We start from the raw sequence: 53,630 nt of genomic DNA, 5'->3' as shown, positions 1-53,630 counted from the left end.
CTGGTTGTTTGCTGATTACAATAAGAAAAGAAAAGTAGTTAAGTTCTTTTTTAAGTATGACAGGTGCGAATACCAAGATACTGCTCAGAAGATTACTTTTCGCTCACAGGCGCGATTCTATTGTTACATTTTCTTTAAAAATGAAGCGGACTTAGAATCCATGGTCACGCAACTTTCAAATATCTACAAACTGGACTGTAAAGAAGTCAATGATCATAAAAAGCTGTTTGAAGCGAAGCCTGAACCTAGACTTTTTACGACTCCTGCTTGTTATCGAGAATATCCTACCAATGAAGTGTTTGATTTAAGGGTTGCGAAAGCGCCACTCCCAGAGTGTAAGTATCTTTACAACGGCAAGTGGCGAACCGAGTCTGAGATTGAAAAATCTAAATCTGAACTAACAACAACCAAGGAGTAACCCTTGGCATATTCACCATTTTACGTCACCCCAGAAGAATTGGCAGTTTATCAAGAGGCGCAAGAGCAAGAAATACTCGCAGGCGATAACGTCAGAACATGACATAAGTATGATGTAGAGGAACCATTTCGCTATTACTTTAAACTTTTTGCGCTTCCATTTGTGATCGCCCCATTCCTATTAACTTTGTTTATACACACGAATGACTCGGTTGGCGTAACTATTTTTTCTTTTATTTTGTCGGTGATGGTGTCAGGAGCCTTTTACCTTACGATTGGCCTTGACTATCGCTATGACTATATTTTTTCTAGCAAAGGCTTTGTGATGAAAAAGCGTCGCAATATGCCTAAATGGGTAAACACCGCTATGCAAGCAGTTGGCTGGGTAGGTGCAGTGGTGTGCGTGGTTATGGTAGCACTGGTTGGTCCGATGGCATTAGCGGGTGCAGGTGCCTTCATTTTGCTTTCATTTGGTATGCTTAAACGCAAGCCTGATGAGCCAACAGAAGTGAGAGTTGGAGAGCGAGAAGACTGGCTCTTTGCTGATTACAATAAGAAAAGAAAAGTGATTAAGTTCTTTTTTAAGCATGACACATGCGAATATATTAATATGGAACATACTAAGATTTCACGCTTACACAACCGATTCCACTATTACGTATTTTTCAAAACCGTGTCTGACTTAGAGTCTATGGTCAATCAGCTAGCGACGGAATATAAGCTTGACTGTACAGAAGTCGCAGACCACAAAAAGCTATTTGAAGCTAAGCCAGAGGCTAGACTGTTTGGTACGCCAGTTTGTTATAAAGAATATCAAACCGATGAGGTATTTGATTTAAGGGCGTCAAATGCCCCACTTCCTGAGCGTGAATACCTATACAACGGTAAGTGGCAAACGGAATCTGAAATCGAACGCTTAAAAGCGGAAGGTGAACAGCGAGCCACTCCCACTTCATAGTTCAGCATTAAAAAGGGCTCCAGAGATTACTCTGGAGCCCTTTTGTTTTGGCTAAATTCACTTGGATAGCTAACTTATTTCGCTACGTTGCCTGCAACGTTTAGTGCATCCCAAGTACGTGCGAATGGTGGTGCGTAGCAGAAGTCCATATAGCCTAGTTGCTGTGTGGTCATCTTCGCAGTGATAGCAACAGCGAGTGCGTTGATTCGGCCTACAGCGCCCTTCTTGCCCACGATTTCACCGCCAAGCAATACATTGGTTTCTGGGTGGTAAACCAGCTTCACTTTAATGTCTTCTTGACCTGGGTAGTAGTCGGTTTGGTTCTTATCCGAAATGGTTGAAACCTTCACTTCCAAACCATGTTCTTTAGCTAGAAGTTCCGATGCACCTGTGCATGCCAGTTCGTAATCCAGCACTTTCAAGCAAGACGAGCCCAAGAAACCACTCATGTAAGTGTCTTTGCCAGCTAGTTTGTCAGCCATCATGCGCGCTTGTTTGTTAGCAGTGGTTGCCAGTGGAACATACACTGATTTACCTAGCGCCATGTGGTGAACCACAGCGCAGTCGCCGACAGCGTAAATGTGTGCATCTTCTGTTGCGCCAAACTCATCTACGAGTAGTGCGCCGTTCGCTGCTTTCGGTAGCTCGAACGCTTCTGTGTTTGGTTTGAAGCCAAGTGACATGATCACAACGCCTGCTTCAACATTGCCGTTGTCGGTTTCTACGATGTAACCGCCCTGCTCTGCGTCGCGAATGGCTGATACGCTGCAACCAGTTTTAAGCTCAGCGCCAGATTCACGAATCGCGCCTTCTACCACTTCAATCATTTCTGGGCTGAACTGACGACTCATCACGTGTTGTTCACGCTCAATGATGGTGACGTGCTTACCTAGTAGGTGTGCAGCATCGAACACTTCAAGACCGATAAAACCACCGCCAATCACACAAATGCGTTGTTTGTTGCTGTCCTTAAGCGCTTCTTTTACTGCCAAACCATCTTCCATGCTGGTTAGCGTGTATACGTGCTCTGGGTTGAACTCGCCAAACGATGGCACGATTGGATGCGCGCCCGTGGCAATCACCAACATATCGTAATCGATGGTGCTTTCTTCACCTTGGTGACGAACTTTAATCTGCTTTTCTGTGCGGTCTAGTGCCACCATTTCAGTTTCAATGCGCACGTCTAAACCAGATTTAATCGCTTGTTCTGGCGTACGAGAAATCATGCGCTCAGTGTCATCAAACATGCCACCAGCAAAATAAGGTAAACCACACGCACCAAACGAGATGTAATCGCGCTTATCCAGCACAATCACTTCATCTGATGGCTGATTACGTTTGTATTTCGCTGCGAAACTCATACCTGCAGCGCTACCGCCTACGACAACAACTTTCATATTTATTACCTAAATAACCTGAACTCAGGAAAAACGGAGAGCACCCGCGTTGGGTGCTCTTTATTAAGTTTAGAAATTACACTGCTGCTTCTTTTGACACTGTTGCAGCCACATCTGCGTTGTATTGCTCAGTGTTTAGTGAACCATTCTTCTTCGCGGTTAGCACGCCTGACAACATTGAGCCAGAGATGTTAAGCGCGGTACGAGCCATATCGATAAGCGCTTCGATAGAAACCAGAATCGCCACAACCGTAATGTCTAGACCCATGATGGTTAGTACCGCTACTGCTGCGAATGTTGCACCGCCACCAACACCTGCGATACCGAATGAAGCAATCGCGATTACAGCAATCAGTTGTAGGATGAAGCCTAGGTCAACTGGCATGCCCATTACTTGAGCCGCCATGATAGCTAGCATTGCTGGGTAGATACCCGCACAACCGTTCTGACCGATACTGGTACCGAATGTTGCTGACATGTTTGCTGTTTCTTCGTCCACACCTAGACGTTGAGTTTGAGTTTCAACGTTTAGTGGGATTGCCGCCATGCTTGAGCGAGAACCGAAGCCAAATACGAGCACTGGCCAGATTTTCTTCATGAACTTAGCAGGAGACAGACCGAACAAAGACACCATCACGAAGTGGATAGCGAACATTACACCGATTGCCACGTAGCTTGCTAGTAGGAATCGACCCATTTCTGCTAGTGCGAACAAATCGTTTGTCATCATGAACGTAGTCATCAGAGCAAATACACCGTAAGGCGTCAGCTTCAGAATTTCACGTACCATTGAAAGCACTACTTCTTTTGCTGAGTTGATGAAATCAACAAAGTTTTGCACTTTCTCTGGCTTACGGTTTTTCACTTGCAGGATACAGTAGCCAAGGAACATACCGAACAGGACGGTCGATAGCGTCGAAGTACGTTGAGAGCCCGTTAGCATGTCAAAGATGTTCGTTGGGATGATAGACAGAGCCATACCTGACAGGCCGCTGCTCGCCATCGCATCTTGCGTTGCAATCAGAGAGTCGCCACGCGCTTCGATAGCGCTGTTAGTGCCGATGGTGCTCACTAGTGCGTTTGCATCGATACCGAACAGGTAAATACTTGCGATGCCCACTGCAGCAGAAATAGCACAAGTGAAAAGTAGAATACCGATGATTTTTGGTGCGATACGCGATAGTGCACCGCCGCCTTCTACGTTCATGATCGAAGAGATCATCGCCACAAATACTAGTGGGATTACGATCATTTGTAGAAGCTTGATGTAGCCTTTACCGAACACAGAAATCAGTTCAGCAAAACCTGCCGTTGCAACGTTGCCTACGCCGAATACGAGCTGAATTGCACCGCCGAATAACAGACCAGCAGCAAGCGCACTCAGTACGCGGAAGTTAAAGCTTTTCTTTTGTTTTTTGAAGTTCGCAAGTAATGCGTAGAACCCAAAGAACAAGATGCTCAATCCAATAAATGAAACGCTCATGAGAATCTCCTATTGATACCCATTTATGTCCGAAAATCGGTTACTTTTTGTATGCAATGGCTTCAACTTCAACCAATGCGTCTTTTGGTAGTCTTGCTGCTTCAACGCAAGAGCGAGCGGGTGCGTTTTCTGTACCAAATACTTCTGTGTACACTTCGTTAAAGGCGGCGAAGTTTTCCATGTCTGATAGGAAGCATGTCGTCTTCAATACTGTGTCTAGACCCGCACCGCTTGCTTCTAGAACTGCTTTTAAGTTTTCTAGTGACTGACGAGCTTGTTCTTTGATGCCGCCTTCAACAAATTGCATGGTTTCTGGAACCAGTGGCAACTGACCTGATGTGTAAACCATGTCGCCGTAAGCTGTGCCTTGAGAGTAAGGACCGATAGCTGCTGGTGCTTGTTCAGTGGCAATAATTTTTTTCACGATACAACTCCTAAGTGATTAATTTTATTCTGATTTAAATTCTCGGATAAACTTGTAAACCGCCTGACGGCTAATCCCAAGTTGCTCTGATACTTGTGTCGTCGTTTCTTTTAGCTCAAATACACCGTTATCAAACAAACAACGAATAATGGCTTTGTTACGACCTTTAGCTGAAACCGTCTCATCTTGGTCAACCTCTTGCGTGGCAGCACTTAACGCTTGCTTGATGACATCATTGGCGTTGTTACTGAAGGTCTCACTGACCAAGGTTTGTGATACGTGACATTGTGGCATCAGCGTCTTGACGATCTCAGGGAATGGGAAAGATAAATTCATGTTGATACATAGCATGCCAATCGGCTTTTGCTCTGGACCAGCCAAAATGCACGTGGTCGATTTCAGTAGCGAACCATCGGCGGCATTGGTGAAATAACTCTTCGGAGAGACCTCGCCCGTTTTCTCGAAGGTGCTCCACATACGTAAGCCCAAATCAGTGATTGGCGAGCCAATTTCACGCCCAGTATGATGACCATTCACAATCTTCACGACTGAATTTTCTAAGCTTTCAAATGAATGAATAACGACTTCGCAATACGGTCCGATCAAGTCGGCGATTGTATCTGCCAAGCGAAAATAGTTGCTTAAACATGCTCTGTCTTCGTCGGTGAATCTAACTTGCTTTACGCTCATCATTTCGGTTTACATTTTTGAACTCAATGACTAAAAATTACTCCTTTCGGGTAGGTTCAGCAATACAGAGTAAACTTCTGTAAACCGCAAACTCACGCTCAAAACACCAGCAAAAATCGAATAAACGATCAAAATCACGCACAATAGTTGAACAAGATCACCAAAAACATATGAATTCGGTTTAATTTCTTAAACCTTGTCAAAGTTTAAATATTTAAAATCAAAGATTGCATTTTTGAACACTTTAATGATCTAGAACAAGTTCTAAAATCCAGTAAAAACCACATACGGTAAATTCTCATTCGACATGCAAGTTGATTTATAAAATCAACTTCAATCAAAACGCTCAAACCACGACACAAGATGAATAAAATTTCATCTCACATACCCAATTTGTATATCTAAGTCACCTTGAGATATGTGGGCGTACAATCGACTTCTTTCCATTCCATACCTATAAGACGAATCTGAATTTAAAAAGACGCAGATACAGAAGAAAAAATTGGACAGGTTATTTAGGACATAAAAAAACCGAGCGCTCGATGCGCTCGGTTCGATAAAACTATAGGGTAGTAAAAACAAACTAGGAAAGCTTGAATTTACTGAGTTCTCCGTGAAGATCGCCAGCTTTGACCGTCAACTCGTTACTGATTTCAACCGATGATGTCATGGTGTCCATCACCTCTACCGCCGTATCGTTGATGATCACAACATTGCGGTTGATCTCTTCTGAAACGGAGCTTTGCTCTTCAGCTGCAGAAGCAATCTGATTGTTCATGTCATTGATGACTTCAATCGCTTGGTTGATTTCAGACAGAGCCAAATGCGCTGCTTGAGTCTCGCCCTTGGTATCAATGGCTTGTTTCTGACTTTGCTCCATCAACACGACAATAGATTGTGTCTCTTGTTCTAAGCGAGCCAACATAGCGCGGATTTCTTCTGTTGAACCTTGAGTACGATTTGCTAGATTTCGAACTTCATCCGCTACTACTGCAAAACCTCGACCCGCTTCACCTGCACGTGCCGCCTCAATCGCTGCATTCAGTGCCAACAGGTTGGTTTGTTCAGCAATACCACCAATCTCACTCAAAATACCCTGAATCGCGGTACTAGAATCGACCAAGTTTTGCGTTTGCTGCTGTGCATCGTTGACTTGCATCGCTAAGTTATCGACCGCACTCGCCGCATTGTCCATGCGTGTCATGCCATTTAGGCTGTTGCTTTGCACTTGGCTTGCTGCGGCCGCCGCTTGAACCGCAGAGTTTGCAACTTCTTGCGCGGTTGCACTCATCTCATTGATTGCAGTTGCCAGTGAATTCACTTCATTCACCTGCGCGTTGAGTTGATCACGAGATGCCGCTGCTCGCGTTTGACCTTCTGTGGCGTTCTTATCTACCTGATCTGCAGTGCTCATTACCGTCAACAACATTTCTTGCATACGGGATAAGAAAGTATTGAACCAGTGGGCAAGCTGCGCTGTTTCATCTTTGCCTTTCACTTCAATGCGGTAGGTCAGATCGCCTTCGCCTTGTGCCGCATCTTTAAAGCGCTCGACTAAGTTATTGAGCACTTTACCTAAAGAGCTGGCAATAAACGCCATAGCAGCAATACCTAAAAGAGCAGCGATGATCCCCGCCCACACACCTTTTTCAAGCGCTTTTGTATTCTGCTCATCACTCCATTGTTGGTAGGTGTCGACGCTTTTTGTAAGATAGTTGCTGGGAACTGACACCATGACTACCCACGGAGCATCACTCGTTTCAATTGACGTAATCGCATATTCGTCACCACCAAAAGTAACGAGACCAGCGCCTTTCTCTTTCGCGATCGACTGAATGTTTGCCCACTGTGCTGCAAGCTCAGAAGACACCTTCTTGCCTACCATTTCTGCATCACGACTGTTTGCCAATGTAATGCCTTTCCATGATGTGATAAGGATTTTTCCTTGTCCTTCAAACAGGTCTCGTGCAAACAACTCACTCTGACTTTGCAGCTCGTGTAGCGAGAGATCAAAACCGAGTGAGCCAATGATTTTACCATCCTGCTTAATTGGCTGACTGATGGTAGTGATCAACTCTTGTTTACCACGAACTGGATAAAAGTACGGCTCCATTACGAAAGTTTTGCCTGTTTCGTAAGGCATTAAGTGCCAATCGTCTTTACGCTCACCGTTGTTGTTTAACTCCGTATTACTAAAGCTCTCCATTGCGACAGCGTCAAAGCTATTCTTATCGTTTGGAGAGAAGAAAGGTGCGAGGTAGCCTTGGCTGTTAAAGCCGATTTCAGGACTAAAAGTCGTTTGCTGTGACCATGTTTTGTCTTGCCAAACCATATAACCAGCAAATACGGCTTTGTTTTGTGCTTCTAATGCGGCAGTAAACTGTTTAACAATAAGATCTGCGCTCGCATCTGTCTCTGCACTTAACTCAATAATCGAACGTACTTGTTTAAGGTTTGCCAACACAGGATCGAGTTGGTTGGCTACATTCAAACCTTGCTGAATTGCGGTATTTTGCAAGTCGGTGTTGGTCGCATCTGTTAACTGCGTTTTGACCTTCTCGTTCACTTGTTTGTTTACATCGGTAAATGCGTTTGTGGTCATTCCCATGGCAATAAGCAAAGTGAAAGCCATCGCTCCACCAGCGCTGACCGCAATTCGCGTTCGTATACTGTTAAACATAGAAACCTCTGTAACTAAAAATAAGTTGGCGTTAGTTTTTGAAATATCGTGGATTTTAAACAACAGAAGTGAACAGGAGGCGCCAAGATATGAACAGAAAAAGAACAGAAAGATCAATTTTATTAACAGAATTAACTGGCAAGGGGATTTTATATTTAAAGGTAATGAGCTGCACAATAAATAAAGTGATTAAGTTGATAGTATAACTCTTTGTATTTACGGAACTTAAACCTTACAAAAAAGATGGCTTTTATATGAAAGTAATCAAATATTAAAGTAGAGGTATGCTTACGAGTCGATTAATCATTTCGTGATATAGATCACATTTAATTTTCCTCATCTTTTTGTTTTCACTGCAATTATTATCTGGATAACCAAGCCATTATTCGCTCGATTGTTGGAACACCCAGTGCATACTCAGCAAGTAATTGCTCACCATACCCGCCAAAATTCCCATCACTAAAGCAATGTAAACTGTTGTCCCTTGTGTACCCAATAAGAGTGTGGTGACTTTGAAAACGGCAAAGTTTGGTAATGCGCTGATGCTTGCGCTAAGCATAAACTTTTGCCATTGGTTAAATGCTCTATCCTTTGTTGATTGCGAAAACGTCAAACATCGATTGCCCAACCATGTTGTGGTCGCAGCAACGCAAAATGCCAGCCCTCGAGCCATCATTAATTCGACCCCAGCCCATTGAAATAAAACCATAAAAATGAGGGTATCGACGATGAAGCCGACACCACCCACCATAGCAAATGTCAATAATCTACTCATCACGTTACCCTGTACCCAAGTGACTTCAAGATGCAGAATTCAGAGCGTTGTCATTGATTCGAGAGCAAGGAAAACAACGCTGTGTAATAGCCAGCTCTTCCCAAGTTGTTTGACGCGACCATTTGTTTGACTAAAAAAGCGAGTCAAAGACACGCTCCCAAAGGGCGCTCTTTGCAAATATAAGGACCTTGGCTTGTATACTTTGTTGCCGATTCTTGATTTCGACCCACAAGACCTTTAAATCGCCGCCGCGTCTACAAACCAAGTCGTTCTCGCTGAACCTAGCATCTCGAGGTTATTTGGGTATATAACGCAGGTATAGAGCGTGCGCTTTGACTTAGCAGTAAACTCATTAGTACAGCTCAAGGCGTTATCATGGATCAACTTGTCAACTTGTCGTTCTTTACCAATGAGGTAGAACTTATTTAGTTGATTGAGCTCTGTTACATCTTCCAGTTTTTTCGCTTGTCCTTGGCTATAAAATTGACCAGAGAACGGACGTTTCCCAATGTAAAAAACAGGTGCATTGTCGGTGATCTCTGCAAATAGAATACGATCACTTCGGCTGTCTGCTTTGCCCATGTTTAAGACCAACATAGCGATCATGAGCAGCACAGGTAACACTGCTGCCGTGCCAGTAAGCCACTTAAAGTCATATTTATCCACTAACATTGCAATCAGGATACCCAATGCAGGAACACCTGGTAGCACGTAGGCCGGCAAAATGTTCCCTGCCATAGTGAACAAAACCATTGGCGAGATCAGCCAACACATTAAGAAACTGAACAAGCCTTGATGATCCGTTTCTATTGATTTGATTGTGTGTCGGCGCTTCCACACCAGAACAGGCAACACGAGCGACCATGGCGCAGCCGATTGCAGCCAGAATAGCCAAATCATGCCACGTGGTTGGTCATGAGCAGAACCATATAGGTCCCCTTCCCATCCACTTACGACAAAGCGTTTAAAGTGCTCACCAACAATGAAATAATCAATGAACCCCGGCGTCGCCATCTCCGCCATGATGTACCAAGGCAGTGCAATCGCCAACATCAACGCTAAGCCTGAAATCAATGGAAAACGCTGCCACAAGGCTTTAAAAGCACCAAAAAAGCCATGCTGAATAACCAGCCAAGGAAAGACAGCAATCCCCATGATAACAATCGCAACCGGACCTTTTGCGAGTAACCCACACGCCAGACCGAAGAACCCCAGATAGCCCCAAAGTTGGCTGTGTTTGTCTTTTCCGAGCCAACAATAATAAAAGCCAAACATAGCCATTGTCATAGCTAACGTGAGTGCCATATCCGTCATCACCGCGCCCGCCGCAATCGAGAAAATGCCACATGTAGCCAATACTAACGATGCGACAAGCGCACTAAAACCAGCACGGTGCGCCATGACTGCAACAAAAATAATAGTCGCGACACCCGCTAACCAATGAGGTGCACGCACCGCAAACTCATTTAGCCCAAATAACTCAATGCCATACGCACTCATCCAAGTAAACAGAGGTGGCTTACCCCAAAATGGCACGCCGTAATCAAATTGTGGGGTGAGCCAATTACCTGTCTCCACCATCAAACGCGCCATTTCGCCATAGCGAGCTTCTGTCGTGTCCATAAGTGGATACGTAGCCAAAGAAATAAGGCGAAGTAACAACGCGAACGCCAACAACAGCCATAGGTGGGTTTTATTAATACTCATGACTACGCAGATTCTCCAAATTTAAACTTCATAGCTTGGATGGTTTGATGTTTTGCTGGTCGCTCGAAAACAGACTGGATAAGGTAAAGAGGTCGTTGCTTGGTTTCGATGAAAATGCGCCCGATGTATTCACCAAGCAATCCGATAGAGAGCAATTGGACACCACCAAGTGCGAGTTGAACCACCATCATGGGTGGATAGCCGGAAACTGGCTCTCCAAATACGACCGTTTTCATCACAATGAATGCGCCGTAGATAAATGCACTGAACGCAACTAACGCACCTGCAAGCGTTGCTAGGCGTAAAGGACGGATAGAAAAGGAAGTAATACCGTCCATCGCGAGTCCGATCAGCTTGAGGTAATTCCATTTGGTTTCACCGCAAAAGCGAGCATCACGTTCAAACGGCACCGTAACTTGCTTAAATCCAGGCCAAGAAAAAATGCCCTTCATATAGCGATTACGTTCTGGCAGAGCATTGATGTGTTTGACAACGTTGGCGCTTAATAAGCGAAAGTCTCCAACATTTTCCGGAACATCAAGCTTCGCCATACTGTTTAGGACTTTGTAAAAGCACGCCGCTGAAAAGCGCTTAAACCATGTCTCGCCATGGCGTTCGCTGCGCTGCATGTTGACCACGTCGTAACCTTCACGCCACTTAGATAGCATCTTTGGAATAAGCTCTGGTGGATCTTGTAGGTCGGCATCAATCACGATCACAGCTTCGCCATGACAATGCTCAAGACCGGCACTCATCGCCGATTCCTTACCAAAGTTACGGCTAAGTGCTAGACAGCGAACGTCGCTAGAAGATTGAGAAAAGTTTTGAGCAATCATTAAACTGTCGTCTTTGCTACCGTCATCGACATAAACGATTTCACATCGCTCAGGTATGTCATCCAATACTGCTGTGAGACGACGATGGAATTCTGGCAAGACTTCTTGCTCGTTAAAGAATGGCACCACAACAGACAAGACTGTTTTAGGCTCAGCGTGTTGGCTCACCTTTGAAAAGGTTGCGGCGTGAATGTTGAAGGTTGACATGCTACTCTTCCACTAAATCCAATGAATGGATGCAGTCTACAAGTCACCATGTGAAAGAGATGTTGTTGACATCTTTTTCACGCCCTTAGTGCATAATGTTCTGTTAAGAAAAGTCCCTAATTTCTAAAACCTGCCAAATTGGAGAGAAATACATGAAACGCGTACTCTTGGTCGAAGACAATCGAGAAATTGCAGGCATGCTGTTCGACTATTTTGAGTGTGCGGGTATGGAACTCGATTACGCTGACAATGGCGAGCTTGGTTTGAAATTAGCGATGGAAAATACCTTCGATATTATTCTGCTTGATCTAATGCTACCTCGCATGGATGGCTTGACTGTGTGCAATAAATTACGCGAAGCAGGCAACAATACGCCTGTATTGATGCTCACCGCACTCGACAGTCGAGACGACATGTTAAAAGGTTTCAACCACGGTGCGGATGACTATCTGACAAAACCTTTCGATCTAGACATATTGGAAGCACGCATGACCGCTTTGATTCGCCGTTATCGTGGTACGGTCGCGTCTTGCAAGTTAACCTATGGTGAAGTCTCAATCGATCAGAAAACCCGTAAAGCGTATCGCCAAGATAAGCTTCTCGCCCTCAATCCGACCACTTATACAATTTTGGAAATGTTGGTGAAGAACGCACCAGATGTCGTCACTCGCGAAGACATTGCATTTCGTCTATGGCAAGAGAACGAGCCGAACAACGACGTACTGCGCAGCCATATCTACCAACTGCGAAACCAAGTTGATAAGCCGTTCGAACAACATGTGCTCATTACGGTTCCAAAAGTTGGCTTCCGCTTGGAGACAGGTGCATGATCAACCGCTTACTTGCCAGTACGCAAAGCACACAAAGTATGACAGGGCGGCTCGCTCTGTTTTTTTCTTTCGTTTCTGTCGTTATCGGTATTTTCTGCTTTGCACTCATCACTGGTGCTCTTTTATGGTCAGAAGATCGCGTCGGCGAGCGCCGGATCATGATCGATAAAAAAGAGGCGATCGAACACTTTCAATCTCATCCAAATGCAGGCGTTATCCAATTAGACCTATTGACCACCGCCTACAACGACATTGCCTTAGTACCTGCCCCATTTCAGAAGTATTTAATAGGTAAAAAACATTTTTTGGATGAAGTCGGGGATGAGCCAAGTTCAAGAATGATTTATATGAGCACCTACACCAGTAAAGGTGTAGAGCATCCAGTAATCCTCGTATCCCTGATTGATGAAATCGAAATTACCACCGAAGAGTTCATCATGGTGGTTGCTATGGTGCTGTCTATCGTCGCAATCTTGGTGTTCTTGTTTGGTAGCTTGTTACTGCGGTTATCACAACGCTTGATCGAGCCTGTTAACGCCCTAAAAACTCAACTTGACCAACACCAAGGTGATCCAACCCAAACCTTTAGTGTGCCGGAAAGTTCGGCAAAAGAGTTTCAAACCTTAGCGGATGAGCTTAATGAGTATCGCCGTAAGATCAATCAAGTCATCAAGCGGGAGCAAGCTTTTGCACGTTATGCAAGCCATGAACTACGCACGCCATTGACGGTAATGAAAGGCTCAAGCAGTTTATTGGCGAGAAGCGCCAGTACGGATTTTCAAACGCGACAGGTTCATCGTATTCAAGATGCAACGCAACAAATGTCGACGATGGTGGACGCCCTACTCGGCTTAGTGCGATATGAACGTAATACAGACGACTCACCCGTACGAAGCATTAGCGAAGAAGAGCTCACACAAATTATTGCGCAAAGTCAGGCGCAAGCGGATGAGAAAGCACTCAGTTTTGATGTGCAGATAGACGGTAACCCCAAAACGCGCGCTACCAATGCGGTCTTGACCATCATTCTTGGTAACTTGATTCGAAATGGCATTGCGGCAACGCCATATGGGGCGATCCATATTGGCATGAACGAGGATACCATTTGGGTTCGTGATGAAGGGGAAGGTTTTTCCAGTATCCCTCATTCAGAAGGGCATGGGTTGGGTTTAATGATTGTGGATGACCTGTGTCACCGCTACGGCTGGCAATTTGACATCGGAACTCACCCAGACGGTGGGTGCGAAGCCGTTATAAATCTTGCATTGGAACATCAAACCTAGCCAAGTGCATTCCACCCTCAGACCAAGGCACCGACTTTGCACTATCGTCTGATGACGACTCCTGTGCGTCGATGCCTTTCGACTCCAAGCGTTGTAGAGTTAGGCGTTGTATAGCGATGCCGCTAGCGTACTCAATCGCTGATGCTTCTCAGAGCCCACCTCAGACGCGTCACCGACAGAAAGTAAATCTTCGATAAAGCACGCCAATGCCCTCGCCTCGATTGCTCTGATGGCTGCTTGCTGCTCGCCCGATAAATATCCGTAAATGCTCGCCGCGCCAAAGTCACCAAAAATCATCTGCCCTTGCGCGTTAACCAATGTGTTGTGAGCGTATAGATCACCATGACACACCTTGTTGTCATGCAGATGATTAAACACATCTACCATCTGCTCTACAATCAGTTCAATTTGAGTCATCGTCAACTTGAACCCTTCTGGGAAGGTGTCTCTAGTACAAGTTTCAAGAGTTGGTGGCAAACCCAAGTTGTAGTAGCTGTTTGGTATCAGCTCCATCACTAGAGCAAGCTCAGTACCGTCATCCACTTGCGCGATAGATTTGACCAAGTTGTCATGATGACCAGCTTGTAAGCATGCTTCAAGTTCATCATGAGGGAAACCATCACTGGTGACCTCGCCCTTGAACACTTTCACCGCCACTTCACTCGGGAAGTCATATTGAGCGTCAGTCCAGTTCGCGTGAGAAATCACACCACTCGCACCTTGACCAAGAACATGGTTAAGCGAGTAACTGCTTGTGGTCACTTTAGGCACACTGTCTAGCGAAGATGGATGCTTGCAGAATGGGTTACCTGCGAAAGCCAACCACGCCAATTTAGGCAGCTTCATCAATACATCCGGGAAGTACTCTAACTGGTTCGCAGATAAACGAATCAATTCCAAGTTGACCAAGTTTTCCATGCTGTTTGGCAGTTGTTTGATGCGATTGCCCGCCAGAGCAAGCTTTCTTAGGCGCGACCTTTCACCCAGACTGTTTGGAAGAACTTCAATCTCATTGTCTGTCAGGATCAGCCAGCGTAACTGAGTTGGTAGTGACGCTTCACTTACCTCTTTAATTTTGTTGGTTTTAAACCCAACCATCTCTAGGCTTGGAAGCTTTCCCAACACCTCTGGTAAGTGCGTGAACAGGTTGTTCGAAGCAAAAATGATTTTTAGCTTGGTAAGCTTTTCTAATTCTTGTGGTAATTCAGACAGCGCATTGCCAGATAAATCTAATACTTCAAGCGTGTCTGCAAGCTCTAAAATTTCCATAGGAAACTCTGTCAGCCCTTCCGCCAACTTTAGTTGTTTAATTCCTACTAATTGTCCTGTTTTTAATTGTTCTAGAGTCTGCAAAACCAAGCCTTCTGATTGAATAGAAATAAGCGGCGTAGTTTACGTGGCTTGAGGCAGAAAGGCGAGCCATGGAATATCGTCTTATTAAAGAAACCCATTGTGCTTATGATAGAGCATCAGGAATAACCGAATCTGATGCTCTGAAACCCAGCCTTTTTATCTGGGTTTAATGGCGTTACACTACGCGCCCTTTTTAACGGCAAGGTCGCGTGGTTGGACACGTCAGCAGTAGCATGAAACTCTCTGAAAGCCCGATAACTCAACATAACTTTAATGGTCACACGTTTTTTCTTAAGCGTGATGACATGCTGCATTCTCACTTTTCTGGGAACAAAGCACGTAAATTTATGGCGTTGATGGAAACACAGAACAGCGATACCAAAACGCTCATCAGCTACGGCTCAGCTCAATCCAATGCGATGTATTCTCTTGCCGCTCTGGCGCAAATCAAAGGCTGGAACTTCGAGTTCTATGTTCAACATATTCCGTCTTGGCTTAAAGACTCCCCTATCGGCAACTATCGAGGTGCGCTTGATTTAGGCATGAGCATCACCGCGATGCAAGACCTTGGTTCAACACTGCATCCAACCGAATACATCGAGCAAGTACGAGGCTTGGACGATACGACCTTGGTCGTCCCGGAAGGTGGTAAAGCGAAGATTGCCGAAGCTGGGGTAAAACAATTAGCGCGAGAGCTGCTTGATTGGACACGCCTTGAAGGCAGAAAACAGTTTGTAGTGGCGTTACCATCGGGAACCGGAACCACCGCACTGTACTTAAGTAAACACTTAAAACCTCATGGAATCGAGGTCGTGACCTGTGCTTGTGTGGGTGATGCGCACTACCTCACTGAGCAATTCAACACGCTAGAAACCGAAAATCACCCTACTATTCTCTCAGTACGCGATAAACATCATTTCGGTCGTTTATACCAAAGTGATTACGAGACGTGGAATGCGCTCTACGATCAAACCAACCTAGAATTCGATCTACTGTATGACCCTTACATGTGGCAATGCCTACAGCCGTGGTTGGCAGAGAATGAAGATAAAACGTTGATTTATATCCACCAAGGTGGGTTACTTGGCAACGAATCGATGTTGCCAAGGTATCAACGAGAATTTGAATAAACGAAGTAGCGTTACTTAATAAGCGCTAGGATAGATTTGAACTCTGGCGCTCTGCAATCTTCTACCATTTCATACAAGCACATCTCTACGCTCGTCAGGCCGACTCCGTTTGCGGTTAACTTTGCTAGTGCCAGTGCTTTGTTTGCCGCTGTTCGCGAAGAGACACAATCGGTCACTAGCTCCACTTTGAAGCCCATTTGACGCAGCGATACCGCCGTTTGATATACGCAAATATGCGCTTCGATACCACAAACTAACCACGTATCAATATTGGCGTTTTCTACTGCAAGTTTGAATGTTGGTTCTTTCACACCATCAAAAGTGTACTTTGCGATCGGCAAGTGCGCCTTATCCAACACCTCTCGGATCGGTTCTACTGTTGGTCCCAAACGTTCCGGATTTTGCTCAAGCCAAACAATCGGTAAATTCAGAGCTTTCGCGCCTTTGACTAATTTGGTGGTGCTTTCAATCAAGGCTTCACTTTCGTGCATCAAGGTTGCGAGTTTACCTTGTACATCGACAACAATAAGACCAGTTGTATTTTTCGATAGCATTCTTATCTCCTCTGCGGGCTTGAAGCGCCTTTCTTTGTTACTCCAAGCTTTCGAACATAATCAATGTATACCCAAGTAACCTCGAAATGCTAGGTTCAGCGAGAATGACTTGGTTTGTAGACGCGGCGGCGATTTAAAGATCTAGTCATTCTAAATCAAGAATCGGTATCTCCGCCGTCAAGCAAAGTGACAAAGTGACTGTCTGCTCACGCTATTTGAATTTTTCTCTAAACAAATCAATCAATGCCTTTACCTTATTGGGTAAGAACAAATTAGAAGGATAAATCAGTGTCAAATGCTGCTTAGGATGGGTAAATTCCGGCAAAACCTCGACCAGCTTGCCGTCCTCCAGCGCTGGCTTTGAATGCACCTGTGGAATAAAGGCGATGCCATTACCAGCAATCGCCATTAGACGTAGCAAATTTAAATCGTCCGATCTCACAGCGACATGAAGTTCAGGGTCTAACAAATCGGCGTTGTAGCGATTTGTTAGCAAACGGTGATGCTTTAAATCTTCCATACTTTGCAGCGGTGGATGCGCTTCAAGGTAAGCTTGAGATGCAACGAAGTGGCTACGATATGGCAACAAGCTGAATTGAACGTAACTGTCATCAGACACTTTGGCCACACTCGGTAGGAGTTGTAGATCGAACGCTTGGCGCTTGAGATCCACACTCTCTTGATGGTTTTCAATCTCAACCGACATCTCAGGATAACGCGTGGTGTACTCGTTTATAATCCAGTTAAATGCTGCCGAGCTCATCAAGGCGGATGGAATCGCGACACGCACTTTCCCCGTCAACTCTTGTTGATATTCATGCATGACATTCAAGCCTTGCTGAATATGTTCTATCGGTTGCCCAACCAATTCAAACAAACGCTTACCATGTTCGGTTAACTCTATCGTTCGTGTTGTACGGATCAATAATGGGCAGCCTAAGGCTTTCTCTAATTCCTGCAAGCGACGGCTTACTTTTGAGCGCTGCAATTGATTTGCCTGCGCTGCCGCGCTAATGCCACCGTGCACCACGGTTTGGCTAAACAAGTGAAGATCATCAAAGCTTACGTTCATTGTCCTACTTTTAGGTCGCTCATGCACTTATTGCCATTCTACTGAACTGTGACCAACTTCTCTATAATCCTTTGTCTTATTTGCTTGTTAGCCCCATAAATTCAGGTATCAGTTATGACAGCGGATCATAAATTCAAACACTGGATGCGAACACTTATTGTCCTGTTCATTGTACTATTTTTCTACATTATTATTGCCGACCGCCACGCACCTATCACCACCGAAGGTCGAGTGCAAGGTTATGTGGTGCAAGTTGCACCTGAAGTCTCAGGAAAAGTGACCGACGTACTGATTGAAAATAACCAGTCAGTTCACCAAGGTGATGTCCTATTCAAGATTGACGATAGAAAATACAAGATTGCTCTAGAGCAAGCCAAACTGTCTCTACAATCGGCATATGAAAAAGAAGCGACCCTTTACTCTCAACGTGAAGCTGCGCAAGCAAACATTGCGCGCGCCGAAGCGACTTATAACAACGCTCATCGTGAGTACACACGATTACAAAAGCTGTCTAAACAAAAGGTGATTTCACAATCCACGCTAGACAACGCTTACGCGCAAAACCAAGTCTCGCGCGCGGCACTTAAAGCCGAACAACAAAACCTGAAAGTGATTGAAGCGCAACTGGGGGATAAAAAAGGGCAAAGCACTGCGGTACGTATTGCCCAAAATGGCATTGAAAAAGCCCAGCTCGATCTTGCCAATACGGCAGTCATGGCACCAAGCGACGGCGTTGTAACGAACCTACAGTTAGAAGTGGGTACCATGGCAAACACCAATATGCCAATGCTGACATTTGTCCCAACTGGTTCTATGTGGGTTGCAGCAGATTTTCGAGAAAAATCCGTCGCAGGAGTTGATAAAAACTATCACGCAATGGTGGCGTTCGATGCCAACCCAGGCTCAGTATACGATTTCGATTTATCCAGTCGTGATTATGGTGTTGCTGCGGCACAACAAACGCCGAACGGTGCACTGACCAAAGTAGAAGTAAACAATCGTTGGGTACGTGATGCGCAGCGCACTCGCGTTAATTTGACCAGCCAAGAGGCGCTTCCTTCATCGTTATTCGTCGGTTCACGTGCCACCATTGTGCTTTACCCAGACAACAGTCCATTCTGGGAACTGATGGCACAAGCACAGATCCACCTCGCAAGCTGGTTCCACTTTATCTATTAGGTGGCAGTGATGAAGACACTACGTATTTGGTTTGGCTGCTCAATGGGATTGGCATTGAGCATGATCTTTGGTTGGTCTTACGGCTTTTTTGCCATCATGCTGCCATTGTTCGTTCTTGGACGCATGGACCACTTCAGCTTACCCTTAGTTTTGATGGTCTTCTTCTCCGCAATTTGGACCACAGTACAAGCGACCTTTATTCTTGAATACCTTCAGTTTCATCCCTTACTAATGTTTGCTGCGGTGGGCATTATGATGTTGTTTAAGTGCGTTGCAATGATGAACCCAAAGACGTATTTATTTGGCTACATGGGGTTATTGGTTGGCTCGATTGTTCTGAACTTTGCTAGCTACGATTTCATGGATATTGAAGAGTTCAACGTCAATCTTTGGGTGATCTCTTTCAGTAACATCTTCGTTTGTGCTCTCGCTTATTGGTTATTCCCAGAGCCAGAGTCGAAGATCTTGCAAACAGAAATGACCACGCCAGTAAAAAGCGATATCGACTACATCAGCCAAGTTGCTATGGGTTGGGTAGTAGCGATGGCAGCATTTTTGGTGTTCCAAATAGGTGATTTGTACGACTCGCTTTCGGCGCAGGCTTCAATCCTCATCATCCTAACGCCAATGACACTGGCAGGCTCAATGGCCATGGCAAAAATCCGTATCATCGGTACAGCGCTAGGTTGTATCGCGGGTATGGCGGTGCAGTTAATCTTGGGCAGTTGGTTTGGCTACGGTCTGTTGTTTTGGCTGGCGTTTACTATTGCAATGGGACCTTTCTGCTTGTGGCTGACTAAAGGTCAGGTCAAAGCAGCTATCGCCTTCTCGGCAATGTCGGCGTTATCTGTACCACTCACCACTTCCTTAGTGCCAGAACAGAAAGACGCATTCTTCTCCATCTTGTACCGTTTTAGCTCTATCTTTGTTGCGGTATTGCTGACTGCCATGGTGATGTGGGTAGTACACCATTGGATTCGAGTGATGTTATTGAAGCATCCGGAGGTGAAGAACGTGGAATTGAATTAAGCCTTGTCTGAGGCGGAAAACGAAGTATGCCGCTCACTTTACTGTGAGCGGCATTCGAGCTTTATATCCCGTAATGCTTAACTAAGGTTACGCGCTTATGCCTGAAGTGAGCTCATCAAGCTCAACAGCGATTGTCGCTGTTCATTGGGAAGTGCTGCAAATAACGTTGCCATTTCACCAAAAAACTCGGGTCCCATTGCGGCAACCAGCGCTAGCCCTTGTTTTGACAACGATATTTTAACTGAGCGCTTATCAACTAAATCATGTTTTCGGACGACAAGCTCTTTTGCTTCTAAGCGCTCCAATCGGTTTGATAGTGCGCCTGAAGATGGCAATAATGTCTGCTCTTTGAGTGCTTTTGCCGTCAGCTCATAAGGCTTGCCTGAACGGTATAATGTCGCTAAAACATCAAACTCCGACGGGTTTAATCCATGCTTCTTGCAAAAGTGGCTTCTGGCGTCAGAAAGTGAAGTACCAAACCGAACAAACAATGTCACAAGTTCAATAACATTTCCGTCCAACTCTTGGTTTATCGATAGCCACTGTTCTGCAACTTGCTTGCTCGTCATGCTCAAAATAATGAATCCGTGTAATAACGCTCTATACCATTCTACTCTTGCTGCTTATCACCACTGTGCCATACACGGCGATGCTGCTTTTTAAAAACAAGCTTTGCATCGAAGTAGAGAACTTCAAGAATAAGACCGAACGTAAATAGTACCATTACTGAAATTGCGAAAACATCTACGAAAAAGCCTATTAGGGTTTTAATCACTGCTTTTACCAAATCCAACACCTTCATCACCTCTTATTTCACTCATGCTTTTACTCCTTTCTCTTGCCTGACGTCCGCATGATCTGATTTTAGATTCAGCAGATCAGAGAAAAGATCAATTAAGGTGACTTTAACCTCATTTTATGTTTAAGTAAATTATGTTTACTTAAACATAATTTACTTAAAACTGGATCGAGGCAACGCATGAAAATCATCTTGGCAATCTTAGCGCCCTTACTTTGGGGAACGACTTACGCCGTCGTTTCATCAGAGTTTGTGGGTTGGTCACCTTTTGCACTAGCAGTATGGAGAGCCCTACCTGCTGGCTTCATCCTATTGATTTTAAAGCCAACTATGCCCAAGTTATCAGAGCTCCCTGCTCTACTTTTAATTGGCTTCCTTAATATTGCGTTGTTTTTTGGTTTGTTATTCGCTGCAGCACTGCGACTGCCTAGTACTTTGGTTGGAGTAGGCATGATCGCTTTGCCTGTTGTGAGCTTGGCAATCATGGGGATCGCGCATCAAATCAAACCCTCCATGATCCAATTGATGTCGGCAATGGTGCTATTGGCGTGTTCCGCTTATCTATTCTTAACCAGCCGCGCACCCATCAGCCTATCAGCGGTATTACTCTTGGTTGGTGCCATGAGTGCATTGATTGCAGGAAGTGTTGTTGCTAAACACGTGATGAAGAAAATCCATTGGTGGAAGTTACTGACATGGAAGCTCATCTTTGGCGGCATCATTTTATTGCCTCTCGCCTATTGGGATATTTTTTCGGGGGGAATCATCGCGGTTCCTTTATTGCCAGAGAACTTAGAACAATGGCTAGCGATGGGTTGGATTGTCATCGGGTTAACCTCAGTGGCCTACGGAGCTTATGTCTATACCATCCCTTTAATTACCACTAATGAGCTCAGCTTCTTTGGCACCTTTAACCCGATTCTGGCGATGATCTTAGGCGTCACGCTCATGGGAGATTCCCTGACTCACGTACAGATTGGTGTGATGACATTAATGGTCGTCTGCAACTTGATCGCCCAGTTCTTTGAATACAGGAAGAAGCTCCCTACTGAGCAGGAAGCAATCAATTATTAACCTCTGGTGTCGTTAACATTGTGCGTAAAGAAAAAACCAAGCACTCAGTCTTGGTTTTCTCTGTATCCTTAACTATCGATACAAAAATTAGTCAGCAATCTCGTTACGGATGATTTGCGCCCCTAAACTCAGTGCATTCAGCTTTGCAGTTGAAACTTCACGAGGTAAAGGTGCCATGCCACAGTTAGTACAAGGATAGAGTTTATCGGCATCGACATACTTAAGTGCTTCTCGTAGTGTATTTGCTACTTCTTCTGGCGTTTCAATCTCGTTGGTTGCCACATCAATTGCACCAACCATCACTTTCTTGCCACGGATCAGTTCAAGTAGTTCGATAGGCACGCGCGAGTTGTGACACTCAAGCGAGATAATATCGATGTTTGATTTTTGCAGTTTTGGGAACACTTCTTCGTACTGTCGCCATTCAGTGCCTAAAGTTTTCTTCCAATCCGTGTTAGCTTTGATGCCGTAGCCATAACAAATATGCACTGCCGTTTCGCATTTTAGTCCTTCGATAGCGCGCTCTAAGCAAGCAATACCCCAGTCATTCACGTCATCAAAAAAGACGTTAAATGCCGGCTCATCAAATTGGATAATGTCGACACCTGCCGCCTCAAGCTCTTTTGCTTCTTGATTAAGGATCTTGGCAAACTCCCATGCTAATTTTTCACGGCTTCCATAGTGAGCGTCGTAAAGCGTATCGATCATCGTCATTGGTCCCGGCAGCGCCCATTTGATCGGTTGTTTGGTTTGCTGGCGCAAGAACTTCGCATCTTCCACAAACACGGGTTTGGTTCGGCTTACTGGACCTACAACCGTCGGCACGCTTGCATCATAGCGGTTACGGATAGTCACAGTTTTTCGGTTCTCAAAGTCTACGCCACTAAGGTGTTCAATAAATGTCGTCACAAAGTGTTGGCGAGTTTGCTCTCCGTCACTAACAATATCGACGCCTGCTAATTCTTGCTCTTGTAAAGAGACACGCAGCGCATCGCGTTTACCATCAATGAGTTCCTCGCCTTGCAGTTTCCATGGTGACCAAAGCGTTTCAGGCTCTGCAAGCCAAGATGGCTTAGGTAAGCTGCCTGCTGTTGAAGTCGGTAATAGTGTTTTCATCGTCATTCCCTTTCAAATTCTAAATTGATTACGCGTAAGCGGCAGACCATTGCTCAAGGATTGATTGATAAGGTTTAATGAAATGCTCCTCAGCAAATTTCCCTTGTTCAATCGCAAGCTGGCTGCGCTCTTCGCGGTCATAAACGATTTGGGTTAACGAGTGATCGAGGTTCTTCAAGTTTGGCTGGTAACACTGCCCTGCTACCGCGTTCGCATTGTAAATCTCTGGTCGATAAATCTTTTGGAACGTCTCCATGGTACTGATGGTACTGATCAGCTCTAGGTTCGAATAGTCATTCAAAAGGTCACCGAAGAAGTAGAACGCCAACGGAGCGACACTGTTTGGCGGCATAAAGTAGCGCACTTGCAATCCCATCTTTTTGAAGTACTGCTCGGTTAGTGACGATTCATTTGGCTGGTATTCAAAGCCTAGAACCGGATGCTGGTTTTCCGTGCGGCGGTACACTTTATTGTCCGATACACTCAAGCAAATCACTGGCGGCTTCTGGAAATGTTGTTGGTACGATTCTGATTTCACAAAGGCTTTAAACAGCTTGCCATGCAGTTCACCAAAACCTGCTGGGATACTGAATTTCGGCTGGTCTTTATTGTGGTCCAACAGTAAAACACTAAAGTCATAGTCACGCACATAAGAAGAGAAGTTGTTGCCCACAATCCCCTCGATACGTTCGTTGGTTTTGCGGTCAACAATGTTGGTTTTAAGCACTTCGATGGAAGGGAATGCTTCACCACTGCCTTGGATATCCATATCAACCGAGATGATTTCTAATTCCACACAATAGCGCTCGCCAGTCGGGTTATCCCAATGTGCCAATGCATTAAAGCGGTTGTCGATCATTCGTAGTGCATTACGTAGGTTGTCTTGACGACTGCTTCCACGAGCCAAGTTTGCAAAGTTAGTGGTGATACGAGTGCTGTCTGACGGTTGGTAGTTCTCATCAAAACGAATGCTTTTGATAGCAAAGGTGAAATCGTTATTCATGGTGACTTGGTATCCTATTTCCTTAGATAAACGCTGACTGATTACTCGCTCTGTTCTTGGGGATGGTTTTGTTTTTTGATTATCCCAATCGTCAGTTTGTGCAGCGTTCTATCTTGAAGGATTCGGACCAAAAACAGCTGTACAGTGCCTGACACCAGAGCAGTCTGTTTTTTATACTTGCTTCATTGCGTGAAGAATATTGGTATTACTTCACGTTGAACATGAAAGAAATTCATGGCTTAGACAAAACCAGCCAACAAAGCGAATGAAAGTAATTATAAAAACTTACGTCCATACTTAATATCTTGCGATTCCCTCATCTTTATAATTCTTCTCATTCAAATAAGAACCATCAGAAAAATACAGAGAAGGAACACAATGGATATTTATCAAGAAAGTATCAGCTTTTTAGGTAACGGCGCGGATTTTGATGAAAACGGATTATTTCAGTGCGAGTTATCATCGGATACGAATAACCATGATGACGCACTTTTCTTAACCGTATTTAAGAACGAAGCCACCATTAACTTACACATGTCTCTCACCAGCCCTGTGGAGTTACCAACCCCTCTTCCAGAAAAGATTGCCATCGCGATTGGCGAACATGCACTTGAACCTTTCCGTGGTGGTTTTGGTATCGGTCTAATGCCTGATAGCCGAAGATTAACTATCTACAAGGTTATTTCTCTCTCAAACAAACCTCAAGATTATGTGCAGAACACTTTTCAGCAACTGTTAGAAAGAATGGAGCAATGGCACCATTTTATTGAGCAAGCGGATAACGCAGAGACAATCCCAGAAACACTTCCTGCTGGGATCTTTATTTAATCTCTACTGCTAATTCCCCTATTTAAAATACGAGTTTAATGTATGTCTACAATTCAAATTAATAGCCAGCATCGAGGTAATTTAGACCTCGCAGATATTCAAAATATCAAAACTAACGCCAAAGAAGGCGATACCGTTAAATTTGGTTCTGTATTTGGTAAAGAGTACAGCGTAACTAAAAATAGCGATGGTGACGTTACTCTAAAACAAAAAGAGAATCGCAGTTTTTTTAATCGTTTCTTTAGTAAAGCCGATTCTTCAAAAAACGGTGATTTAAAGCTGAATCAGATGAATCAGCAACTGCATAAAAAAGAAGGCAGCGGCAACGTTAAGGTCTTAACTTTGACCTATAACCAAGCAAACCAAAAGATGCCGGAAGACACAAAGAACTACTTCCAGAACCTGATTCAAAAAGGCGACTATGATGTGGTCTTGTTTGCGGAACAAGAGTCTAAATTGCTTGCTAACGATCTTGAGCTTGATGGTATGAACCTTCTGAGTCAAAACAAAATGAAAGTTATGACGAAAGGTCTTGGTGAAGGTGTTAGCTATACTTCAATGTCTGTTTTTGCAAAAGACGGAGTTGATATTAATGTCAAAAAAGAGTCTGAATACCGTCACGGTATCGGTGGTCGAAACATGGAATTCTTCATGGGTATCACTGGTAACAAGGGTGGCGTAAAAACGGCTTTGGAGATCAATGGTCAAGCCTTAAACGTCATTTCTGCACACTTGGACTCTAACAAAGAAGTCAAACGTGAATTCGAAGGTAACAAGTTGATGGAGGGGATCAAACCGAACGAAGAGGTTCTGATCACTGGTGACCTAAATGAGCGTGAAAAGCGTATCGCTGAAGGTTCTGACGTAATGTACGATCCTGTCGCACACGATGATACGCACCTTGCCAAGCACGGTTTTAAGTTCAAACCACTTAATAGCCACACCTACATGCAACTTGATAAGCACACTGGCAACATTAAACAGAAAGAAGGTCGCGACCGTCCTGACTTCGGTGAGCTCGATAATACCGGCTTAACCAACAAAACAGGCAACTTACAAAACCATAAAACCAGTGTTATCACTGAAGGTTTTGAGAATATCAGCGACCATAAGCCAGTACAGTCTACTTTTGAAGTAAGAGGCTTTTCTCAAAAGCTGATTGAAAACGCACAAACACATACAGCAGCAGACTTCAAAAATGAAGCAGCGTACTTAAAGCCTGGTACTGATCCGGCAAAAGCGACGTTTGAAGATGTGACCTCAGCGAACCAAGCTCGTCTTGGTTTAGAAAACTTGAGTAGTGATGAACAAGCGTTTGTAAAAGAGAACTTCGCTAGCTTTATCATCGGCAAAGATGCCATCTTTAGCCAGCTAACAAGTGGCTTTATGGAAGAGATGGGTCAGCTTCACACAGCTAACCTGACCACAGGTCAACTACAGACTCAACAAATTGCATTGAGCGAGAAATACGAACAGCTAAGTGACAAAGTAAACGCTCAGTTTAACCAGCAGTTCGTTGCTAACCTTTAAGACAGACGCAACCAGAGTACCTATTTGTGAATCTATCTAGCTGAATAGGAATGATGAATACAAAAGGTGATCGTAAGGTCACCTTTTTGCGTTTTAGGACATAGCCAATCCCGCCTCCCACTTCCCCGCAAGACCGATTAACTGCGGCTTTCTACGGTTGAACCGGATCGAGCAATAGTGATTCACGAATCTGCTTTTCTTTGAAACTCGATAAGATAAACATCATCAGATAACCAAGACACAAAGCGACAATGATGGCGACGACATTGTGGGTAAATGCGGATATCACGTAGAACATAACAACTAAGGTCACGATACCTGACAAGCGAATAAACAAGCTGGTTTTGAAATAACCATTCGCTTTGATATACGCAAGTTGATAAGCGTTGAGCATCATGAAAATAAAGAAGATAGAAAAATGAAACAGCACTGGTACTGCACCCATATATTCCGGTGGGAAAAGCCCAGCGACAATGTTTGAACCAAACAGCAGCATCGTCGTGAAGAAAACAGCGCTGACAATAAACGACAGTTTAAACACCCAACCTCGTATCAACTGAATCTCTTTGTATTCCCCGTTACGGATTTTGACCGACAGCTCTGGCAATACGAACCGGTAGATAGGGAAAACAAACAACATGGTCATATACGTAAATACTGGGCGAACTACCACCTGAAAGTCCCCCAGCTCATCGACACTAAAGTAACGAATCGTCAGTAACACCGCGATGTAGATCATCAGAATGCTGGCACCCGCCTCAAGCGTAGCTGTAAAACTCTTCTTCACATAACCAAACATGTCCGGATCTAAACGTACCGGTTTAATTGGGAGAGTAGAAATCACTTTGCGGCGGCTGATGTACATGTACAAAGCGGTAATGAGTGAAGAAATGGTCAACCCATAAAACAATGCCGTTAGTGCGCTGTATCCAGCAACATAATAGGCGAACAAAAACAGAAGAACATTGAGTGAAGGGTCAAGCCAAGTCGTACGGTTAGTAATATCGTACAGGCGGTACATCGCGACGAGGTTCGTAAAGTACAGTTTAAGTCCAAGACCAAAGATTATCCCGACTAACTGAAGATACTCCACTCCGATACTAAGGCTGTGTTTGATATAGGGAATCACACCTCCCCAAGTAATCAAAACAACCAAAATCAGAGTGAATCGAAAGATATTGATAATATCCGTGTCATTCTGAGTTTGAGAATAAGTAACGACCATAGAAGATCGAAACCCAGTCATTAGAATCATAGAAAGCGAGATGATATCAACCACACTGTGAAATAGGGCTAGGTCGGTTTTCGGCACCCAAGCAGCAAGCCAGATTTTGAATGTAAATCCGATGCCTATACTGACTAAGGTCGCCCATATTCCAGAAAGAAACGCATTCTTTACTTTGGTCACTGATTCTGACTGCATTCCAGATACTGATGTCCATTTAACTGAGATTTTTCATGTTATTGAAAGTAATTCTCATTTACAAGCAAGTTTTATATGACCAAACAAAGGTTGCAGAAATACAACCTACTTAACTTCTCAACCGTAGAAAGCCCTTCAAACAAAGGGCTGAACAGAAAACATTCGATCCATATTCCTAAACCAATCTCACCGAATCCTGCGCCTTGAGGTCACTTGGGTATATATCAATCACACATTACTGCGGATTCTTTCTTTGGCAAAGGTATAAGCGCATGCCAACTTGATTGATGTCCAGCCGTGAGATTGACCCCCACTGAATTTGACCCGTAATCTCACTTGATCCCCACCATGAGACCAAGACAAGGTGTTTTGAATTAAAGAAGGAGTGTCTCGATGCACCTGAACTTTGGTAATCGAAAAGTCATGTTCTAGCACTGCATACTTGTTGTCCGCATAATAGACCACAACCACCAGCGCACTACCCAACAACGCTTTAGTGCCTTTAATAAGCTTTTGTGGCTCACTTTCTACCGCGTTAGCGAGTTGTTTACCAATATTGCCCGAGAGGCATTCCAACGTCCTACTTCGTCCTGCATCATCATTAATGAACGTTTCTTTAAGCACCTCAAGCGTGCCATTGAGCTCTTCTTGTCTGAGGTCGAAATAAGTGTTCCCCAAAATTTGCCCAATACCCGGGTTTTTACAGTTAATGGTATTGGTCGCCTTAGCAATGGCCTTCAGAGAGATAGGTTCCGTTACGTACTTATCTCCTACTCGTAGCACTAACTCAATATCGGCAGTGTTTAGGCGGTTGTCCAAATACGCATCAGGCACTAGCTCGATAGAATCGATCTTAAAGTCACCATGCTTTTCTTTCAAAAACGCGCTTAAACCATCCACTGCACCAACAGAAGTCGCTCGTATCCCTTCGAACTCTGTAGCAGTAATATCCGGTGAATATTTCGCGAACATCTCAATAAACGCATGGTTATCAAGCTGGATGACATTTGGGTTTACCTTGAGAAGCTGAGCATAAAAAATAGCTTCGGAGCACTTGCCGATTGCGTTGGAATTCGCTTTCCCACCTTCAGGTTTATGTGTAACAGACAAAGCATCGTTAAACTGCTGCAAAGATCGCGCATTATCCTGAGCGATCTTATTCTCAGCTTTAGGTGTTGCGTAGCTGGTCGCTAGCTTGATCGCAGAGTCAGGACCACTTTCAAACTTAAATCGGATCAACAGCGTAATATTGTCGGCAGTAATGCCAACGGAATTCGAGCCAACCTTGGATATGCTGACGTTTTTTATCTCGTGAACATCAATTTTAAATTCTTCAACATCCTTTAGCCTTTCGCCATCATACTGAGTGATAACATTGAAGGAGTCAGTCATAAATAAGGAGTTAAATGCCTTTTCGATGGTTTCAGACGCTTGGTTATATTCATCCAGAAACAAGCCAAAGCATTTCTCTCTCAGCTCATAAAGAAGCTTACTGCGAAACTCTTCAAGTTCTTGTGTGAACTTAGGACAAGACTCTTTTAGTAAACGCTTCAATTCACGTTCTGTCGCCTCATTAGATACATCACCCACTATGCGATTGGCACTATCGAGTAAAAACTGACGGTAAACCTTAGCAAAGTAATCATTGAATTCACTCTGAAGGGAAGCTGATCCAAAGTATTTTGCAATAAAGCTTTTTGCTCCTAAATTCTTTGGCTGTATCACTCTTTTAGGTCTTATTTTGAACAGGTTGACACAAACAACGTCTCCATTAGCTAGATGCAAGGTCAGATCAGGCGCGACATTTGAGTTGCCAGCCTCAAATTTGTTCGTGACTTGAGAGATGTTACTTTGCTGCTCAATGATAAATCGCGCAGTCCCCGAAGCAATCCCATCTGCTTTCGGAAGCGTTTTCGCCTGTAAATAGTGCTGGATTTCAGAAGTAACCGCTTGAACGTGGAGATCTCCACTTTTTCTTGGCGTTGGATTTGGCATAAGTTTATCCGCTATGAAGGTCATATCACGCTAGCATGAAACGTAGATTCGACAATGGCACATTAGCGCAATCTCAGCAACTAGAAGAGTTTATCTAACAGATTGATAAGCTTATTTAAAAACCTAGCTCACGCTTTTTTTTCGCTCAATATTCAATAAAAAAGCGCATCTCAGACAAACATCCAAGTGCGCTTTCATCAACAACAGTTAAGTATCAACGCTTAAGCGAACGATAGACACCTAAGGACAATCTCTAATCCGGTTTGCGGTCTGAAATCACCTTACCATCTTTAATCGTAATGATGCGTTTAGTACGCTCTGCCAAAGCGTTGTCGTGTGTGACGATGATGAGGGTTCGACCTTCTGCATGAAGTTGGTTGAACAAGGCTTCAATCTCTGCACCTGATTTGGAATCCAAAGCACCAGTTGGTTCATCGGCAAGGATAATTTGCGGGTCATTAACCAAAGCTCGTGCAATCGCAACCCTTTGTTTTTGACCACCTGAAAGCTGGTTCGGCTTGTGATCGAGTCGATCCCCTAGTCCCACTTGTTCTAATAATTTTGCGGCACGTTGGCGACGCTCTTTAGCTTTGATACCCGAATACACAAGCGGTAATGCGACATTATCTAGAGCCGTTGCGTATTCAAGCAAATTAAAGCTCTGAAACACAAAACCAATCTTTTGATTGCGAATCCCTGCTAGAGCATTAGCAGTTAAGCTTGCAACATTTTGACCACCCAAAACGTATTCACCATCCGTCGGTTTGTCCAGGCAACCAAGCATATTCATCAGCGTCGATTTGCCAGAGCCAGATGGTCCAAGAATAGAAAGAAACTCTCCTTGGTTGATGGCTAAGTCAACGCCGTCTAGTGCACGTACTTCAACCTCACCACTCGCGTAGTACTTACAAATATTAGTCAGCTCGACAAGCGGCTTGTTCACCATGCTTTCTCCAGAATTATTATTATTCACTTTGTAGTGCCTCCAGCGGACTCACTTTGGCTGCCCGATTGGCAGGTAACCAAGCTGACGCGACGCCGATAAACACCAAGGTAGAGATCACTATCGCAACCACAGTCCACGAAAGTTCTGGAACCGGTTTACCGAGATCCTCATAGAAGACATTCCCTTCTAGATTGATGGCACTGATTGCGGAAATGAGACTGTAGGTAACACCGAGCCCCAACGCGCCTCCCATCATCATGGTCATTAACGATTGAACTAAGTAATGCAGACGGATCGCCGTTGGCGTTGCCCCTACCGCCATACGAACTCCAATATCTCGGGTAGAGCGTTTAACAGTCGCGTACATCACATTCGCGATCCCAACACCAGCCACAGCTAGCGTGACAAAACCAATAATGCCGAGAAAGCTTTGCAAACCTATCAGGAACTGCTGCATGCTCTTTTGTTGCATGAACATATCTTCCACTTGTACGACTTGTTCATCACTGACACTGGCTCCATGTTTACGCGCAATCACTTGGCGAATGGTTTCAGCCAACCTCTTGCGGTCGGTCTCCGATTTTGGCTCAACATTAATACCACCAATATCACCATTTGCATGAAAGCGTTGCCAAGTCGCAAGCGGAACAAAGCTCGAATAATTGATGTCATCGCCTTGCTCAACGCGTCCACTGTTTTTGGCAAGTACCCCGACCACGGTAAACTCTTCGCTACCAATTTTAACCTTTTTACCAACCGGATCGGCTTGCAAGGTAACAGCGGCAAACCAGTTAAAATCATCAACTGGGTTGAACAAATCCGCTGCTAATGAATAACCGAGCACAACCACTTTGCGCATCTGGTTTTGATCAAGAGGATTCAACCATCGCCCGCCGGGTAAAGGCTTCAGATTAGTCATTGATGCGTAATCCGTTGGAACCGCGAGCGGCTTTTGCCATGATCCTCGGTTTCCTGCTGTGATGTTTTCATTCCATTTCGCGCTGGGTGCTACACTGGCTACTTCAGGTAATGCCTTGATGACTTTAGCGTCATCTATCTTAAGCGTAAGAAATTTACCTTGATGAAAAGCGCCATGATCAACCGTCGCAATCCCCCCAGTCAGATAGATCAGATTACCATTGCCATTTTGCGCCGTTTTCAGCACGCCCTGTCGAATTCCCTCACCAACAGCCAGCATGGCAGCGATACAAAGCGTTGCCCATGCCACCGCCAAAATCGTTAAGCCTAAACGCAACTTTTCTGCTGACATCTCTTGGAAGATTTGTCTCATTGGTAACAGCATGATTATGCCCTCGCACTCAAAGCAATTACTGGTGTGAGACGAGAGGCTCGTCTTGCAGGAAAGTATGACGCCATCAGTGCCAAAATCAGCGTGACTAAGAGTGACCATACAATAGAGCCGAGTGTTATCACCGGTATACCAACCCATTCAGGAAGGGTGATTGAGCTAAGTAAGGTCACAATACTATAAGCAAACATCAGCCCAACTCCGGTTCCAACAGCAACAAGAATGAGCCCTTCTAAAATAAACTGATTCAGTATCGATTTTTGAGTAGCGCCTATCGCCAAGCGAACCCCAATCTCTCTTGTTCTCTCAGTCACCGACAGAAACATAATATTGGCAACACCAAGTGCACCAACAGCCATGGTCATAGCACCACTTGCGCCCAAGAACACCTGAATGCCACGGAAGATCCCCTTAATCAATGAGGCTCCTTCACTAAAATCTGGCATATCAATCGCATCTCTATCGTTAGGATCAAAATGAAGCAATTTCGCATAAAAGTCAGCAACGTTTTTCCTAAATGAATAGGCATCCATACCCGCGGCAGGCTTCATCAACAACATCCATGGCTTGGTGTTCCACAGATCTCGATAGGTCGTTTGAGGGATGAAGACGGTACGGTTATCACCAAAAGAAATACCAGAGTCCTCATTTTTGAGTACGCCAATCACCAGAAAAGGAATGCCATTAACTTTCACCGTATTACCAGTGGTAAGTGCACCCATCTTCGCGATTTGATCACCTAATACTGCGACGCGTGTGTGATTGTGGATATCACTCGGTGAGATATGGCGCGAGCCAGTTTCAAACTTGCTTTGCATTAGTGAAAAATACGTCGAATCTATGCCGCTCACATTACTCGATAAACGTTGTCCTTTTTCATTGGTAACGCTGCCATCCCACTTGGCATACACACTGGAAACATCCTCGACAAAACCCGCGCTCTTGATCATCTCAACTTGCTCTTGTGAAATACTGATTTGACGCCTAGCCGGTAAGCCTTGCCAAGCCTTACTTGTGCTTGAGGGAAATGCCACTTGGACGTTGTTCATCAAAAAAGAAAGCTGTTGAGTTTGATGACGATAGAAACCCTCTCCCAACGCAATCAACACCACCACTGAAATGACACCCCAAGCAATAGCAATGATCGCCAACGCACTTTTCATACGATGCGCCATCAAAGTTTGCCAGGTTTGCTGCAATAGATTGGTCATGAGTTAAAAGCTCGAGAAATCAACGCCATCGTGTCATCATCCAGCTTTCCTGCGGTTTGAAGCAAACCAATGCGCTGACGCCAATAGCTGTACAAGTTGGTTTTTAGGCTATTTTTGGCTTCAAACAAACTGTTGTGTGCACTGATCACCTCTGAGACTTCCAACAATCCTGCATCGTAAAGCTTCTCTTTACTGCGTAAGACTTTCTCGCGAGAAAGCACAAGCTCGTTTGCCATCAGCACTTGGTTCCAGTTGATCTCGACCTGAGTAAACTGCTGGATAACGCGCTTATGAATATCGATTTCAACTTTACGTAAATCTTGTTTCGCACTGAGGATATTAAGTGACGCTTCATCAACTTTCGCACGCGTTGCACCGTTGAGGTCAATTGGCACGCTCAAGGTGATGCCAGCGTTGAACTCACCGTCTTTGCGTCGATCATCATCGTTGTAACCAATGTCACCTTTCAACGTGGGGTAGTAACCACCTTTCGCTGAATCTTTGGCAAACTCACTGGCTTTGACATTTTGCGCAGCGACTAATAGCTCAGGACTGCTGTCTTTTGCCAGTTTCAACCATTGCTCTTGGGAGTTCACCAACATTGGTGGCTGGATGAGCGAATCAGTACGAATTTGATCGACATTTTGTGGCGTTTGGTTGATTAAAGCTGCCAGTGTCGCTCTTTTCACTTCTAAGTCAGCTTGAGCACTTAAAATACCCGCTTGTTCAGAAACCTGTGTCGCACGAATCTCTTCTACATCAACCGATTTCACTTTACCTGCACGATACCGCTTCTCGATTATTTTCAGTAACTTATTGCCTTCTTCTAGCTTAGATTGCGCCAGTTGCAAATCGCCTTGCGCACTCGCAACATCCAGGTAAGACGATAGGAGCCTTTGCGCCAATTCGTTATGTGATTGAGTCAACTCCAACTGCGCTTTAAGGTAGTTTGCATTTGCTCGGTCTAAGTCTGACCACAAACTGCTGTCCCAAATGGTTTGAGAGAGTGATGCCCCGTAGCGGTTGATATTGTCTGCTGACTCACTCCAGTTTGAAGACGCCGTGGCAGTCAAACCGGGCAAAAGTGAACTGCGACTCGCGTCAACACCGACCTCGCCAAGTTGCACGCCAATCTTAGCTTTTTCATAATTTGGGTCGTTTTGTTTTGCCTGTTGCCACGCTTGCTCGATAGAAATCGCATAGCTAGGCAAACTTAACGTGGCAGCTAATATCGCGCAGCCTAATTTGGACAAAGTTAACTTAGCCATGAGCGGCTCCCATCATCATGCTGTTGTCGATGATTTCTTCATTCAGTTCGACACCATCAAGCACTTCCACATTAATTCCATCCGATAGTCCGAGTTTGACTGGTTGTGAGTGGAAACCTTGTTCAGAAGTGTCTGGGATCAAAACGCTTGGTGTGTCGCCATTAAACTGAAGCGCACGCTCTGGCAGTGTTAAAACATTTTCTGATTTCTTTAGCGTGATTTTTGCCGTCGACGAAAAACCCGAGCGCAAACGCACTTCTTTCGGAATACTTAGTTCGCCCACTTCAACGCCAAAGCCATTATCGAAACTTTTCGCGGATGCGTTTCCAGCAGGTGAGTTTAAGTTCTCAGACTGAATGGCCACTTTAGTCAGCACCCCAGAGATCTCAACATCTGGATAAGGAGCGACAGTGATCACAACTGGCATGCCCGGGGAAAGCTGAGCAGCATCATGTTCACTCACGCTGCCTTTGAAAATCAGGCTATTCATATCAGCCAGTGACATCATTGCCGTTGCTTCTTGGCTTGATTGTGTAGAAATAATCGGCTCACCGACTTCCACTTTACGGTTAAGAACAGTGCCATCAATCGGCGCATAAATGGTCGATGTCAAACGTGCATTCCCGATAGAGGCTTCGCCGCTACGAATCAACTCAAGGTTCTGACGTTTTTGCAATACATTCGCTTGAGCAGACTTAACCGCTGATCGCGCACTCACATACTCGTCATAGTTTTTAGGAATGATGTCCTGCTTGACCAAGCTCTCTAGGTTAGCAAGCTTTTGTTTGGCTGATTCAAGATCCGCTTCACTGCGCATCAAATCGGTAGACGCATCCGTCAGTGCTTGAGGTGTCGGGTTAGGACGCACCTTAATCAAGGGTTGCCCTTGTTTTACTTTTTCGCCGACGTTGACATAGATTTCACCAACGATACCGTCAATTTGTGACTTAATAGAAACCGAGTGCGCTGGAACAATATTACCAACAGCGACCGCTTGTTTTTCAATGGTTCCTTTTTCCACCGCTAGAGTTGGAAACGCTTCCGGCTGAGCCGAAGATTGCAGATAGTAATACGCACCGCCACCGAGCAGCGCAACGCTCACAGCAGAGACAAGCCAAGTTTTTGCCATCATTGATACCAGTTATTGTTGTGTAGTCTTGTGACCATCTCGTGAACACAAAGTTCTAGGATAATATCGGCTTTAATGTAGGATATTTGTCATATTTGGTATGGCTATGTAATCACTAAAAGACAATAGCCGGAGTGAATCGCTGAACTTGGCGTAAAATGATCATTGGTTAAATTTCAACACGGCGACCAGTTGGTAAATGCTCTAGGCGATCAACAAGCACTTCTTTCAGTAAATGATACGCCTTCATCCCCGTACAGTGACCCGTGTAAAACTTCTCAACAGGATATTCTGACAAGACTTTACCTAATGCTTTGATGTCGTCTTTAGTACCACCAATACTATTAAATACGGGCAAGCCCACGAGATGAAAGCCACCCACTACCGCTTCGATTTTGCAGTTTGGAAATGACTCAATGCTTTTTACTTCACTTCGAAAGCGCCAACACTGCTGTTTTGATCCTATTAAGACTTGACGGAAGATCAAAAAACACACTATCATTCGCAAAACTGACCAATTGGTCAGTCGGTATTTAGAGCGAGTACTATGGACAAAAGACAACAGATCATTGAAGTTGCAACGCAGTTATTTGCGGAGCATGGTTTTGAGAAAACGCCCGTCTCCACCATTTGTGAGAAGGCTGAAATTTCAAAAGGCTTGGTGTTTCACCACTTCAAAAATAAAAACGAACTGTTAAGAGAAGTTTTTGTTCATATCACTCAGATTATCGAAGAAACAGATAAGAGTGATGAACACGTATCAGAGAATGACGATCGCTTAAAAGCAATGATCCACTCGATCTTCGATGGTATGACCGTTCCTGAACACCGCAAGATTTATCAGTTCAATTTTAGTGTGATGGTTCACCCGACCACCAGAGCGATTGTTGTCGATCTGATAGACGAACGCTACCAAGGTTTACAGGTATCCACTGAAGAAGTTTTTCGCTCACTGGGGCACCCGAACCCTGGTGTCGTGACAAAAATGTTCATCGCGGAGATCGATGGTATTGCCATGAACTATTTACTCAATGAGGACTTCCCTATCGAAGAAATCAGGCAAGAGTTCATCAAAAAGTACTGCTAAACCAACCAAAAAATCATGCACATCTCGTTGCGTGATTTTTTTGATTAAACTAACTGACTGCACGGTCAGTCGGTTTAGTAAATTAAATATAAAAACTAAGGAGAAACCAATGAATACACCTTATCAAATTCAATACGAAGCGTTCGCGAAAGCCGGTGGGCTATATGATGAGAGACACGCCAAACTCTATGCAGAATTTGCCGACAATCTTATTGCAGATGGCAGCTTTTCAATCGTCTACGAAGGCGTAGCACACGCCTGCTATACCCCTATCGTGATTGACGCAGCACCACACCTAAAATGCTATGTACTTGCACCACTTGCGGTACTACCTGAGTTCCAAGGCAAAGGTTATGCGACAAGATTGATGGAAGAAGCAGAAAAGCAGTTAAACGCTGACGCTATCTTTGTAATGGGCGATCCGATGCATTATGCGAATCGTTACAACACGACTCACAGCGTATTACTACCTGTAACGTCCAATGCGCCTTTAGATTGCTGGTTTGCACGAGAGTTAACAGCAGGCGCGTTAACTGGGGTTGGTGAGTCCACTTCATCCATCAAGGGACCTTTTTCTGATCCATTGATGTGGAGTCATCCAGACGAACAAGTCGTCTAATATCAACATCAATCGGTTATGCCCAGAGCACATTGCTTTGGGCATGCGGTGTAACCCAATCTATCTTAATAGGAGCATTGCAAGTGCACCGACCAATACACCGAATACAAACATTCCTACACTAATTAATATAAGGTTAGGAGAATAGCTAAAAGATGAAGGTTCGTTACTCCCATAGTTATCAGGTTTAGCATTGACCAAAAGTGCCGTGTATTCGGTATCAAATGCAGCCGCCAGAGAACGCCCCGTCTCCAAAGAAGCACTTCCGTGAAGCTCAACACGTTGTATGGTGCGTAAACTTAACCCACAGATATCGGCGAGTTGTTGTTGGGTCCATGCTTTGTGCTGCCTTAAGTGGCGAATTTTTGAGGTATCTAATTGCATCCATTCACCCTTTCCCACCAAAAAACACAGCGATAGTGACAAAACCAACAAGCAAACCACATGCAAAAGCAACACCAATGCCTTTGAGAATTTGGAAATGAGTTAGCCCAAATTCATACTCATCGATACTTCGATAACCCTTTTTTAGGAAGACCGTTATCATCCACTTACCGTTTAGGCAAATTTGGACTTCTAATTTCTCTCCTTCAATCTCAATCATATGACTGGATTTAAAGTACCAATTGGACTTTTGGGATACGAGTTCACCATCGACGTAAACCCACTCTTTGCCACTTAACATTGAGATTTGGACAGTAATGTCATGTCCTTTCCATTCAAAGTAGCTGGTTAAAATTGTTTTCCCTGTTTGCATCACATATCCCTATTCATTCAATGATGTTCACATCGTGCCGCAAGATCGACACTATAAAAACGACGCACAGACGACAGTCGCCTTTTTGTCATGTGACACCATGGCGACAATGGTATGACAGTTCTTAATTTTCAATAAGTTAAGCAATCAACTTGAGGACAAACCCCTGCCGTCTCCGTGGTTCAATATCCACTATTGCGGGCATAGAGAAAACAACTCTTGTTCTTCAGTTTGATATTCAGCCGCCTCTTTAGCGATAGCGATATTTTGCTTACTCGCCTTAAACTCAGAACCAGTGCCGGGCCAAAAATACCCTTGGTCATCATGACAGAGCACAATAATCAATGCTGCAGCTCCTAAATTTGGCTCATCTCCCTTCGCTGCATACATTTTGAAAGATATGTGAGACGAAAAATTCCCTCGAATCTCTTCGAGTACGTCAGCTTGAATTTCGTAGTATGCATCAACACCTTGCTTTATTTCTTCAAAACTCGTGAGCCGTAAAACGGCGGAATACGGTGTTTGATTGATCGCAACTCTAAGTGGTTCTTTTGCCATAACTTCTACCGCGATAAAAGCAATAAACCATAGCGTCCACTTCATGCTTATCCCCTTTTAAACCGCATACTTAAACAGTCCTGCGGAAACATACTTAACGCCGGAAATACCGTGTATTCCTTCAGCACGTCTTGTTTATTTGATTGATTAACTTGGCTTTCGTAGCTCTAAGAGCAGGTAACGGCATACATAACCTGCACCTGATGTATAACCGACAAGATTTTCAAGCGATACGACTTTAAGCCCTGCGTTTTGGCTGAACTCGCGAACTTCGTTCTCGGTGTAAGCGGTGTGTACGACTGTGCCACTGTAGGTGTTTCTCGGCAGATCTTTTCCATCTGGGTCGTGACATTGGAAACTGATAAAGCAACGCCCATCAGCATTTAGCAGCTCAGCAATACATTGAAGTAGCGACTGGGGATCGACGAGAAATTCCGTGAATCCGAGAGCGGTAATGATGTCGAAGGTTTGATTGAAAAGTGGGGAAAAAGGTTGGTCAAGATCATGAACATTGACGCTTTGATATAAGTTGGTTTCGCGCGCTTTGTTCACCATATTGGAGGAGATGTCCAAGCCATGTAGAACGACATCAGGGTAATGAGATTTTATGACTTTCCCGATGCTGCCTGTGGCGCAAGCCAAATCAAGGGCTGAGCCTTGCTGTAGATTGAGTGTTTTTAGCTTCCCGTCGACCCAACGTGGACCAACATATTGGCTGTCTTCAATTAACTTTTGGTACCGCTCAGATACTTCATCATACATTTTGGCAACGTCCATGATTCCTCCTTGAATTCTTGAACGCTTGCCAATGTAGCACGCCCTACTCACCTATACACTTATGTCCTTGTAAAAGCGTGAAAAAAGTCGACGTGCTACGCATTGATTTAAGCCATCCAGATCCTCGCTAAAATACCTACTGGTGTGGTAACACCCGTTGTAATTGAGCTTATCTTCCCATCTTTTACAACATAGATAGTCGGAGTTACGCTAATGCTCCATTCTTGCATGATGGTGCTTTTGGGATCATTGACATTATCGAACTGGTAGTCTTTTGCCTGAATGAATTTTTGTACACGTTCTTCTGGACCAGAGGCACCAGAAACAGCAACGACTTCATAATAGTTGCTCAACCAACTCACGCTAGGGCTAACAAACTTACACGCAGGGCACCACGTTGCCCAAAAATACACGACAACAGGCTCGTCATGGCTTTTGGCAATCACATCGACGAACTCACCGTCCGCCATGATTGCACTAAGAGGCGGCGCATGCTCTTTGGGAATGTCTTTGGTGCGGTACCAATCCATCGCGACCGATATAACAGTCACCATGAGGATGATTTGTAGCGCTTGACCAAGCCAATATTTCAGCGACTTGCGCTTTTTTACGGTGTTCACTTAATCACACCTCCGCTTGCTTGCTCAATGGCTTTCACCACAACATCGTCAGTCAAAATCACTGGTAAAGGAATACCTTCTGGTGCAGCAGGACCATAAACTATGTTGAATGGCACACCAAAACGACCATGTGCTCTTAAGAAATCGGTAACTGAACTATTGGGATGCGTCCAGTCGCCTTTTAACGTCGCAACATTAGGGCTTTGCAGCAATGAGTAAACTGGATCTTGCCAGATCACACCGATCTTGTTGGCTTTACAAGTGACACACCAGTCAGCAGTCACATCCACAAATACTACGCGACCATTTTTCACGTGTTCCGCAATCGCTTCATTCGATAACTTTTCCCAAGCCAAGTCTTCAGGCAATGGGGTTGCCCAATGATTCGCTGTCATGCTGCCTAGCATCAGTCCACCAGCGATTAAGATGAGCGATGCCGTACCTGACACTGCCAGCGCTTTGTTACCGTAGACTCGCTTGACACGCGCCATAATAACGATAAATGCAACCAAGCCGATTAAGATGACCCAAAATACTGGTAAGTGATTCGCCATCAATGACAACAACCATGCACTGGTTGCCAGCATCATGATGCCGAATACGATTTTCACGACATTCATCCACTGCCCTGGCTTTGGTAACTTCAACGCGATACCCGGGAAGATAGCGACTAAGATCCAAGGCAGTGCCATGCCTAATGCCAGTGCGGTGAAAATAGCAAACAACGTTGCTACGTCCGCACCCAGTGCAAACGCAACGGCGGTACCTAAGAAAGGCGCAGAACAAGGCGTTGCAAGCAGAGTCGCGAACATTCCTTGCACGTAGTGTCCAAATAGCGAGTTATCGCCCTTCGACGCTAGCCAAGTATTCGTACCTGAAGACAGGCGAATTTCAAACAAACCAAGCATGTTGGCGCCAAATAATCCGGTCACCAGCAGCATTAAGCCTAAGAACCAAGGGCTTTGGAATTGCACACCCCAGCCGATAGCATTACCTGTCAGCTTCAACACTAAGATAAACCCAGCCAAAAGCCAGAACGAAGTCAGAATACCTAACGAAGAAGCGATGAATTGAGTGCGAATTTGGCGACGTTCAACACCTTGTGCAGCCACAATGCTGCTTAACTTCATACCTAGTACTGGTAGTACGCAAGGCATGATATTCAGAATCAAGCCGCCTAGTAGCGCAAACAAGAATATGTTCACCAGTGAAGTGGTTGGCAAAGCTTGCGTGATAACACCCGCTTTTGCTTGCGCGGTTTCTTGCGCCAGTAGGTTGTTATCTTTGATTGAGACGTAAAGCGATTGGTTATCCAGTTCTACGTCACCCAACCAAGTATTCACTAAATAGTTTGCGGTAAGCGTATTGCCCTCTTGATGCAGCCCTTCCAACTTGAAGCTGTAATCGCTCGTTGTTTCATCGACACCATCGACTAACACTTCTGGCTTCTGCCATCCTTGTGAGTTGGTCAGTTTGATTTGCAACTTAGATTGGCTCGCATCCCAGTTTGCTTGCGTAACTTCAACAAAAGGAGAAGGCTGAGGCACACTGCTCACTGCTTGCGCGTAAGTAAACATCACTCCTTCATCAACTTGTAAGTCGGAAGGTAGGAAAGACAGTTGAATGTGATAATCCGTCAGGACACAAATGGTCGTGCACGAAGACAGTGTCAGCGTCGCATCAATCGTCACTGGTTTATTCATGTCTTCGACGTGTAACGTCATTGGGAAAACGGTGTCACCTTTATAACCCAGCGTTTCAATACCAAGCAGTTCGTATTTCTGCGGGTACGGCCATTGCCAATCCACTTTGGTTAGGTTTTGTGATTTTTCCCAATCAATAGAAGGCGCGACACCACCTTCACCCGGTGAACGCCAGTAGGTTTTCCAATCGCCGGTGAGTTTGACATCAAGATAACCAGTAAGTGTGTTGGTATTGGTATCTTGTTGTCCGGTAAGAACAAAGCGCGTCTGTACAGGTGGATGTTGAGGGTTGGTCAGCCACCCGGTGTCTGTCGTCTGTGCTTGGGCAAATAACGAGAATAAGCTCAGTGCTAACGTCATGAAGATCATAACCGCAGCTTGAGTTGTTTTTTTAATGTGGTTCATAGTGATTCCTAGTTAAAAACAAGTGTAGAAAATACTGACGGAAAAATACTCGTCAGAAATCACTTGTTATTCACGGAATACACATAGGGTGAGATGGACCCGATACTTATGGATTATCGGTTCTGTCCATTGCCTTTGGTTAGCAAATGCGCAGCAGCGCCACACGGCTAATACGAAGAGACCAATAAACAGCACAACAACCATGGTTTCCAGTTGCTGTTGAGCAAATTGAATCAGTTTTTCAGATAACTCACATTTACCCGTATCGTGCCCATTGTCGGCTCTCTCAATCTTTGTGACATCATTAACTCGCCCCCCATCAACCAACACCGAGGTCGTGTTCGAGTCATATTGCATGGCGCAACTGAACATCAAGCCGGAGTTTTTCAACAGGCACACCACAATCACCCAGCCAATCAAAGCTAGGAGCCATTTCCCTTGATGTTGGGATGCAACAGATTGTGAAGTAGATGCAAGCATATTCGTTTTGATTGTCAATCGTTGGCGGGAATCATACGCAAGTTTATATAAACCTCAAGTGGTATGAATTTTCTGCGCCGCTCTCATTGGTAGCTAATTATGATAGTCTTATGACTACCATTTCCGTAAATAATTCAACATGCTCAATAAAGTTAATCTTGCTGATATTCGCTCCTTTGTTTTGATTGCTCAACTGGGCAACTTCACCAAAGCGGCAGAAGCCCTTTCAGTATCGCGTTCCCATGTATCTCGCCAAATCAGTGGGCTCGAAGCGCAAATGGGCGTGACTCTACTCACTCGAACTACGCGAACATTGCGTTTGACTCATGCCGGTGAACGTTTTTACCAAGAATGCGAAAAAGCACTGCATGATATCGACCAAGCATTAATTGCCGCTGTCGACGATACTCAAGAAGTTCGAGGGTTGATCCGAGTGAACTGCGTCGGCGGTTATATCGGCGAAGACATCGTCGCTAAATACGTCAATGAATTCATGTTGGAATACCCAGATGTATTTGTGGATTTGGACTTCTCTTCGCCTCGAATTGATTTGATCGAAGACCAGTTCGACGTTGCTATTCGTATGGGAGAACTGGAAGACGCTGGATTCGTTGCGCGTAAGTTGATGATGATCGACATGGTCACACTCGCGAGCCCACGTTACCTTAAAATACATGGCGAACCAGTCGCCCCCAAAGAGCTGGCGAAACACCGTACTCTCACAGGCTCAGTTACGCGTTGGAGCTACCGTAACGTTGCTACACCAACTGAACACAGTGACGTGATAGTGAAAGGTAACTTACGTTGTAAGAATGGTCGCGCTCTTGTGATGGGCGCACTCTACGGTAACGGCATTATTCGCGTACCCTTAAGTTACTGTGACAAAGAAGTAGAGCAAGGCAAGTTGGTCAAAGTGATGCCAGAATGGGAAATCCCATCGGTACCTCTGTCAGCGATTTTCCATCGTGACCGCTACCAGCCTAAACGTCTGCGAACCTTCATTGATTTCATCAAAGCCAAGTTTGAACAAGACGCGAAAGCTTAAAACGAACATTAGAGCGTCTCGTCGCTCCTCACCCTCTCTGGATAACGCAACAACCAGTATCTAAGGCTGGTTTTGCATTAAACAGGTAAGAAACGTGTAAACAATCCCGCAAAAACAAGCGCATAACGTGAAAAAGGGTTATTCTTAGTTATTAAAAGTACGAAATAATTAATGAATGAGCACCCAACCTAATTCACGTCAATTGATCTCCTGCGAAGAGTGCGGCTTGGTCGTTCGTATTCCTGATATCGAACAAGGTCAAAAAGCACAGTGTCCTCGCTGTGAGCATTCGCTAACTAAAATCAACGCGAAACCGTATCAAAGCGTTCTTGCTGTCTCGGTCGCTTGTTTGATCGTGCTAGTTTTGAGTGTCTCTTTCCCATTCATGTCGTTCAGCGTTCAAGGTTTATCTCAAGAAATCACTCTAATGCACGCAGCGAAGATGCTAGCGGAATTTCATAATGCGCTCCTTGGCGCTTTATTACTTGCGACCGTTGTCATCCTTCCCGCTATCTACGTCGGTTTGATTCTTTTCCTTCATCTTGAAGCCTTGAAGTCGCTCAAGCATCCATTGAGTAAAAAACAAATTCGCATGGCGAAGACTCTGTGTCGAATTCTGTTTAGAGTCGAACCTTGGTTGATGGTCGATGTCTTTTTAATTGGCGTATTAGTGAGCCTAATTAAGATTGCTTCGCTGGCTGAGATAGGCATGGGCAGTTCATTCTGGGCATTCTGTGTATACACAGTTTTGGTGGTGAAGTGTATTTCTATGGTAGATAAGAGCTGGCTATGGGGGCATTTCATCCCATCTATCGAACTACCAAATGTGAAAGAAGGTGATACGCACCATGACAATAATCACATTGGTTGCCACACGTGCCATCAGCTTAACCCTATCGAAGATACTAAACATCAAAAGTGCCTTCGTTGCCATAGCCCAGTTCATAAATACAATCCTGCGAATAACTTACAGAAAGCATGGGCACTGTTGTTTGCCTCTATTATCTTTTACATTCCAGCCAACCTTTATCCAATGATGTATACCGTTAGCCTTGGTCATTCCGAAGGTTCAACCATCATGGAGGGTGTGGTGCTGCTGTGGCAACTAGGCTCCTACCCAATCGCTGCCGTTATTTTCTTTGCTAGTGTCTTCATTCCTATGGCAAAAATGCTCGCCTTAGCATGGCTTTATTACAACGCGCAGAAAGCTCAATACTTGCCACCAGAGGAAAGTATCTCGCGTTTAAAAGTGTACCGAATGACCGAGTTTATTGGGCGCTGGTCAATGATTGATATTTTTGTGGTCGCGATTTTGGTTGCGTTAGTACAACTGCAAAACCTAATGGCGATCTACCCTGGTCCTGCTGCCCTTTCATTTGCGGCAGTGGTCATTTTCACCATGCTCTCTGCCATGATTTTTGACTCGCGTTTGTTATGGCAATTACCACAAAACGAAGCGCAGAAGCCAATGACGAATAACTTAACTGAGAAAGCTAAATATGAGTGATGAGAACAAAGCAACCGCTCAAATAAAACCGCAAAAGCAGGTCTCCGCAATTTGGATCATCCCGATCCTTGCACTGGCGATGGGAGCGTGGATGTTGTTTCAATACATCAACAGTACTGGTCCCGAGATCACTCTGAAGCTACCAACAGCAGAAGGCATTGAAGTTGGCAAGACCGAAATCAAGGCACTCAATGTAAAAGTGGGAGTGATCACAGATGTTAAGCTCAGCAAAGATTACGACCACATTATTGCCACGGCACAAATGAACAAAGATGCCGATCGTATGCTGCGTGAGGATTCGATGTTTTGGGTCGTCAAACCGCGTATTGGTCGGGAGGGAGTTTCTGGTTTAGAAACGCTACTTTCCGGTGCTTATATCCAGCTGCAACCAGGCAACTCCAAAGTTGAAAAGGAACACTTTAATGTACTTGACGTTCCACCCGTTGCCTCCCCTGATGCAGAGGGTCTACGCATTGTCTTGACCCACCGCGAAGCAGGCAAACTCGGCGTTGGCGATCCGGTGATTTACAAAGGCTTCACCGTTGGGCGTGTAGAAACCACTAGCTTTGACGTGGATACTCGCCGAGCGCTGTACCAACTGTTTATCTTCAAACCATACGACAGCCTTGTGCGCACGAAGACTCATTTTTGGCTAAGTTCAGGTGTTGACTTACAACTGAACGCCGAAGGTTTTGAGGTGAAGTTTGGCTCTCTTGAAAGCTTAATCACTGGAGGGGTTGTCTTTGATACCTTACCTGGCTTAGGAGCGGGAGATGAAGTCAAAGAGGATATGACGCACTTCCGTTTATTCGATGACGTTAAGCAAGTGCGTGAAGGCATGTACGACGACTACATCCAGTTTGTCATGATGTTTGAAGAATCAGTACGTGGTCTTAAACGTAAAGCACCCGTGGAATATCGCGGTCTACGTATCGGTACTGTAATGAAAGTGCCAATGCGTATGCCAACGCCAGACGAAGATTTCTCTGCGAAAAAAATTCCTGTCTTAGTTCGTATTGAACTTGGACGCGTGTACAACGACTTGCCTGCCGACAAGCTACCTCTTTTCAAACAGAAACTGAAAGAAGAGTTTGCTAAAGGGCTTCGTGGAACACTAAAAACCGGCAACCTGCTGACTGGCGCATTGTACATTGATACCGATTTTTATCCTGATGAAGACCCATACGTCCCAAGCGAGTTTGAAGGCTTAGACGTCTTCCCGACCAAACAAGGTGGGTTCGCTCAAGTACAACGCCAAGTAAATGACTTCCTGACAAAAATTAATAGCTTACCGATGGAAGAGACGCTTCAATCATTAAATAAAACCCTGAAAACATCAGAGCGCACTCTCGCTTCTGCTGAGCGCGTTGCAAGCAGTGTCGACAAATTGCTTAACCAAGACGATACCAAAGCCATTCCACAAGACATTCGCAAGAGCTTAGAACAGTTGCAGAAAACCTTGGATGGTTATGGTCCGAATTCCACTATGTATAGTGAGATGGAGTCCACATTGAAAGAGTTGGAGCAGGTAATGACGGAGTTCAAGCCCGTTCTTAAGCAACTAAATGAAAAACCAAACTCATTGGTCTTTGGTGAAGACGAAGTGAATGATCCAATTCCTGTTAGAGGGCAAAAATAATGAAACGCGGACTTTTATTGATTTCTGCCCTATTGGCAGGTTGTAGCAGTGCACCAGAAAACACCGGGGCATTGTATGTATTGCCTGAAGCAAGCTCAGCGAAAATCAGCGACACCATGATTGCACAACGTCCACAGCTTGTTGTTCGTCCAGCTCAACTAGCAAGCTATCTTGCTGACAGTGGCATTGTGTACCGAACATCTGAGACTAAAATCATTCAAGCAAAACACAACCAGTGGGCGCACAGTATCTCTGAGCAAATTACTCAACGCATGATTGATGATCTACGTGCTAAGCAAAGCCAATACTGGCCGGTAGAAGTGAACAACTTACTCGACCAAAGTGACCAAAGTAAACTTCAGTTATCGCTGAGTAAGTTTAATGGTAGCTATGAAGGAAACGCAGAAATTGAAGGCGAATGGCTTATCATTGATGCGAATGGCAAAGTGAAAAACAGTGCACCTGTAACAATCAAACTGCCTTTACAAGACGAAGGTTATGATGCGCTTGTTGACGCGCTTTCCGCTGGGTTGAATAACCTTACTGATCAAATCGCTGCTCAACTATAAAACTCTCTCGCCCACTCCAATTGAGGAGTGGGCGTTTTCTTCCTCAAATTTCTAATCGCCCTCTTCTCTCAACATCATCCAGAGAAAACACTATTAAGCCATATCTAGCGATACTGTGAGTGAAATAAAGCGTTTCCGTTAGTCGTCGTTTTTGAATTACCCCACTCCATGCCCTACGCTAATCTTTATGCAACTCATTTAATTAAAATATGGACGTTGATATGGTTAAGAAAATCCTGCCGGTTCTTTCTCTGCTCTCTTCTTATCTGATAACACCTTTTGCAATGGCAGACGATACATACTCGTCACCAAGCCATTGGCAGCATAGTGTTGAAATCTACATGCAGGCTCTGAATATTAATGGCGATTCCACAATGGGGAATTTCTCAACTGACCTTGACGTAGATCCTAAGTTCATCATGGATCATCTTGATATTGGTGCGATGGCAAGGCTTGAAGGAGTGTACAAAAATAAATGGGGTTATTACCTCGATTACAGCTTTATGGATCTAAATGGCAGTGCGAATAATCTATCTGGCATTTTACCTAATGTTACTTATCGTGCAGATCTGGACGTCAGACAAGGCGTACTTGAGGCAAAAGTGTTCCAACGAGAAATCCATTCATTTGGCATGATTGATTACATGTTTGGCTTACGTTGGTGGGATAACGACATCAAGGGTAAAGTCTACCGTAACGATAACCGCATTCTCGTAGACAGATTAAACATCAAAGAGGACTGGGTTGATTTCTTAGTGGGCGTGCGTTGGTTAAACAATCTCACTAAAGACTGGCGTTTTCATGCATGTTTAGACGCTGGTCTTGGAGCAGATACGAACTTTACTTATGCGACACAAATAGGCTTGCGTTATCACATGAATGATTGGTCGGACATTAACCTGGCTTACAAATCGACTTGGGTGGACTATGTCAATAAAGGAACCTTCGAATACGATACTGCCTCTCACGGTTTTCTTGTTGGTCTTGGACTATATTTTTAGTCCCCTCAACATAAGGCGCAGCAGCACGCCAACGTAGGATCTTCTAAGCTAGTAATAACCTTCTCACTTAGGCAAAGCTTAATGATGAATAAATCGGAAGTTATCTGGCCAGATTATTACCACCCTAAACATTCTCATATACACGTACGCAGCCAAATCGAGATCCCTGAACCACCAGAAGTTGTTTGGCAACATCTGGTTCGCGCTCCTGAGTGGCCGGCATGGCGTCACTCTAAAACCATGGTTCAGATCTTAAGTGGCGATAGCACGTTATGCAAAAACACCATGTTTCGTTGGAAAACATCTTGGGTTGATTTTCACTGCACAGTAGTCGAATACACCTTGAATCAACGCTTGGCATGGAAAGGCAAAAAAGGAGGTGTTGATATGTACCACGCTTGGGTTTTAGAGCCGACAAAAACAGGTTGCTGTATTACAACGGAAAGTACCCAACGCGGTGGAATGACCTGGCTTACAAAATACTTTGCACCAAAACAGCTAAGAAAGTACCACCTAAAATGGTTAGAAGAGTTGTGCCGCCAATCTCACGGCAATTGCGAGAAATAATGAAAATATACACTCTACTTGCTACTTAATATGCTCAATAAATGCGCTCAGCCTGATCTCAATCATGTTTGAAGCACGTCGCTTAAGATACCCTTAGCGAAAACTATAAATCCCCAATCCTATGACCTAATGGTCAATAGATAAGGCGCTTGAGCAGCAATGTCGATTAACATTTCAGATCTAACCACCGCATTAAGCAAGGTGGAGCACATACATAAAGTCCAATTGGAAAATGTGCATCAATTCTTTAAGTCTAACGAAACTTTCTCGGTACAAGCCTTTAGCCAAATTGTGGCAACGGACTCTATTGATGAACGTTTTAAAGCTATCGACAAAGAATTTGCTTTGTTGGGCGATGCTAAAACTTACCTACTAGAGGCTTCTTACTTAGTTGCTTAGAAACCAAGCCAGCTAAAGTAAAAAATTGCGCTTGCAAACCTTAAATGAGATTTATTTTTAATCGCATTACTGTTAAATTATCGGCAGTTATCGTATGAGGTTTTGCAATGAACGCGAAGAAAGCGCTAAAAAAATTGAAGAAGAAAACCGTAAAAAAAATGGCTTCTTCTTCACATAAACAGCTTAGTGCTTTAAAGAACAACGCATTAGGCAGCCGTGCCACATCAAAATCTCACACTTTCTCTTCACAAAGTGAACTCGTTAATGAGCTGAAAGGCGTCGCAAACCAAGCTGTAATGAGTGCAGCATATGAGCTCGCCGCGCCTCTCAATCCCCTGTTATCTTGGTTTAACGATGCTGGCGGTGTCGTTGATTTCACCACTGCGCCTAAAAAACCCTCAGTACCGTTATCAAAACAGTCAGCGAACGATTCAACACCTGCATTTTCAGTTAAATCAGTCGGTCATTTGCCCTTGAAATCACCACCTTGCAAGCGTTGCCCTGCTCTCTCGAATGGCATTTGTAAGTGTGCAGCGAAGAAGTTTAAGCTTAGTGCTTAACGTCACAAGTAAAGCGATAGCCAAACGTACTTGATCAAAAAAGCCCGACTTGATGCCGGGCTTTTTAATGTTCTTTTTTCTCAACCGCTTATGCCAAATTCATGATAACTCGGCTGACCGATGGACCAACGATACGAGTCAATGCGACCCCTGTTAATCCTTTCACTAGACTTTTTGTTCCGCTCACCATTGCTTTCTCAACAAAAGAAGGCTTTTCGCTGCTTTGCGTCCAATGATGACTTTCTAGAATTTCCATCAAACTGTCACAATCTAGCTCACGACTATCGAAGCTGATCGCTACAGATCCTGCATATTTCTTATGCTTTACTTCACGTACAGCATCAATCTCTTCCAACTGACAAATCAATTCTTCGACCTCTTTGGGGTGATCTTTAATATAGTCAGAACGAACCCTAAGCCTATGATTTGTCTTGTGAATGTAAGTATTCATGCTAGCGCCAATCCAAATGATAACCATTACTGTTTTCAACAGTAGCATTGAAATTGATTAAGCGCAAAGCATTTGTAATTAGTTCGTCACATGATCCTTTTTCTCAATGAATCTGACCTCGCTTACCGTATAATTTTTTTATGAAACAGTACGTCGACCAGGCCTTAAAACTAAGAAAGTGGGTATCGATTGGCCACCATATCCCGGGAAGAGTAAGACTCAAATACAAGCTCGGCATCGTAGCGCATCTTGCCAGTTTCCGAAGTGACGACATCGAGAAAGCCATTTCTTCAATTCCGGCATTCAAAAACTATAAGTTGAATAATGCGACGGGCAGTATCGTCATTGAATACGACCCAACAACAGTCAACCCCAAAGCAATTGACGCGTTGTTTTCGGAATCAAAAGAGGTTGCTGAACGAGCATGCTACGCGATAGCTGAGCAACTAGACTTAGATGGAGAACGTTCATGAGTGACTCATTGAACAACGCAAATCCATACGAAGCCTACTTCAAGGCCATGATGGAAATGCAAAAGGAAATGGCGAATGCTTACATGGCAAGCATGCAAAACGGTGAAATGCCACCAATGATGATGCCTCATCAAATGGGTATGATGCCGCATTTCCCACATCCTGCATTTTGTCATCCTCACCAAATGCCGCCGGGCATGGGCGCACAATTCCATCCGGGAATGATGCCACCGCCCCCACACTGGCCGCATGCGGGGATGATGCAACACCCACAGCAACCTCAACAACCACCTCAAACCTCTGAAACACCAGAAAGCGATCCATTATTCGAGCAAGCTCAGGCGATGCTAGAAGGCGCTCTCGGTGAAGAAGCAGGCATGTTTAAAGAGATATTAGGAACTTTCGGTATGAACGATAAAGAGTTTTGGAAAGGCGCTATGGTAGGCGCTGCAGCAGCACTTCTATTAAGCAATGAAAATGTGCGCGGCAAACTAATGGGCTTGGTATCAGGTGCTGGCGACATGCTGAAATCTGGTGGTTCAAGCGTAAAAGAAGGCGCCGTAAACACTGCAAGTGCAGTGAAAGAGAACATGTCGACAGGAAGTGAAATCTTTAAAGAGACTTATGCTGCGGGTAAACAAGGCTTCCAAGAATCGGTAGAGCGTCACAAAGCAGAACCTGCAATCAAAGAAGTTGCCGAAAAAGCACCTAGTGAAGAAAACGAAGGTGAAAACGGTCAACCAGTTATCAAAGAACATGAGTAATTCAGCCAATAAACTCAGTTCTGCCAATCGTGCCATGTTAGTCGGTGCTATCGCAGGTGGCAGCGCGACGATTGCCAGCCAGTGGAAAGAGCATAAAGCGGGCAATATCGACACTAATGAAATGGCTACCAGCGCCGCAAAATCTGCACTTAAGACTGCAGCAATCGCTGGTGCGACAACGTATGTGGCAGAAAAAATGGCCGGTCGCCCTGCACTCTCTATGCTGACAATTCTCAGCGTAGGTGCAGCGGGTCTTTACTTAATGGATCAAGTTTCGGAATCTAAAGATGAACAATAACAACCCATACTACGGTTACCCTTACTACGGCTACCCACAGCAACAAAACCAAGCAGTGGATCCACAACAGCAGGCTGCAGAGCAACCATATAAAAAGCAAAACACAAAAACACATTTTATGATGGGTATGGCAGCCGGGGCAGCAGTTGCTTACCTATTGACAAACAAAAAGTTTCAGCAAGGTGTTACGACTACTGGTGAGAAAGCTTGGTCCGCAGTCCGTGGTGAAGTAGAAGAGCTTAAAGAACGCTTAGAAGACACACAAGCAGAGCTGGAATACTACCGTAACCTATACAAAGGCGAAGAATGATCTCGATTCAGGTAAAGCATCACTTTCCCGGTCGGATCCGCTTTAAAGCATCAGCGTTAAGGCATCACAAAGATGTCGGCACTTGGATTGAAACCAGTTTAATGGCAATCCAAGGCATCAGTGCTGTGCGGGTCAATGAGTCTGCTCAATCTGTTGTCGTCGAATATGACACACAACTGCTACAAGCAAAAACGGTTGAAGAACGTCTAAGCCAACTTGATTTAGCAGAAGCCACTCAAGAAGAAGCAGAACACAAGTTTACGCGTGGCGACATTGCCATGAACGTGATTGGCACTATCGCGGCGGCTTTACTGCCCAACAAATGGGGAGCACTATCAACCGCAACATTGATTGCTCCAACCTTATTTGAAGGGGTCAGCGATCTAAAAGACAAGAACATTTCTGTTGAAGTCTTAGATGCAATTGCTGTTGGTTTATCGGCTTGGCGCGGTGATTACCGTACTGCGATGATGACGCAAAGCTTAATCAGTCTTGGCGAATACATGGAGCAAAAGACCAGTCGCAACAGTGATCAACTACTGGCTGATTTGATGCGTCCTCAGGAATCGATTGTTTGGCGCGTAGACGGAACACAACGCACACAAGTGAACTCAACGGAGCTTGACGTTGGTGATGTCATTGAGCTGGCTCCTGGTGTGTCTATTCCTGTTGATGGCACTATCATCAAAGGGGCAGCACTGATTAACCAATCCTCTTTGACTGGTGAAAATGTACCAGTTCGTCGTGAGGAAAGTGCTGTCGTGTACTCTGGAACTAGCGTGCACGAAGGTACAATTCAAGTTCGCGTCGACAAGGTCGGTAGCGAAGCGACCACCGCAAAAATTGCCAAACTGATTTATGACTCGCTGAGTGAAAAGAGCGAAATTCAGCAGGTTACACAAGACATGGCAAACCGCCGCGTGAAAATTACCTTGGGTATCGGAGCCGCAGTCTTTGCGCTAACTCAGGATATTAACCGCGTCGCGTCTGTATTCCTTGTAGATTACTCCTGTGCGCTAAAACTCAGTACGCCAGTAACCTTCAAATCCATCATGTACCGTGCGGCACAACAAGGGATCTTGTTCAAAGGCGGCAGCGCAATTGAAAAATTGGTAACAATCGACACCTGTGTGTTTGATAAAACGGGCACGCTCACTCATGGTGATATGCAGGTAACGGATGTGATTCCATTATGCGATTCCAACACGGCTCGTGATTTACTCGCTATTGCAGCGTCTGTCGAAGAACACAGCAACCACCCACTTTCTCAGGCTGTGGTAAACGCGGCAAAACACAATCAACTACCACACATCGAGCACGGTGAAGTGGAATACGTGATTGCCCATGGTCTCAAGAGCACCATGAATGATCATGAGTTGGTAATGGGCAGTCGCCACTTCTTAGAA

The 53,630-nt window shown here is 44.7% G+C and carries 53 protein-coding genes and 3 pseudogenes (1 of these 56 cut by a window edge); 25 read left to right on the top strand and 31 right to left on the bottom strand.

Features of this window, described 5'->3' with window-relative positions; translation table 11 throughout:
* Both OH459_RS17745 and OH459_RS17740 read left to right on the top strand, forming a co-directional pair.
* Positions 1 to 418 (top strand): annotated as a pseudogene (locus OH459_RS17745) (hypothetical protein); the annotation flags it as partial.
* 3 nt (positions 419 to 421) lie between these two features.
* A pseudogene (locus OH459_RS17740) lies at positions 422 to 1,375 on the top strand (hypothetical protein).
* Positions 1,376 to 1,449: 74 nt separating this feature from the next.
* On the opposite strand, the gene OH459_RS17735 reads toward OH459_RS17740, so the two are convergent.
* The 8 genes from OH459_RS17735 to OH459_RS17700 all read right to left on the bottom strand — a co-directional run bounded on the left by OH459_RS17735 (position 1,450) and on the right by OH459_RS17700 (position 11,574).
* Entirely contained in the window at positions 1,450 to 2,772 is a 1,323-nt protein-coding gene (locus OH459_RS17735; RefSeq protein WP_050940853.1) for a CoA-disulfide reductase, read from the bottom strand.
* Positions 2,773 to 2,848: 76 nt separating this feature from the next.
* On the bottom strand, positions 2,849 to 4,255 hold the full coding sequence (locus OH459_RS17730) for a cation:dicarboxylate symporter family transporter (protein ID WP_005444993.1): 1,407 nt from the start codon (positions 4,253 to 4,255) through the stop codon (positions 2,849 to 2,851).
* A 40-nt stretch (positions 4,256 to 4,295) separates the two neighbouring features.
* On the bottom strand, positions 4,296 to 4,679 hold the full coding sequence (locus OH459_RS17725) for a RidA family protein (protein WP_005444990.1): 384 nt from the start codon (positions 4,677 to 4,679) through the stop codon (positions 4,296 to 4,298).
* Positions 4,680 to 4,703: 24 nt separating this feature from the next.
* Complete coding sequence (locus OH459_RS17720; RefSeq protein ID WP_005444988.1) at positions 4,704 to 5,372, bottom strand: helix-turn-helix transcriptional regulator; 669 nt, start codon at positions 5,370 to 5,372, stop codon at positions 4,704 to 4,706.
* A 580-nt stretch (positions 5,373 to 5,952) separates the two neighbouring features.
* On the bottom strand, positions 5,953 to 8,049 hold the full coding sequence (locus tag OH459_RS17715; RefSeq protein WP_005444986.1) for a methyl-accepting chemotaxis protein: 2,097 nt from the start codon (positions 8,047 to 8,049) through the stop codon (positions 5,953 to 5,955).
* Positions 8,050 to 8,431: 382 nt separating this feature from the next.
* A complete protein-coding gene (locus OH459_RS17710; protein WP_047516486.1) occupies positions 8,432 to 8,824 on the bottom strand; it encodes a GtrA family protein in 393 nt (130 codons plus the stop codon).
* 237 nt (positions 8,825 to 9,061) lie between these two features.
* A complete protein-coding gene (locus tag OH459_RS17705; RefSeq protein WP_256902227.1) occupies positions 9,062 to 10,531 on the bottom strand; it encodes an ArnT family glycosyltransferase in 1,470 nt (489 codons plus the stop codon).
* A 2-nt stretch (positions 10,532 to 10,533) separates the two neighbouring features.
* Positions 10,534 to 11,574 carry a glycosyltransferase family 2 protein gene (locus tag OH459_RS17700; protein ID WP_269987830.1) on the bottom strand — a complete coding sequence of 347 codons (1,041 nt, stop codon included), beginning with the start codon at positions 11,572 to 11,574 and terminating at the stop codon, positions 10,534 to 10,536.
* 152 nt (positions 11,575 to 11,726) lie between these two features.
* Between OH459_RS17700 and OH459_RS17695 the strand changes: the two genes are divergently transcribed.
* Positions 11,727 to 12,404 carry a response regulator transcription factor gene (locus tag OH459_RS17695; protein WP_017817883.1) on the top strand — a complete coding sequence of 226 codons (678 nt, stop codon included), beginning with the start codon at positions 11,727 to 11,729 and terminating at the stop codon, positions 12,402 to 12,404.
* The gene (locus OH459_RS17690; RefSeq protein ID WP_009698434.1) at positions 12,401 to 13,687 is read left to right on the top strand and encodes a sensor histidine kinase; all 1,287 of its coding nucleotides are present in this window, start codon (positions 12,401 to 12,403) and stop codon (positions 13,685 to 13,687) included. Before OH459_RS17695 ends, OH459_RS17690 begins: the two co-directional genes overlap by 4 nt.
* A gap of 99 nt (positions 13,688 to 13,786) precedes the next feature.
* Here OH459_RS17690 and OH459_RS17685 read toward each other — a convergent pair whose 3' ends face one another.
* Positions 13,787 to 15,040: a leucine-rich repeat-containing protein kinase family protein gene (locus tag OH459_RS17685; RefSeq protein WP_172458557.1), complete on the bottom strand. Its 1,254-nt coding sequence runs from the start codon at positions 15,038 to 15,040 to the stop codon at positions 13,787 to 13,789.
* 233 nt (positions 15,041 to 15,273) lie between these two features.
* On the opposite strand from OH459_RS17685, the gene OH459_RS17680 reads away from it, so the two are divergent.
* Entirely contained in the window at positions 15,274 to 16,170 is an 897-nt protein-coding gene (locus OH459_RS17680; protein WP_005444968.1) for a 1-aminocyclopropane-1-carboxylate deaminase/D-cysteine desulfhydrase, read from the top strand.
* An 11-nt stretch (positions 16,171 to 16,181) separates the two neighbouring features.
* Here the strand turns inward: OH459_RS17680 and OH459_RS17675 are convergent, their stop codons facing one another.
* Together OH459_RS17675 and OH459_RS17670 are read right to left on the bottom strand one after the other, a co-directional pair.
* Entirely contained in the window at positions 16,182 to 16,724 is a 543-nt protein-coding gene (locus tag OH459_RS17675; RefSeq protein WP_005444966.1) for an isochorismatase family protein, read from the bottom strand.
* 211 nt (positions 16,725 to 16,935) lie between these two features.
* On the bottom strand, positions 16,936 to 17,796 hold the full coding sequence (locus tag OH459_RS17670; protein WP_005444964.1) for a LysR family transcriptional regulator: 861 nt from the start codon (positions 17,794 to 17,796) through the stop codon (positions 16,936 to 16,938).
* Between the two features lie 114 nt (positions 17,797 to 17,910).
* On the opposite strand from OH459_RS17670, the gene OH459_RS17665 reads away from it, so the two are divergent.
* Positions 17,911 to 18,975, top strand: coding sequence for an HlyD family secretion protein (locus OH459_RS17665; RefSeq protein WP_005444962.1), 1,065 nt, complete (start codon positions 17,911 to 17,913; stop codon positions 18,973 to 18,975).
* Positions 18,976 to 18,984: 9 nt separating this feature from the next.
* Positions 18,985 to 20,004, top strand: coding sequence for a DUF2955 domain-containing protein (locus OH459_RS17660; RefSeq protein ID WP_005444960.1), 1,020 nt, complete (start codon positions 18,985 to 18,987; stop codon positions 20,002 to 20,004).
* 95 nt (positions 20,005 to 20,099) lie between these two features.
* On the opposite strand, the gene OH459_RS17655 is transcribed toward OH459_RS17660, so the two are convergent.
* Together OH459_RS17655 and OH459_RS17650 are read right to left on the bottom strand one after the other, a co-directional pair.
* Positions 20,100 to 20,573: a MarR family winged helix-turn-helix transcriptional regulator gene (locus OH459_RS17655; protein WP_009698439.1), complete on the bottom strand. Its 474-nt coding sequence runs from the start codon at positions 20,571 to 20,573 to the stop codon at positions 20,100 to 20,102.
* A gap of 41 nt (positions 20,574 to 20,614) precedes the next feature.
* Positions 20,615 to 20,806: a hypothetical protein gene (locus OH459_RS17650; protein ID WP_005444950.1), complete on the bottom strand. Its 192-nt coding sequence runs from the start codon at positions 20,804 to 20,806 to the stop codon at positions 20,615 to 20,617.
* A 177-nt stretch (positions 20,807 to 20,983) separates the two neighbouring features.
* On the opposite strand from OH459_RS17650, the gene OH459_RS17645 reads away from it, so the two are divergent.
* Complete coding sequence (locus tag OH459_RS17645) at positions 20,984 to 21,877, top strand: DMT family transporter (protein ID WP_069687356.1); 894 nt, start codon at positions 20,984 to 20,986, stop codon at positions 21,875 to 21,877.
* An 87-nt stretch (positions 21,878 to 21,964) separates the two neighbouring features.
* On the opposite strand, the gene OH459_RS17640 is transcribed toward OH459_RS17645, so the two are convergent.
* Entirely contained in the window at positions 21,965 to 22,993 is a 1,029-nt protein-coding gene (locus tag OH459_RS17640) for a methionine synthase (protein WP_005444948.1), read from the bottom strand.
* 28 nt (positions 22,994 to 23,021) lie between these two features.
* Complete coding sequence (locus OH459_RS17635) at positions 23,022 to 23,996, bottom strand: DUF1852 domain-containing protein (protein WP_074050665.1); 975 nt, start codon at positions 23,994 to 23,996, stop codon at positions 23,022 to 23,024.
* Between the two features lie 378 nt (positions 23,997 to 24,374).
* Between OH459_RS17635 and ati1 the strand changes: the two genes are divergently transcribed.
* Both ati1 and ati2 read left to right on the top strand, forming a co-directional pair.
* The gene (gene ati1 / locus OH459_RS17630; protein WP_005444944.1) at positions 24,375 to 24,824 is read left to right on the top strand and encodes an Ati1 family type III secretion system chaperone; all 450 of its coding nucleotides are present in this window, start codon (positions 24,375 to 24,377) and stop codon (positions 24,822 to 24,824) included.
* Positions 24,825 to 24,866: 42 nt separating this feature from the next.
* Positions 24,867 to 26,354: a T3SS effector inositol phosphatase Ati2 gene (ati2, locus tag OH459_RS17625; RefSeq protein WP_269987822.1), complete on the top strand. Its 1,488-nt coding sequence runs from the start codon at positions 24,867 to 24,869 to the stop codon at positions 26,352 to 26,354.
* A 151-nt stretch (positions 26,355 to 26,505) separates the two neighbouring features.
* On the opposite strand, the gene OH459_RS17620 is transcribed toward ati2, so the two are convergent.
* From OH459_RS17620 to OH459_RS17585, 8 genes and pseudogenes are all read right to left on the bottom strand, one after another.
* Entirely contained in the window at positions 26,506 to 27,777 is a 1,272-nt protein-coding gene (locus tag OH459_RS17620; RefSeq protein WP_061065229.1) for a hypothetical protein, read from the bottom strand.
* Positions 27,778 to 28,005: 228 nt separating this feature from the next.
* A complete protein-coding gene (locus OH459_RS17615) occupies positions 28,006 to 29,772 on the bottom strand; it encodes a hypothetical protein (RefSeq protein ID WP_045489706.1) in 1,767 nt (588 codons plus the stop codon).
* Positions 29,773 to 30,025: 253 nt separating this feature from the next.
* Positions 30,026 to 30,718 carry an ABC transporter ATP-binding protein gene (locus OH459_RS17610; protein ID WP_045489523.1) on the bottom strand — a complete coding sequence of 231 codons (693 nt, stop codon included), beginning with the start codon at positions 30,716 to 30,718 and terminating at the stop codon, positions 30,026 to 30,028.
* Positions 30,719 to 30,737: 19 nt separating this feature from the next.
* Positions 30,738 to 32,021, bottom strand: coding sequence for an ABC transporter permease (locus OH459_RS17605; protein ID WP_009698446.1), 1,284 nt, complete (start codon positions 32,019 to 32,021; stop codon positions 30,738 to 30,740).
* Between the two features lie 2 nt (positions 32,022 to 32,023).
* On the bottom strand, positions 32,024 to 33,238 hold the full coding sequence (locus OH459_RS17600; RefSeq protein ID WP_009698447.1) for an ABC transporter permease: 1,215 nt from the start codon (positions 33,236 to 33,238) through the stop codon (positions 32,024 to 32,026).
* A complete protein-coding gene (locus OH459_RS17595) occupies positions 33,235 to 34,506 on the bottom strand; it encodes a TolC family protein (RefSeq protein ID WP_005444929.1) in 1,272 nt (423 codons plus the stop codon). The genes OH459_RS17600 and OH459_RS17595 overlap by 4 nt, the downstream gene beginning before the upstream one ends.
* Positions 34,499 to 35,635 carry an efflux RND transporter periplasmic adaptor subunit gene (locus OH459_RS17590; RefSeq protein WP_005444921.1) on the bottom strand — a complete coding sequence of 379 codons (1,137 nt, stop codon included), beginning with the start codon at positions 35,633 to 35,635 and terminating at the stop codon, positions 34,499 to 34,501. The genes OH459_RS17595 and OH459_RS17590 overlap by 8 nt, the downstream gene beginning before the upstream one ends.
* A gap of 169 nt (positions 35,636 to 35,804) precedes the next feature.
* Positions 35,805 to 36,056: pseudogene (locus tag OH459_RS17585) on the bottom strand (hypothetical protein); the annotation flags it as partial.
* A 126-nt stretch (positions 36,057 to 36,182) separates the two neighbouring features.
* Here OH459_RS17585 and OH459_RS17580 point away from each other — a divergent pair.
* A complete protein-coding gene (locus OH459_RS17580; RefSeq protein ID WP_269987821.1) occupies positions 36,183 to 36,722 on the top strand; it encodes a TetR/AcrR family transcriptional regulator in 540 nt (179 codons plus the stop codon).
* A 109-nt stretch (positions 36,723 to 36,831) separates the two neighbouring features.
* On the top strand, positions 36,832 to 37,341 hold the full coding sequence (locus OH459_RS17575; protein WP_269987820.1) for a GNAT family N-acetyltransferase: 510 nt from the start codon (positions 36,832 to 36,834) through the stop codon (positions 37,339 to 37,341).
* Positions 37,342 to 37,401: 60 nt separating this feature from the next.
* Here OH459_RS17575 and OH459_RS17570 read toward each other — a convergent pair whose 3' ends face one another.
* The 7 genes from OH459_RS17570 to OH459_RS17540 all read right to left on the bottom strand — a co-directional run bounded on the left by OH459_RS17570 (position 37,402) and on the right by OH459_RS17540 (position 42,641).
* Positions 37,402 to 37,725, bottom strand: a complete 324-nt coding sequence (locus tag OH459_RS17570) for a helix-turn-helix domain-containing protein (RefSeq protein WP_005444913.1) — start codon at positions 37,723 to 37,725, stop codon at positions 37,402 to 37,404.
* 4 nt (positions 37,726 to 37,729) lie between these two features.
* Positions 37,730 to 38,098 carry a hypothetical protein gene (locus tag OH459_RS17565; protein ID WP_005444911.1) on the bottom strand — a complete coding sequence of 123 codons (369 nt, stop codon included), beginning with the start codon at positions 38,096 to 38,098 and terminating at the stop codon, positions 37,730 to 37,732.
* A 192-nt stretch (positions 38,099 to 38,290) separates the two neighbouring features.
* Complete coding sequence (locus tag OH459_RS17560; RefSeq protein ID WP_269987819.1) at positions 38,291 to 38,701, bottom strand: hypothetical protein; 411 nt, start codon at positions 38,699 to 38,701, stop codon at positions 38,291 to 38,293.
* A 102-nt stretch (positions 38,702 to 38,803) separates the two neighbouring features.
* Positions 38,804 to 39,433, bottom strand: a complete 630-nt coding sequence (locus OH459_RS17555) for a class I SAM-dependent DNA methyltransferase (RefSeq protein WP_110414843.1) — start codon at positions 39,431 to 39,433, stop codon at positions 38,804 to 38,806.
* Positions 39,434 to 39,540: 107 nt separating this feature from the next.
* Complete coding sequence (locus OH459_RS17550; protein WP_005444895.1) at positions 39,541 to 40,053, bottom strand: protein disulfide oxidoreductase; 513 nt, start codon at positions 40,051 to 40,053, stop codon at positions 39,541 to 39,543.
* Positions 40,050 to 42,161 (bottom strand): protein-disulfide reductase DsbD family protein, encoded by a 2,112-nt coding sequence (locus OH459_RS17545; protein ID WP_154203507.1) that lies wholly within the window; start codon positions 42,159 to 42,161, stop codon positions 40,050 to 40,052. The genes OH459_RS17550 and OH459_RS17545 overlap by 4 nt, the downstream gene beginning before the upstream one ends.
* Before the next feature lie 66 nt (positions 42,162 to 42,227).
* Positions 42,228 to 42,641, bottom strand: a complete 414-nt coding sequence (locus OH459_RS17540; RefSeq protein ID WP_269987818.1) for a hypothetical protein — start codon at positions 42,639 to 42,641, stop codon at positions 42,228 to 42,230.
* Between the two features lie 139 nt (positions 42,642 to 42,780).
* Here OH459_RS17540 and OH459_RS17535 point away from each other — a divergent pair, with 139 nt between their 5' ends.
* The 8 genes from OH459_RS17535 (at position 42,781) to OH459_RS17500 (ending at position 49,928) form a co-directional block, all read left to right on the top strand.
* Positions 42,781 to 43,686 carry a LysR family transcriptional regulator gene (locus OH459_RS17535; RefSeq protein WP_005444884.1) on the top strand — a complete coding sequence of 302 codons (906 nt, stop codon included), beginning with the start codon at positions 42,781 to 42,783 and terminating at the stop codon, positions 43,684 to 43,686.
* Between the two features lie 175 nt (positions 43,687 to 43,861).
* Entirely contained in the window at positions 43,862 to 45,193 is a 1,332-nt protein-coding gene (locus OH459_RS17530; RefSeq protein ID WP_154203504.1) for a paraquat-inducible protein A, read from the top strand.
* Entirely contained in the window at positions 45,186 to 46,832 is a 1,647-nt protein-coding gene (gene pqiB, locus OH459_RS17525; protein ID WP_009702050.1) for an intermembrane transport protein PqiB, read from the top strand. Before OH459_RS17530 ends, pqiB begins: the two co-directional genes overlap by 8 nt.
* Entirely contained in the window at positions 46,832 to 47,401 is a 570-nt protein-coding gene (locus OH459_RS17520) for a PqiC family protein (protein ID WP_005444878.1), read from the top strand. Before pqiB ends, OH459_RS17520 begins: the two co-directional genes overlap by 1 nt.
* A 221-nt stretch (positions 47,402 to 47,622) precedes the next feature.
* Positions 47,623 to 48,402: a hypothetical protein gene (locus OH459_RS17515; protein ID WP_269987817.1), complete on the top strand. Its 780-nt coding sequence runs from the start codon at positions 47,623 to 47,625 to the stop codon at positions 48,400 to 48,402.
* A gap of 84 nt (positions 48,403 to 48,486) precedes the next feature.
* Complete coding sequence (locus OH459_RS17510) at positions 48,487 to 48,969, top strand: SRPBCC domain-containing protein (RefSeq protein WP_009698463.1); 483 nt, start codon at positions 48,487 to 48,489, stop codon at positions 48,967 to 48,969.
* 159 nt (positions 48,970 to 49,128) lie between these two features.
* Complete coding sequence (locus OH459_RS17505) at positions 49,129 to 49,368, top strand: hypothetical protein (RefSeq protein WP_005444872.1); 240 nt, start codon at positions 49,129 to 49,131, stop codon at positions 49,366 to 49,368.
* Between the two features lie 107 nt (positions 49,369 to 49,475).
* Positions 49,476 to 49,928 (top strand): hypothetical protein, encoded by a 453-nt coding sequence (locus OH459_RS17500; protein WP_050935842.1) that lies wholly within the window; start codon positions 49,476 to 49,478, stop codon positions 49,926 to 49,928.
* An 88-nt stretch (positions 49,929 to 50,016) separates the two neighbouring features.
* Here OH459_RS17500 and OH459_RS17495 read toward each other — a convergent pair whose 3' ends face one another.
* Positions 50,017 to 50,379 carry an HMA2 domain-containing protein gene (locus OH459_RS17495; RefSeq protein ID WP_230544365.1) on the bottom strand — a complete coding sequence of 121 codons (363 nt, stop codon included), beginning with the start codon at positions 50,377 to 50,379 and terminating at the stop codon, positions 50,017 to 50,019.
* Positions 50,380 to 50,519: 140 nt separating this feature from the next.
* Between OH459_RS17495 and OH459_RS17490 the strand changes: the two genes are divergently transcribed.
* The 5 genes in view from OH459_RS17490 to OH459_RS17470 are tightly spaced (each overlapping or abutting the next) and all read left to right on the top strand, a layout consistent with a single transcriptional unit that may run on beyond the window.
* A complete protein-coding gene (locus tag OH459_RS17490) occupies positions 50,520 to 50,852 on the top strand; it encodes an HMA2 domain-containing protein (RefSeq protein ID WP_005444868.1) in 333 nt (110 codons plus the stop codon).
* On the top strand, positions 50,849 to 51,616 hold the full coding sequence (locus OH459_RS17485) for a YtxH domain-containing protein (protein WP_050924006.1): 768 nt from the start codon (positions 50,849 to 50,851) through the stop codon (positions 51,614 to 51,616). The genes OH459_RS17490 and OH459_RS17485 overlap by 4 nt, the downstream gene beginning before the upstream one ends.
* A complete protein-coding gene (locus tag OH459_RS17480; protein WP_005444866.1) occupies positions 51,609 to 51,914 on the top strand; it encodes a hypothetical protein in 306 nt (101 codons plus the stop codon). The genes OH459_RS17485 and OH459_RS17480 overlap by 8 nt, the downstream gene beginning before the upstream one ends.
* On the top strand, positions 51,904 to 52,224 hold the full coding sequence (locus OH459_RS17475) for a hypothetical protein (protein ID WP_005444865.1): 321 nt from the start codon (positions 51,904 to 51,906) through the stop codon (positions 52,222 to 52,224). Before OH459_RS17480 ends, OH459_RS17475 begins: the two co-directional genes overlap by 11 nt.
* Positions 52,221 to 53,630, top strand: the 5' portion of a protein-coding gene (locus OH459_RS17470; RefSeq protein WP_050936830.1) for a heavy metal translocating P-type ATPase. Its footprint extends 651 nt past the window's final position; only the first 1,410 of its 2,061 coding nucleotides appear in the window; it begins with the start codon at positions 52,221 to 52,223; its stop codon lies off the right edge, out of view. Before OH459_RS17475 ends, OH459_RS17470 begins: the two co-directional genes overlap by 4 nt.

The sequence above is a fragment of the Vibrio sp. MM46 genome, from assembly GCF_027587135.1.
In the GTDB taxonomy this organism is placed as follows: domain Bacteria; phylum Pseudomonadota; class Gammaproteobacteria; order Enterobacterales; family Vibrionaceae; genus Vibrio; species Vibrio harveyi.
Note: the sequence above shows the minus strand (reverse complement) of the source record. Positions and strands in the feature narration are given on the sequence as shown.

What these genes read in the sequence shown, in the direction of transcription:
- OH459_RS17650 (WP_005444950.1), bottom strand. Translation starts at nt 20,806, where the DNA reads ATGAAGGTGTTGGATTTGGTAAAAGCAGTGATTAAAACCCTAATAGGC.
- OH459_RS17655 (WP_009698439.1), bottom strand. Translation starts at nt 20,573, where the DNA reads ATGACGAGCAAGCAAGTTGCAGAACAGTGGCTATCGATAAACCAAGAG.
- ati1 (WP_005444944.1), top strand. Translation starts at nt 24,375, where the DNA reads ATGGATATTTATCAAGAAAGTATCAGCTTTTTAGGTAACGGCGCGGAT.
- OH459_RS17480 (WP_005444866.1), top strand. Translation starts at nt 51,609, where the DNA reads ATGAGTAATTCAGCCAATAAACTCAGTTCTGCCAATCGTGCCATGTTA.
- OH459_RS17520 (WP_005444878.1), top strand. Translation starts at nt 46,832, where the DNA reads ATGAAACGCGGACTTTTATTGATTTCTGCCCTATTGGCAGGTTGTAGC.
- OH459_RS17505 (WP_005444872.1), top strand. Translation starts at nt 49,129, where the DNA reads ATGTCGATTAACATTTCAGATCTAACCACCGCATTAAGCAAGGTGGAG.
- OH459_RS17590 (WP_005444921.1), bottom strand. Translation starts at nt 35,635, where the DNA reads ATGGCAAAAACTTGGCTTGTCTCTGCTGTGAGCGTTGCGCTGCTCGGT.
- OH459_RS17735 (WP_050940853.1), bottom strand. Translation starts at nt 2,772, where the DNA reads ATGAAAGTTGTTGTCGTAGGCGGTAGCGCTGCAGGTATGAGTTTCGCA.
- OH459_RS17660 (WP_005444960.1), top strand. Translation starts at nt 18,985, where the DNA reads ATGAAGACACTACGTATTTGGTTTGGCTGCTCAATGGGATTGGCATTG.
- OH459_RS17545 (WP_154203507.1), bottom strand. Translation starts at nt 42,161, where the DNA reads ATGAACCACATTAAAAAAACAACTCAAGCTGCGGTTATGATCTTCATG.
- OH459_RS17705 (WP_256902227.1), bottom strand. Translation starts at nt 10,531, where the DNA reads ATGAGTATTAATAAAACCCACCTATGGCTGTTGTTGGCGTTCGCGTTG.
- OH459_RS17675 (WP_005444966.1), bottom strand. Translation starts at nt 16,724, where the DNA reads ATGCTATCGAAAAATACAACTGGTCTTATTGTTGTCGATGTACAAGGT.
- OH459_RS17640 (WP_005444948.1), bottom strand. Translation starts at nt 22,993, where the DNA reads ATGAAAACACTATTACCGACTTCAACAGCAGGCAGCTTACCTAAGCCA.
- OH459_RS17670 (WP_005444964.1), bottom strand. Translation starts at nt 17,796, where the DNA reads ATGAACGTAAGCTTTGATGATCTTCACTTGTTTAGCCAAACCGTGGTG.
- OH459_RS17620 (WP_061065229.1), bottom strand. Translation starts at nt 27,777, where the DNA reads ATGCAGTCAGAATCAGTGACCAAAGTAAAGAATGCGTTTCTTTCTGGA.
- OH459_RS17495 (WP_230544365.1), bottom strand. Translation starts at nt 50,379, where the DNA reads ATGAATACTTACATTCACAAGACAAATCATAGGCTTAGGGTTCGTTCT.
- OH459_RS17700 (WP_269987830.1), bottom strand. Translation starts at nt 11,574, where the DNA reads ATGTCAACCTTCAACATTCACGCCGCAACCTTTTCAAAGGTGAGCCAA.
- OH459_RS17690 (WP_009698434.1), top strand. Translation starts at nt 12,401, where the DNA reads ATGATCAACCGCTTACTTGCCAGTACGCAAAGCACACAAAGTATGACA.
- OH459_RS17490 (WP_005444868.1), top strand. Translation starts at nt 50,520, where the DNA reads ATGAAACAGTACGTCGACCAGGCCTTAAAACTAAGAAAGTGGGTATCG.
- OH459_RS17605 (WP_009698446.1), bottom strand. Translation starts at nt 32,021, where the DNA reads ATGCTGTTACCAATGAGACAAATCTTCCAAGAGATGTCAGCAGAAAAG.
- OH459_RS17575 (WP_269987820.1), top strand. Translation starts at nt 36,832, where the DNA reads ATGAATACACCTTATCAAATTCAATACGAAGCGTTCGCGAAAGCCGGT.
- OH459_RS17645 (WP_069687356.1), top strand. Translation starts at nt 20,984, where the DNA reads ATGAAAATCATCTTGGCAATCTTAGCGCCCTTACTTTGGGGAACGACT.
- OH459_RS17710 (WP_047516486.1), bottom strand. Translation starts at nt 8,824, where the DNA reads ATGAGTAGATTATTGACATTTGCTATGGTGGGTGGTGTCGGCTTCATC.
- OH459_RS17500 (WP_050935842.1), top strand. Translation starts at nt 49,476, where the DNA reads ATGAACGCGAAGAAAGCGCTAAAAAAATTGAAGAAGAAAACCGTAAAA.
- OH459_RS17555 (WP_110414843.1), bottom strand. Translation starts at nt 39,433, where the DNA reads ATGGACGTTGCCAAAATGTATGATGAAGTATCTGAGCGGTACCAAAAG.
- OH459_RS17530 (WP_154203504.1), top strand. Translation starts at nt 43,862, where the DNA reads ATGAGCACCCAACCTAATTCACGTCAATTGATCTCCTGCGAAGAGTGC.
- OH459_RS17560 (WP_269987819.1), bottom strand. Translation starts at nt 38,701, where the DNA reads ATGAAGTGGACGCTATGGTTTATTGCTTTTATCGCGGTAGAAGTTATG.
- OH459_RS17715 (WP_005444986.1), bottom strand. Translation starts at nt 8,049, where the DNA reads ATGTTTAACAGTATACGAACGCGAATTGCGGTCAGCGCTGGTGGAGCG.
- OH459_RS17475 (WP_005444865.1), top strand. Translation starts at nt 51,904, where the DNA reads ATGAACAATAACAACCCATACTACGGTTACCCTTACTACGGCTACCCA.
- OH459_RS17510 (WP_009698463.1), top strand. Translation starts at nt 48,487, where the DNA reads ATGAATAAATCGGAAGTTATCTGGCCAGATTATTACCACCCTAAACAT.
- OH459_RS17615 (WP_045489706.1), bottom strand. Translation starts at nt 29,772, where the DNA reads ATGCCAAATCCAACGCCAAGAAAAAGTGGAGATCTCCACGTTCAAGCG.
- OH459_RS17720 (WP_005444988.1), bottom strand. Translation starts at nt 5,372, where the DNA reads ATGATGAGCGTAAAGCAAGTTAGATTCACCGACGAAGACAGAGCATGT.
- OH459_RS17680 (WP_005444968.1), top strand. Translation starts at nt 15,274, where the DNA reads ATGAAACTCTCTGAAAGCCCGATAACTCAACATAACTTTAATGGTCAC.
- OH459_RS17730 (WP_005444993.1), bottom strand. Translation starts at nt 4,255, where the DNA reads ATGAGCGTTTCATTTATTGGATTGAGCATCTTGTTCTTTGGGTTCTAC.
- OH459_RS17540 (WP_269987818.1), bottom strand. Translation starts at nt 42,641, where the DNA reads ATGCTTGCATCTACTTCACAATCTGTTGCATCCCAACATCAAGGGAAA.
- OH459_RS17535 (WP_005444884.1), top strand. Translation starts at nt 42,781, where the DNA reads ATGCTCAATAAAGTTAATCTTGCTGATATTCGCTCCTTTGTTTTGATT.
- OH459_RS17695 (WP_017817883.1), top strand. Translation starts at nt 11,727, where the DNA reads ATGAAACGCGTACTCTTGGTCGAAGACAATCGAGAAATTGCAGGCATG.
- OH459_RS17665 (WP_005444962.1), top strand. Translation starts at nt 17,911, where the DNA reads ATGACAGCGGATCATAAATTCAAACACTGGATGCGAACACTTATTGTC.
- OH459_RS17485 (WP_050924006.1), top strand. Translation starts at nt 50,849, where the DNA reads ATGAGTGACTCATTGAACAACGCAAATCCATACGAAGCCTACTTCAAG.
- ati2 (WP_269987822.1), top strand. Translation starts at nt 24,867, where the DNA reads ATGTCTACAATTCAAATTAATAGCCAGCATCGAGGTAATTTAGACCTC.
- OH459_RS17595 (WP_005444929.1), bottom strand. Translation starts at nt 34,506, where the DNA reads ATGGCTAAGTTAACTTTGTCCAAATTAGGCTGCGCGATATTAGCTGCC.
- OH459_RS17565 (WP_005444911.1), bottom strand. Translation starts at nt 38,098, where the DNA reads ATGCAAACAGGGAAAACAATTTTAACCAGCTACTTTGAATGGAAAGGA.
- OH459_RS17600 (WP_009698447.1), bottom strand. Translation starts at nt 33,238, where the DNA reads ATGACCAATCTATTGCAGCAAACCTGGCAAACTTTGATGGCGCATCGT.
- OH459_RS17610 (WP_045489523.1), bottom strand. Translation starts at nt 30,718, where the DNA reads ATGGTGAACAAGCCGCTTGTCGAGCTGACTAATATTTGTAAGTACTAC.
- pqiB (WP_009702050.1), top strand. Translation starts at nt 45,186, where the DNA reads ATGAGTGATGAGAACAAAGCAACCGCTCAAATAAAACCGCAAAAGCAG.
- OH459_RS17635 (WP_074050665.1), bottom strand. Translation starts at nt 23,996, where the DNA reads ATGAATAACGATTTCACCTTTGCTATCAAAAGCATTCGTTTTGATGAG.
- OH459_RS17580 (WP_269987821.1), top strand. Translation starts at nt 36,183, where the DNA reads ATGGACAAAAGACAACAGATCATTGAAGTTGCAACGCAGTTATTTGCG.
- OH459_RS17570 (WP_005444913.1), bottom strand. Translation starts at nt 37,725, where the DNA reads ATGCAATTAGATACCTCAAAAATTCGCCACTTAAGGCAGCACAAAGCA.
- OH459_RS17515 (WP_269987817.1), top strand. Translation starts at nt 47,623, where the DNA reads ATGGTTAAGAAAATCCTGCCGGTTCTTTCTCTGCTCTCTTCTTATCTG.